The sequence below is a fragment of the Leptothrix cholodnii SP-6 genome (assembly GCF_000019785.1).
Taxonomy (GTDB): Bacteria; Pseudomonadota; Gammaproteobacteria; order Burkholderiales; family Burkholderiaceae_C; genus Sphaerotilus; species Sphaerotilus cholodnii.
Genome location: NC_010524.1, coordinates 503,693 through 560,085 on the forward strand (window position 1 = coordinate 503,693; position 56,393 = coordinate 560,085).

53 protein-coding genes (2 of these 53 running past the window's edge) are annotated in these 56,393 nt (G+C 68.7%); 34 read left to right on the forward strand and 19 right to left on the reverse strand.

The annotated features are described in order from the left end of the window. The 7 genes from LCHO_RS02330 to LCHO_RS02360 all read left to right on the forward strand — a co-directional run. Positions 1-330 carry the 3' end of a DUF1365 domain-containing protein gene (locus LCHO_RS02330; RefSeq protein ID WP_043704765.1) on the forward strand. The gene continues 441 nt to the left of window position 1, outside the view, so only the last 330 of its 771 coding nucleotides appear in the window; its start codon lies off the left edge, out of view; its stop codon occupies positions 328-330. 73 nt (positions 331-403) lie between these two features. After that, positions 404-1,669 (forward strand): SAM-dependent methyltransferase, encoded by a 1,266-nt coding sequence (locus LCHO_RS02335; protein WP_012345501.1) that lies wholly within the window; start codon positions 404-406, stop codon positions 1,667-1,669. A 143-nt stretch (positions 1,670-1,812) separates the two neighbouring features. Further along, positions 1,813-2,340 (forward strand): chalcone isomerase family protein, encoded by a 528-nt coding sequence (locus tag LCHO_RS23100; RefSeq protein WP_050757278.1) that lies wholly within the window; start codon positions 1,813-1,815, stop codon positions 2,338-2,340. Next, complete coding sequence (locus LCHO_RS02345) at positions 2,337-3,623, forward strand: MFS transporter (RefSeq protein ID WP_012345503.1); 1,287 nt, start codon at positions 2,337-2,339, stop codon at positions 3,621-3,623. The genes LCHO_RS23100 and LCHO_RS02345 overlap by 4 nt, the downstream gene beginning before the upstream one ends. Before the next feature lie 2 nt (positions 3,624-3,625). After that, positions 3,626-4,174, forward strand: coding sequence for a DUF3833 domain-containing protein (locus LCHO_RS02350; protein ID WP_012345504.1), 549 nt, complete (start codon positions 3,626-3,628; stop codon positions 4,172-4,174). Between the two features lie 9 nt (positions 4,175-4,183). Then, entirely contained in the window at positions 4,184-4,957 is a 774-nt protein-coding gene (locus tag LCHO_RS02355) for an SDR family NAD(P)-dependent oxidoreductase (protein ID WP_012345505.1), read from the forward strand. After that, complete coding sequence (locus LCHO_RS02360) at positions 4,954-5,403, forward strand: nuclear transport factor 2 family protein (protein WP_012345506.1); 450 nt, start codon at positions 4,954-4,956, stop codon at positions 5,401-5,403. The genes LCHO_RS02355 and LCHO_RS02360 overlap by 4 nt, the downstream gene beginning before the upstream one ends. A gap of 6 nt (positions 5,404-5,409) precedes the next feature. Here LCHO_RS02360 and corA read toward each other — a convergent pair whose 3' ends face one another. Next, a complete protein-coding gene (corA, locus tag LCHO_RS02365; RefSeq protein WP_012345507.1) occupies positions 5,410-6,372 on the reverse strand; it encodes a magnesium/cobalt transporter CorA in 963 nt (320 codons plus the stop codon). Between the two features lie 445 nt (positions 6,373-6,817). Between corA and hpf the strand changes: the two genes are divergently transcribed. The 3 genes from hpf to hprK all read left to right on the forward strand — a co-directional run bounded on the left by hpf (position 6,818) and on the right by hprK (position 8,892). After that, positions 6,818-7,165, forward strand: coding sequence for a ribosome hibernation-promoting factor, HPF/YfiA family (hpf, locus tag LCHO_RS02370; RefSeq protein ID WP_012345508.1), 348 nt, complete (start codon positions 6,818-6,820; stop codon positions 7,163-7,165). 220 nt (positions 7,166-7,385) lie between these two features. After that, the gene (locus tag LCHO_RS02375; RefSeq protein WP_012345509.1) at positions 7,386-7,856 is read left to right on the forward strand and encodes a PTS sugar transporter subunit IIA; all 471 of its coding nucleotides are present in this window, start codon (positions 7,386-7,388) and stop codon (positions 7,854-7,856) included. 58 nt (positions 7,857-7,914) lie between these two features. Then, positions 7,915-8,892, forward strand: coding sequence for an HPr(Ser) kinase/phosphatase (gene hprK, locus LCHO_RS02380; protein WP_012345510.1), 978 nt, complete (start codon positions 7,915-7,917; stop codon positions 8,890-8,892). A 36-nt stretch (positions 8,893-8,928) separates the two neighbouring features. Here the strand turns inward: hprK and fur are convergent, their stop codons facing one another. Next, positions 8,929-9,360, reverse strand: coding sequence for a ferric iron uptake transcriptional regulator (gene fur, locus LCHO_RS02385; RefSeq protein WP_012345511.1), 432 nt, complete (start codon positions 9,358-9,360; stop codon positions 8,929-8,931). A gap of 108 nt (positions 9,361-9,468) precedes the next feature. Here fur and LCHO_RS02390 point away from each other — a divergent pair, with 108 nt between their 5' ends. The 9 genes from LCHO_RS02390 to groL all read left to right on the forward strand — a co-directional run bounded on the left by LCHO_RS02390 (position 9,469) and on the right by groL (position 18,543). Continuing rightward, positions 9,469-10,017 carry an outer membrane protein assembly factor BamE gene (locus LCHO_RS02390; RefSeq protein ID WP_012345512.1) on the forward strand — a complete coding sequence of 183 codons (549 nt, stop codon included), beginning with the start codon at positions 9,469-9,471 and terminating at the stop codon, positions 10,015-10,017. An 11-nt stretch (positions 10,018-10,028) separates the two neighbouring features. After that, positions 10,029-10,838 (forward strand): 4-hydroxy-tetrahydrodipicolinate reductase, encoded by an 810-nt coding sequence (gene dapB / locus LCHO_RS02395; RefSeq protein ID WP_012345513.1) that lies wholly within the window; start codon positions 10,029-10,031, stop codon positions 10,836-10,838. Between the two features lie 12 nt (positions 10,839-10,850). Further along, positions 10,851-11,552, forward strand: a complete 702-nt coding sequence (locus LCHO_RS02400) for a MotA/TolQ/ExbB proton channel family protein (RefSeq protein WP_012345514.1) — start codon at positions 10,851-10,853, stop codon at positions 11,550-11,552. Beyond that, positions 11,534-11,974: an ExbD/TolR family protein gene (locus LCHO_RS02405; protein ID WP_012345515.1), complete on the forward strand. Its 441-nt coding sequence runs from the start codon at positions 11,534-11,536 to the stop codon at positions 11,972-11,974. Before LCHO_RS02400 ends, LCHO_RS02405 begins: the two co-directional genes overlap by 19 nt. A gap of 78 nt (positions 11,975-12,052) precedes the next feature. After that, positions 12,053-14,716 carry a leucine--tRNA ligase gene (gene leuS / locus LCHO_RS02410; RefSeq protein WP_012345516.1) on the forward strand — a complete coding sequence of 888 codons (2,664 nt, stop codon included), beginning with the start codon at positions 12,053-12,055 and terminating at the stop codon, positions 14,714-14,716. Continuing rightward, the gene (locus tag LCHO_RS02415) at positions 14,713-15,285 is read left to right on the forward strand and encodes an LPS-assembly lipoprotein LptE (protein WP_012345517.1); all 573 of its coding nucleotides are present in this window, start codon (positions 14,713-14,715) and stop codon (positions 15,283-15,285) included. Before leuS ends, LCHO_RS02415 begins: the two co-directional genes overlap by 4 nt. Positions 15,286-15,294: 9 nt before the next feature. After that, the gene (gene holA / locus LCHO_RS02420) at positions 15,295-16,383 is read left to right on the forward strand and encodes a DNA polymerase III subunit delta (RefSeq protein ID WP_012345518.1); all 1,089 of its coding nucleotides are present in this window, start codon (positions 15,295-15,297) and stop codon (positions 16,381-16,383) included. A 174-nt stretch (positions 16,384-16,557) separates the two neighbouring features. Then, on the forward strand, positions 16,558-16,848 hold the full coding sequence (groES, locus tag LCHO_RS02425; RefSeq protein WP_012345519.1) for a co-chaperone GroES: 291 nt from the start codon (positions 16,558-16,560) through the stop codon (positions 16,846-16,848). 45 nt (positions 16,849-16,893) lie between these two features. After that, entirely contained in the window at positions 16,894-18,543 is a 1,650-nt protein-coding gene (groL, locus tag LCHO_RS02430; RefSeq protein WP_012345520.1) for a chaperonin GroEL, read from the forward strand. Positions 18,544-18,614: 71 nt separating this feature from the next. Here groL and LCHO_RS21900 read toward each other — a convergent pair whose 3' ends face one another. The 5 genes from LCHO_RS21900 to LCHO_RS02465 form a co-directional block, all read right to left on the reverse strand. Further along, entirely contained in the window at positions 18,615-20,738 is a 2,124-nt protein-coding gene (locus LCHO_RS21900; RefSeq protein ID WP_012345521.1) for an FkbM family methyltransferase, read from the reverse strand. A 106-nt stretch (positions 20,739-20,844) separates the two neighbouring features. After that, entirely contained in the window at positions 20,845-21,255 is a 411-nt protein-coding gene (locus LCHO_RS24090; protein ID WP_012345522.1) for a pilin, read from the reverse strand. Positions 21,256-21,420: 165 nt separating this feature from the next. Continuing rightward, a complete protein-coding gene (locus LCHO_RS02450) occupies positions 21,421-23,133 on the reverse strand; it encodes a tetratricopeptide repeat protein (RefSeq protein WP_150105401.1) in 1,713 nt (570 codons plus the stop codon). Between the two features lie 29 nt (positions 23,134-23,162). After that, on the reverse strand, positions 23,163-25,067 hold the full coding sequence (locus LCHO_RS02455) for a tetratricopeptide repeat protein (protein ID WP_083772659.1): 1,905 nt from the start codon (positions 25,065-25,067) through the stop codon (positions 23,163-23,165). Positions 25,068-25,086: 19 nt separating this feature from the next. Beyond that, positions 25,087-25,422, reverse strand: a complete 336-nt coding sequence (locus LCHO_RS02465) for a hypothetical protein (protein WP_012345525.1) — start codon at positions 25,420-25,422, stop codon at positions 25,087-25,089. A gap of 121 nt (positions 25,423-25,543) precedes the next feature. Between LCHO_RS02465 and LCHO_RS02470 the strand changes: the two genes are divergently transcribed. Both LCHO_RS02470 and LCHO_RS02475 read left to right on the forward strand, forming a co-directional pair. Beyond that, the gene (locus tag LCHO_RS02470; protein ID WP_012345526.1) at positions 25,544-27,361 is read left to right on the forward strand and encodes a PglL family O-oligosaccharyltransferase; all 1,818 of its coding nucleotides are present in this window, start codon (positions 25,544-25,546) and stop codon (positions 27,359-27,361) included. A 46-nt stretch (positions 27,362-27,407) separates the two neighbouring features. Next, the gene (locus LCHO_RS02475) at positions 27,408-28,922 is read left to right on the forward strand and encodes an RNA-binding domain-containing protein (RefSeq protein WP_012345527.1); all 1,515 of its coding nucleotides are present in this window, start codon (positions 27,408-27,410) and stop codon (positions 28,920-28,922) included. Positions 28,923-28,951: 29 nt separating this feature from the next. On the opposite strand, the gene moaC is transcribed toward LCHO_RS02475, so the two are convergent. Continuing rightward, the gene (gene moaC / locus LCHO_RS02480; protein ID WP_050757279.1) at positions 28,952-29,476 is read right to left on the reverse strand and encodes a cyclic pyranopterin monophosphate synthase MoaC; all 525 of its coding nucleotides are present in this window, start codon (positions 29,474-29,476) and stop codon (positions 28,952-28,954) included. Between the two features lie 64 nt (positions 29,477-29,540). Between moaC and LCHO_RS02485 the strand changes: the two genes are divergently transcribed. Then, complete coding sequence (locus LCHO_RS02485) at positions 29,541-31,202, forward strand: M48 family metalloprotease (RefSeq protein WP_012345529.1); 1,662 nt, start codon at positions 29,541-29,543, stop codon at positions 31,200-31,202. A gap of 33 nt (positions 31,203-31,235) precedes the next feature. Here the strand turns inward: LCHO_RS02485 and LCHO_RS02490 are convergent, their stop codons facing one another. The 5 genes from LCHO_RS02490 to recA form a co-directional block, all read right to left on the reverse strand. Then, complete coding sequence (locus LCHO_RS02490; RefSeq protein WP_150105402.1) at positions 31,236-31,592, reverse strand: phage holin family protein; 357 nt, start codon at positions 31,590-31,592, stop codon at positions 31,236-31,238. A gap of 115 nt (positions 31,593-31,707) precedes the next feature. After that, the gene (gene sucD, locus LCHO_RS02495) at positions 31,708-32,601 is read right to left on the reverse strand and encodes a succinate--CoA ligase subunit alpha (protein ID WP_012345531.1); all 894 of its coding nucleotides are present in this window, start codon (positions 32,599-32,601) and stop codon (positions 31,708-31,710) included. A 17-nt stretch (positions 32,602-32,618) separates the two neighbouring features. Then, complete coding sequence (gene sucC, locus LCHO_RS02500) at positions 32,619-33,779, reverse strand: ADP-forming succinate--CoA ligase subunit beta (protein WP_012345532.1); 1,161 nt, start codon at positions 33,777-33,779, stop codon at positions 32,619-32,621. A gap of 154 nt (positions 33,780-33,933) precedes the next feature. Continuing rightward, positions 33,934-34,407: a recombination regulator RecX gene (gene recX / locus LCHO_RS02505; RefSeq protein WP_012345533.1), complete on the reverse strand. Its 474-nt coding sequence runs from the start codon at positions 34,405-34,407 to the stop codon at positions 33,934-33,936. A gap of 39 nt (positions 34,408-34,446) precedes the next feature. Next, positions 34,447-35,508, reverse strand: a complete 1,062-nt coding sequence (gene recA, locus LCHO_RS02510; protein ID WP_012345534.1) for a recombinase RecA — start codon at positions 35,506-35,508, stop codon at positions 34,447-34,449. Between the two features lie 164 nt (positions 35,509-35,672). On the opposite strand from recA, the gene LCHO_RS02515 reads away from it, so the two are divergent. Together LCHO_RS02515 and LCHO_RS02520 are read left to right on the forward strand one after the other, a co-directional pair. After that, positions 35,673-36,344, forward strand: coding sequence for a response regulator (locus LCHO_RS02515; RefSeq protein ID WP_012345535.1), 672 nt, complete (start codon positions 35,673-35,675; stop codon positions 36,342-36,344). Between the two features lie 111 nt (positions 36,345-36,455). Further along, positions 36,456-37,943: a sensor histidine kinase gene (locus LCHO_RS02520; RefSeq protein WP_150105554.1), complete on the forward strand. Its 1,488-nt coding sequence runs from the start codon at positions 36,456-36,458 to the stop codon at positions 37,941-37,943. A 15-nt stretch (positions 37,944-37,958) separates the two neighbouring features. Here the strand turns inward: LCHO_RS02520 and rodA are convergent, their stop codons facing one another. The 5 genes from rodA to LCHO_RS02545 all read right to left on the reverse strand — a co-directional run bounded on the left by rodA (position 37,959) and on the right by LCHO_RS02545 (position 43,825). Beyond that, positions 37,959-39,113 carry a rod shape-determining protein RodA gene (gene rodA / locus LCHO_RS02525; protein WP_012345537.1) on the reverse strand — a complete coding sequence of 385 codons (1,155 nt, stop codon included), beginning with the start codon at positions 39,111-39,113 and terminating at the stop codon, positions 37,959-37,961. Continuing rightward, the gene (gene mrdA, locus LCHO_RS02530) at positions 39,110-41,149 is read right to left on the reverse strand and encodes a penicillin-binding protein 2 (protein ID WP_012345538.1); all 2,040 of its coding nucleotides are present in this window, start codon (positions 41,147-41,149) and stop codon (positions 39,110-39,112) included. The genes rodA and mrdA overlap by 4 nt, the downstream gene beginning before the upstream one ends. A gap of 7 nt (positions 41,150-41,156) precedes the next feature. Continuing rightward, the gene (gene mreD, locus LCHO_RS02535; RefSeq protein WP_043703753.1) at positions 41,157-41,675 is read right to left on the reverse strand and encodes a rod shape-determining protein MreD; all 519 of its coding nucleotides are present in this window, start codon (positions 41,673-41,675) and stop codon (positions 41,157-41,159) included. 107 nt (positions 41,676-41,782) lie between these two features. Next, positions 41,783-42,721 (reverse strand): rod shape-determining protein MreC, encoded by a 939-nt coding sequence (gene mreC, locus LCHO_RS02540; protein WP_012345540.1) that lies wholly within the window; start codon positions 42,719-42,721, stop codon positions 41,783-41,785. Positions 42,722-42,775: 54 nt separating this feature from the next. Continuing rightward, entirely contained in the window at positions 42,776-43,825 is a 1,050-nt protein-coding gene (locus LCHO_RS02545) for a rod shape-determining protein (RefSeq protein WP_012345541.1), read from the reverse strand. 336 nt (positions 43,826-44,161) lie between these two features. Here LCHO_RS02545 and gatC point away from each other — a divergent pair, with 336 nt between their 5' ends. The 3 genes from gatC (at position 44,162) to LCHO_RS02560 (ending at position 47,377) form a co-directional block, all read left to right on the forward strand. Continuing rightward, a complete protein-coding gene (gatC, locus tag LCHO_RS02550; RefSeq protein WP_012345542.1) occupies positions 44,162-44,461 on the forward strand; it encodes an Asp-tRNA(Asn)/Glu-tRNA(Gln) amidotransferase subunit GatC in 300 nt (99 codons plus the stop codon). An 8-nt stretch (positions 44,462-44,469) separates the two neighbouring features. Further along, complete coding sequence (gene gatA, locus LCHO_RS02555; protein WP_012345543.1) at positions 44,470-45,963, forward strand: Asp-tRNA(Asn)/Glu-tRNA(Gln) amidotransferase subunit GatA; 1,494 nt, start codon at positions 44,470-44,472, stop codon at positions 45,961-45,963. Positions 45,964-46,078: 115 nt separating this feature from the next. Continuing rightward, the gene (locus LCHO_RS02560) at positions 46,079-47,377 is read left to right on the forward strand and encodes an Hsp70 family protein (protein ID WP_012345545.1); all 1,299 of its coding nucleotides are present in this window, start codon (positions 46,079-46,081) and stop codon (positions 47,375-47,377) included. A 22-nt stretch (positions 47,378-47,399) separates the two neighbouring features. Here LCHO_RS02560 and LCHO_RS21905 read toward each other — a convergent pair whose 3' ends face one another. Further along, positions 47,400-49,625 (reverse strand): DUF6600 domain-containing protein, encoded by a 2,226-nt coding sequence (locus tag LCHO_RS21905; protein ID WP_012345546.1) that lies wholly within the window; start codon positions 49,623-49,625, stop codon positions 47,400-47,402. Between the two features lie 104 nt (positions 49,626-49,729). Here LCHO_RS21905 and LCHO_RS02570 point away from each other — a divergent pair, with 104 nt between their 5' ends. The 7 genes from LCHO_RS02570 to LCHO_RS02600 all read left to right on the forward strand — a co-directional run. After that, positions 49,730-50,698, forward strand: a complete 969-nt coding sequence (locus LCHO_RS02570; protein ID WP_012345547.1) for a DMT family transporter — start codon at positions 49,730-49,732, stop codon at positions 50,696-50,698. Positions 50,699-50,736: 38 nt separating this feature from the next. Continuing rightward, positions 50,737-51,966 (forward strand): multidrug effflux MFS transporter, encoded by a 1,230-nt coding sequence (locus LCHO_RS02575; RefSeq protein WP_012345548.1) that lies wholly within the window; start codon positions 50,737-50,739, stop codon positions 51,964-51,966. 108 nt (positions 51,967-52,074) lie between these two features. Further along, a complete protein-coding gene (locus LCHO_RS02580) occupies positions 52,075-53,187 on the forward strand; it encodes a carbonic anhydrase (protein ID WP_012345549.1) in 1,113 nt (370 codons plus the stop codon). 322 nt (positions 53,188-53,509) lie between these two features. Continuing rightward, complete coding sequence (locus tag LCHO_RS02585; protein WP_012345550.1) at positions 53,510-53,950, forward strand: division/cell wall cluster transcriptional repressor MraZ; 441 nt, start codon at positions 53,510-53,512, stop codon at positions 53,948-53,950. Between the two features lie 5 nt (positions 53,951-53,955). Further along, positions 53,956-54,933, forward strand: coding sequence for a 16S rRNA (cytosine(1402)-N(4))-methyltransferase RsmH (rsmH, locus tag LCHO_RS02590; protein ID WP_012345551.1), 978 nt, complete (start codon positions 53,956-53,958; stop codon positions 54,931-54,933). Then, positions 54,930-55,238, forward strand: a complete 309-nt coding sequence (ftsL, locus tag LCHO_RS02595; RefSeq protein ID WP_012345552.1) for a cell division protein FtsL — start codon at positions 54,930-54,932, stop codon at positions 55,236-55,238. Before rsmH ends, ftsL begins: the two co-directional genes overlap by 4 nt. Next, positions 55,238-56,393, forward strand: partial view of a peptidoglycan D,D-transpeptidase FtsI family protein gene (locus LCHO_RS02600; protein ID WP_012345553.1) — the 5' portion only. Its footprint extends 689 nt past the window's final position; only the first 1,156 of its 1,845 coding nucleotides appear in the window; the start codon lies at positions 55,238-55,240; its stop codon lies off the right edge, out of view. The genes ftsL and LCHO_RS02600 overlap by 1 nt, the downstream gene beginning before the upstream one ends.

Consider the following 56,393-nt stretch of genomic DNA (forward strand, 5'->3'; position numbering starts at 1 on the left):
GCCGACAAGGTGTTCCACGTCTCGCCGTTCTGCGCGGTGCAGGGCGCCTACCGCTTCCGCTTCATGCAGGTGCCGGCACAGGGCGGCCAGCCGCCACGCCTGATCGCCCGCGTCGACCACGAGGACGCCGACGGCCCGCTGCTGCAGACCAGCGTTAGCGGCCAGCTCACGCCGCTGACCCGGGCCGCGCTGTGGCGCGCCTGGGCGGCGATGCCGCTGCTGACGCTGGGCGTGATGGCGCGCATCCACTGGCAGGCGCTGCGGCTGTGGCTCAAGCGCGTGCCTTTCCTGCACAAGCCGACACCGCCGAGCGCGCTGGTCAGCCGCTGAGCGCGGCGCCGTTCCGCTTTCCGTCACGCACGGCCATCCCGCCATTTCCCCACGCAGCCCCGGACCCTGAGCCATGCCCGACACCGCCACGACCCACCGGCCCCTGTTCTGCCCCGGCGCCCGCGTTGCCGCGCCGGCCGATCTTCAATCCGTGCTCAGCCGTGCGCCAGCCGCGGCGCGTGCCGTCTTCAAGCTGCTCGGCCGGCTCGAACACGGCACGCTCGAGCTGCAACTGCCCGACGGCAGCCACACCCGCATGGGCAGCGGCGCGGCGCCGCGTGCGGCCATCCGCATCGACGACTGGGCGGTCTGCGCGGCCACGCTCAAGTCGGGCGACATCGGTTTTGCCGAGAGCTACATCGCCGGCCACTGGGGCACGCCCGACCTGGCCGCGCTGCTGCGCCTGTTCATCGCCAACCGCGAGCGCATCGAATCGGTGATCTACGGCAAGCGCTGGGGTGGCCTGCTCTACCGCCTGCGCCACCTGTTCAACCGCAACAGCCGCGCCGGCAGTCGCCGCAACATCCACGCCCATTACGACCTCGGCAACGCCTTCTACCGCCGCTGGCTCGACGAGACGATGAACTACTCGAGCGCCTGGTTCGACGGCCGGCTCGACCAGCCGCTCGCGCAGGCCCAGCGCGCCAAGGTGCGCCGCGCCATCGACGAGGTCGGCGTGAGGCCCGGCCAGCGCGTGCTCGAGATCGGCTGCGGCTGGGGCGCGGTGGCCGAGTCGGTGGCGCGTGAACGCGGCGCGCACCTGACCGGCGTGACGCTGTCGACCGAGCAGCTCGACTACGCCCGCCAGCGCCTGGCCGACGCCGGCCTGGCCGAGCGTGCCGACCTGCGCCTGCAGGATTACCGCGACATCGCCGACGCGCCGTTCGATGCCGTGATCTCGATCGAGATGTTCGAGGCGGTCGGCCGCAGCTACTGGCCGTCGTATTTCGAGACCGTCAAGCGCTGCCTCAAGCCGGGCGGCCGTGCCTGCATCCAGAGCATCACGATCCGCGACGACCTGTTCGAGCGCTACGTGCGTTCGACCGACTTCATCCAGCAGTACATCTTCCCCGGCGGCCTGCTGCCCAGCATCAGCGAGTTCACGCGCGCCGCCGAGCGCGCCGGCCTGGTGGTCGAGCGCCAGCTCGCCTTCGGCCCCGACTACGCCGAGACGCTGCGGCGCTGGCGCGCGGCCTTCCTGGCGCAGGAGCGCGAGGTCATCGGGCTCGGCTTCGACACCCGCTTCATGCGCACCTGGGAGTTCTACCTGGCCTATTGCGAGGCCGCGTTCGACACCGGCAACACCGACGTCGTGCAGTTCACGCTGCGCCGGCCCTGAAATGAAACAGCCCTCACGCTCACTTCGTTCGCTGCCCCCCTCGGGGGCGCGTCAGTCCCTTGGGGCGGCCCGGCGGTACTGACATGAAACCCGCCTCACTCGCACGTCGTCGGTGCTTGGCTGACCTGGGTGCCGCTTGTGTCGTGTTGGCTGCCGCGCCTTCGCTGGCATGGGCCCAATCCGTCGACCCGGCCACCGCAGCGCCGGCCGAGGTGGCGAGCACGCTGACGGGCGCGCGGTTGCAGGGCCAGCTGCGTTTTCGCTGGTTCGGCCTGCACATTTACGACGCCCGGCTCTGGTCGCGGGAACGGGTGGCATCGGACGACTACGCCGGCCGCGAGTTCGCGCTCGAGCTGCAGTACGCCCGCAGCCTGGCCGGCAGCGCCATCGCCGAGCGTTCGATCGACGAGATGCGCAAGCTCGATGCCGTGAACGAGGCGCAGGCCACCGCCTGGCTGGCGGCGATGCGGGCGGCGTTTCCCGACGTCCAGGCCGGCGAGCGCATCACCGGCCGGCACCGGCCTGGGCAGGGCGCGAGCTTCTATTTCAATGGTCGCGCCACCCGCGAGATCGCCGACAGCGAATTCGCCCGGCTGTTCTTCGGCATCTGGCTGTCGCCGCGCAGCGGCTCGGCCAGCCAGCGCGCCGCCTTGCTCGGGCAGCCGGCGTGAACGCGGCGCAGCAGGCGGTGCCGTGGCGCGCCGGCCTCGGCTACGGCGCGCTCGGCCTGCCGCTGGCCTTCGTGGCGCTGCCGCTGTATGTGCTGCTGCCGCTGCACTATGCCGATCGCTACGGCGTGTCGCTCGCTGCGCTGGGCCTGCTGCTGCTGGCGGCGCGGGCCTTCGATGCGGGGGTCGATCCGCTGCTCGGGCGCTGGGCCGATCGGCTGCTGGCGGCCGGGCCGCGCGCCGCCTGGGCGGTGATCGGCGGCGCGGCCGGGGTGCTGGCGCTGGGTTTCGTCGCGCTGTTCTTTCCGCTGGTGCGGGGCGAGTCGGCGCTGCTGGTGTGGTGCGGCGTCGGGCTGCTGGTGACCTATCTCGCCTACAGCACCGCCAGCATCGTGCACCAGGCCTGGGGCGCGCGGCTGGGCGGCGGCGACGCGGTGCAGGCGCGCTGGGTGTCGTGGCGTGAAGGCGCGGCGCTGGCCGGCGTGATAGTGGCGAGCGTGCTGCCGTCGCTCGCCGGGCTGGGCTGGACGGCCGCCACGCTGGCGGTGCTGCTGCTGATCGCGTGGGCGATGCTGGGCCGCGTGCAGCGCGTCAGCGTCCCACGGCACGAGACGGCGCCGACTCCGCACGCGCCGATCTGGGCGCCATGGTCGCAGCCCGCCTTTCGCCGCCTGATCGGCGTCTACCTGCTCAACGGCGTCGCCAGCGCGGTGCCGGCCACGCTGGTGCTGTTCTTCGTGCGCGACCGGCTGCAGGCGCCGGCCTGGGAGGGCGCTTTCCTGGCCGCCTACTTCGCCGCCGGCGCCTTGTCGCTGCCGGTCTGGGTGCGCGTGATCTCGGCCTGGGGGCTGATCCGCAGCTGGGCCGCCGGCATGGTGCTGGCGGTGCTGACGTTTGCCGGCGCCTGGAGCCTGGGCGCGGGCGATGTCGCCGGCTTCATGCTGGTCTGCCTGGCCAGCGGGCTGGCGCTCGGTGCAGACCTGGCCGTGCCCGGCGCGCTGCTGGCCGGCGTGGTGCGGCGCAGCGGCTCGGGCGGCATCGCCGAGGGCGCGTATTTCGGCTGGTGGAACGGCGCGACCAAGTTGAACCTGGCGCTGTCGGCCGGCCTGGTCCTGCCCGCGCTCGAATGGGCCGGTTATCGCCCCGGCAGCACCGACGGCGAGGGCCTGCTGGCCCTGAGCCTGGCCTACGCCGTGCTGCCCTGTGTGCTCAAGCTGCTCGCCGGCCTGGTGTTGTGGCGATCTGCGCCGGCCATTTCCGCCGGCTCGTCAACGAAGGAAACCTGACCATGAATCCGCTGCGCTCGATCCGACGCCTGGGCCTGCTGTTCGCGCTGTGCACGCCGCTGTGGCTGGCCGGCTGTGCCTCGCCGCAACCGCAGGACTACGCCGATCAGACCCCCAAGCTCGACCTGCGCGAGTACTTCAACGGCGACCTGACCGCGCACGGCCTGTTCACCGACCGCTCGGGCGCCGTCAAGCGCCGCTTCACGGTCAAGATGAAAGGCACGTGGCAGGGCGACCAGGGCGTGCTCGAAGAAGACTTTCTCTACAGCGACGGCCAGACCGAGCGGCGCGTCTGGCGCCTCACGCGCGGCGCCGACGGCCGCTACACCGGCCAGGCCGACGACGTGATCGGCACCGCACAGGGCCAGGCCGCCGGCAACGCGCTGCGCTGGCAGTACACGCTGCGGCTGAAGGTCGACGACAGCACCTACGATGTGAAATTCGACGACTGGATGTTCCTGATGGACCGCCAGGTGATGCTCAACCGGGCGGCGATGAGCAAGTTCGGTTTCCACCTCGGCGACGTCACCCTGTCGTTCCACAAACCCTGAACCGATCCGATGTCCCTCAATCCCAAGCTCACCGACTGGCATGGCAAGGTGGTCTGGCTGGTGGGCGCGTCCAGCGGCATCGGCCGCTCGACCGCCGAGCGGCTGGCCGAACGCGGTGCGCGCGTGGTGGTGTCGGCGCGCAACGTGCAGGCGCTGCAGCAGTTCACCGACCGCTATCCGAAAAGCCTGGCGCTGCCGGTCGACGTCACCGATCCCGGCGGCCTGGCCGGTGCGGCCGATGCGCTGATGGCGCGCTGGGGTCGGCTCGATCTGGTGGTCTATTGCGCCGGTCACTACCGCGCCCAGCGCGCCACCAGCTTCGATCTCGACGAGATGCTGCGCCACGTGCAGATCAACTACGTCGGCGCGCTGCACCTGCTCGACGTCGTGCTGCCGATCCTGCTGAACCAGCGCAGCGGCCACATCAGCCTGATCTCGAGCGTGGCGGGTTACCGCGGCCTGCCGCAGGGCCTGGCCTACGGGCCGACCAAGGCGGCGCTGCACAACCTGGCCGAGACGCTCTACATGGACCTGCGTGATCGGGGCGTGGCGGTGTCGGTGATCAACCCGGGTTTCGTCGAGACGCCGCTGACGGCGCACAACGAGTTCCGCATGCCCGCGCTGATCTCGCCGCTGGCGGCGGCCGACGCGATGCTCAAGGGCTGGGCGCGCGGCGAGTTCGAGATCCACTTTCCCAAGCGCTTCACGCGCATCCTCAAGCTGCTGGGCTGGCTGCCGCAGGGCCTGTACTTTGCCGCGGTGCGCCGCGCCACTGGCCTGTGACGCCGCCGCTGCCGCGCCACGCCGATGTCCGGGTCGACCGGCTGGTGCGCTATTTCGAGTCGCTGGCACCGGCCGATCTGGACCGGCTCGACCAGATCTACAGCGCCGACGCCGCGTTCAAGGATCCCTTCAACGAGGTGCGCGGCATCGCGGCGATCCGGCCGATCTTCGAGCACATGTTCCGCACGCTGCGCACACCGCGCTTCGTGGTGCGCGAGGCGATCGGGCAGGGCGATCAATGCTGTCTGACGTGGGATTTCCTGTTCGTCGCGCCCGGCATGGGCGAGCGCGAACAGTGCATCCGCGGCGCCACCCACGTGCGCTTCGATGCCGCCGGCCGGGTCTGCCTGCACCGCGATTATTGGGACGCGGCCGAGGAGCTCTACGAGAAGCTGCCGCTGCTGGGCGCGCTGATGCGCTGGCTCAAGCGCCGCGCCGCAACCTGACGGCGCTCAGCGCATCCAGCCCTTGCGGCGGAAGTAGATCAGCGGCGCCGCCACCGATGCCACCATCAGCCCGAGCGCGAACGGGTAGCCCCAGCGCTGCGACAGCTCCGGCATGTGCGCGAAGTTCATGCCGTAGATGCTGGCGATCAGCGTGGGCGGCAGCAGCGCCACCGAGGCCACCGAGAAGATCTTGATGATCTTGTTCTGGTTGATGTTGATGAAGCCGACCGTGGCGTCCATCAGGAAGTTGATCTTGTCGAACAGGAAGGCGGTGTGCGAGTCGAGCGAGTCGATGTCGCGCATGATCTGGCGCGCCTCCTCGAACTGCTCGGCGTTCAACATGCGGCTGCGCATCATGAAGCTGACCGCGCGTCGCGTGTCCATCACGTTGCGGCGGATGCGGCCGTTGAGGTCTTCCTCGTGGGCGATGGCGCCCAGCGCCTCGCCGGCCGCGCGGTCGTCGACCTCCTGCTTGAGCACCCGGGCGCTGACTTTCTCGAGGTTGTCGTAGATGCCTTCGAGTGCATCGGCCGAATATTCGGCGTCGGCGTCGTAGAGCTTGAGCAGCACGTCCTTCGCGTCCTCGATCAGCGCCGGGATGCGGCGCGCGCGCAGGCGCAGCAGGCGAAACACCGGCAGATCCTCGGCGTGCACCGAAAACAGCACGTTGTTGTAGAGGATGAAGGCGACCCGCACGTTGCGCGGCGTGACGTCGTCGTCGATCAGGAAGTCGGAGCGGATGTGCAGCTCGCCGTTGTCTTCTTCGTAGAAACGGGCCGATTCCTCGAGGTCTTCGCCGACCACGTCGTCGGGGATGTGCAGGCCGAAGCGGGTCTGGATCCAGTCCTTTTCCTGCCGCGTCGGCGCTTCGAGATCCACCCACACGGGCGAAAGCGCCGCCATCGTGTCGGGCTGATCGATCTCTTCCTGGTAAAGCCGACCGCTGGCCAGCGTGAAGACGTTGAGCATGGAGGCTCCTGCGGCACGACATCGTTCCGATGTCGTCGGACCTGGGTGATGAGGGGAATGCGGGTACCCGTCTCACCCCCGGCCCAGACCACCATCGAGGTGGGCGTCGGGAGGGACGGTCACCGAGGGTGACAGCTGTCCAAGACTCGCTCCGGTCAACAAAACATCGGCAATTATTGCACCGGCTGTCGACGCCGCCACGGCCTCGGCCGACAGCGGCCGGCCTTGACGGGGACAAGTGGCGAGAAGGCGCCCGATGGCATCAGGATTGGCGTCAGATCAAGGTGTGAAGAGGAATCTGGCACGTCGATGACAGGGTGGCCCCGCCCGGACTTGTCAGCCTGCAGTGAAGAGGTCACACTGGGCTCGACCTAGCCGGAAACGGTTTTCCACTTTTGTCCCAGTGACCCAGCTCCCCCCACCCACCCTCTCGAATGGAGGACACATGAACCTGACGATCAGTGGTCACCACCTTGAAGTAACTCCCGCACTGCGCGAGTACGTACTCACGAAACTGGACCGGGTCACCCGGCATTTTGATCAAGTGGTGGATGTGAACGTGCTACTGACGGTCGAAAAGCTGAAGGAAAAGGAACGCAGACAGAAAGCGGAAGTGACCTTGCACGTCAAGGGCAAGGACATCTTTGTCGAGAGCGCGAGCGAAGACCTCTATGCCGCGATCGACCAATTGATGGACAAGCTCGATCGCCAGGTGGTGCGCCACAAGGATCGACTGCAGGACCATCATCACGAATCGCACAAGCGAACTGACGCCGCCGGCGGAGTCGTTTGATCGCTTCGCGATAACGCAAGACAGGGCCCCGCAAGGGGCTTTGTTCATTTCGGGAATGAATCGGTCACGCGGTGTTGCCATGCAGCAACCCGTGAACGAACCCCGACCCTTGAGGGGGAAGGCCTTGCCGTCGGACGGGGTGTGATTCCTATAATCAAATCTCCTTTGAATATCTGAAGCGCTCGCCAAGGCATCCCGCTCAAACCGGCGCTCGATCCAGATGAACCGTCTCGCCGCCATCCTGCCCGCCAGCAATGTGCTGGTGCAAGTGGATGCGTCCAGCAAGAAACGCGCATTCGAGCAGGCTGGCTTGCTGTTCGAGAATCAGCACGCGATCGCACGTGCCACCGTCACCGACAACCTGTTCGCGCGTGAGCGACTGGGCTCGACCGGCCTGGGTCACGGCGTGGCGATTCCGCATGGCCGCATCAAGGGTCTGAAGAATCCGCTGGCTGCGGTGCTGCGTGTCGCCCAGCCGATCGCCTTCGAGGCGCCGGATGACGAACAGGTCACCTTGCTGATCTTCCTGCTGGTGCCCGAGGCGGCCACTCAGCGCCATCTCGAGATCCTGTCCGAGATTGCCGAACTGCTGTCCGACCGCGAGTTGCGCGAACGTCTCAAGACCGAGCCTGATCCGGCCAAGGTGCACGAGATGATCTCCCGCTGGGAGCCGCTGAAGTCCGTCGCCTGATGCCGTTGCGTCAGCGCGGCCGGATGTCGACACCGAGCGCCGTTGTCGGAGTGCGTGCTTGAAACCGACCGTCATCAGCGCCGATGCCCTGTTCGACGCCCATCGTGCGGCGCTCAAGTGGGAATGGATCGCCGGCCACGCGCACCCCGAGCGGCGTTTCGATGAAGTCGCCGTGCGCGATGCGCAGTCTGCAGCCGATCTGGTCGGCTACCTCAACTACATCCATCCTTACCGCGTGCAGATCGTCGGTCGCCGCGAGGTGCGTTACCTGCAGCCTGGCGACGCAAGTGGCGACAACCCGGTCGAACTGCAAGAAAAGCGCATCTCGCGCATCGTGACGCTCGAGCCGCCGGTCCTGGTGGTCGCCGACGGCTGCACGCCGCCCGACCGGCTGGTGGCGATGTGCGAGCGGGCCGACATCCCGCTGTTCTGCACCGAGGACTCCGCCGGCCACGTGATCGACGTGCTGCGCGGCTACCTCAGCCAGCATTTCGCCGAACGCACCTCGCGTCACGGCGTGTTCATGGACATCCTCGGTCTCGGCGTGCTGCTCACCGGCGAGTCGGGCCTGGGCAAGAGCGAACTCGGCCTGGAACTGATCTCGCGCGGCCACGGCCTGGTGGCCGACGACGTGGTCGATCTGTTCCGCGTCTCGCAGGCCGCCATCGAAGGGCGCTGCCCCGAACTGCTGCGCAACCTGCTCGAGGTGCGCGGCATCGGCCTGCTCGACATCCGCGCCATCTTTGGCGAGACGGCGGTGCGCCGCAAGATGCGGCTCAAGCTGATCGTGCACCTGGTGCGCAAGGAAACGCTCGACCGCGACTTCGAGCGGCTGCCCTACGAGCCGCTGTTCGAGGACATCCTCGGCATGCCGGTGCGCAAGGTCGTGATCGCCGTCGATGCCGGCCGCAACCTGGCCGTGCTGGTCGAGGCGGCGGTGCGCAACACCGTGCTGCAGCTGCGTGGCATCGACACCTACCGCGACTTCATCCAGCGCCACCGCGACCTGATGGACAGCGGCGACTCCGGTCTCTGAACTGCGCGGCGGACCGGGCGCGTGACCCGGAGAACGTCACTTCGAGTGACGGTGCGGGCAGGCGTCCTTGGTGCAGTGGGCGTAGAGCGCCAGCGAATGCTCCTGCAGCCTGAAACCGCGTTCGGTGGCGATCTCGCGCTGGCGCAGTTCGATCTGCGGGTCGAAGAACTCCTCGACCCGGCTGCAGTCCATGCACACGAGGTGATCGTGGTGCTGGCCCTCGTTGAGTTCGAAGATCGACTTGCCGCTCTCGAAGTGGTTGCGCGACAGGATGCCGGCCTGCTCGAACTGCATCAGCACGCGGTAGACCGTGGCCAGGCCGATGTCCGAGCCGTCGGCCAGCAGCAGCTTGAACACGTCCTCGGCCGTCATGTGGCGCTCTTGGGCGCGCTGGAAGATCTCAAGGATCTTGATGCGCGGCAAAGTGGCCTTCAGGCCCGAGCTCTTGAGTTCATCCGCGTTGGTCATGGGGGGCAGGAAAGGGTCTGGAACGGGGCGCGCTGGCTGGGCCTCGCTAGAATCCGCGCATCATATCGGCATGTGCCCCCCATCCTGGCACCGGCAAAAAATACCACCATGGCTCTCGTGTCCAGGCTTTTTGCGCGGTCCGCAACCGGTGCGCTGACGTTGCTCGCGCTGGCGGGCTGTTCCACCAACACCGACCGCAATCTCCTCGGCGTCATCACGCCCTACCGCATGGAAGTGGTCCAGGGCAACGTCGTCACGCAGGAGATGGCCGCGCAACTGCGCAACGGCCTGACGCGCGAGCAGGTGCGCTCGCTGCTCGGCTCGCCCTTGCTGATGGACATCTTCCACGCCGACCGCTGGGACTATGTCTTCACCATCCGCCGCCAGGGCACCGCGCCCCAGCAGCGCCGCGTGACGATCCTGTTCGACAAGGACCGTGTCGCCAGCTTCGAGGCCGCGCAGCTGCCGTCCGAGCGCGAATTCGTCGATTCGATCGACGCCAGCAAGGTCGAGCGGCGTGCCCAGCCGCTGGCCTTGAGCGACGACCAGTTGCGGGCCCTGCCCTTGCCGCAGCCGTCCAAGGCCGCGGCGCCGTCCGTCGGTGCCAGTGGCCCGCTGCGCAACTATCCGCCCCTCGAACCCATCCTGGCTCGCTGAGCCCTGCGCCGATGACCGCTACCCTTCCTATCGCCGTGGCCGGCTGCACCGGCCGCATGGGCCACATGCTGATCGAGGCCGTGCTCGCCGCCGACGACTGCCGCCTGGCCGGCGCGCTCGATCGCCCCGGCAGCCCCGCCGTCGGACACGATGCGACGGCCTTCCTGGGCCAGGCCTCGGGCGTGCTGGTGGCTTCGGATCTGCACGCGGGTCTCAAGGACGCACGCTTCCTGATCGACTTCACCCGCCCCGAAGGCACGATGGCCCACCTCGCGGTGTGCCGTGAGCTGGGCGTGAAGATGATCATCGGCACCACCGGCTTCACCGACGAGCAGAAGGCACAGATCGAAGCCGCATCGAACGACATCGCCATCATGATGGCGCCCAACATGAGCGTCGGTGTCAACGTCGTGCTGCGCCTGCTCGACATGGCCGCGCGCGCGCTCGACCAGGGCTACGACATCGAGATCGTCGAGGCCCACCACCGCCACAAGGTCGACGCCCCCAGCGGCACCGCCTTGAAGATGGGCGAGGTCGTCGCCGCCGCGCTCGGCCGTGACCTGAAAGACTGCGCCGTCTACGGCCGCGAAGGTGTCACCGGCGAACGCGACCCGTCGACCATCGGCTTCGCCACCGTGCGTGGCGGCGACGTGGTCGGCGACCACACGGTGATGTTCATGGGCACCGGCGAGCGCATCGAGATCACGCACAAGTCGTCCAGCCGCTCCACCTACGCGCAGGGCAGCCTGCGTGCGGCGCGGTTCCTGGCCGGTCGCTCGCATGGCCTGTTCGGCATGGACGACGTGCTCGGCCTGGCCTGACCACGCCGCGCCATGAACGGGCTGCAACAGATCTGGTCCGAAGGCGATGCGGTCAGCCGCGGGGTCGCGCTGCTGCTGCTGGCGATGTCGGTGAGTGCCTGGGTGCTGATCTTCTGGAAGAGCTGGGTGCTGGGCCGCGCACGCCGCGATCTGGCCGTGGTCGTGCCGGCCTTCTGGCGTGCGCCCGACCTCGACGCCGGTCAGCGCCTGCTCGCCAGCCGTGACCGCGAACAGCTGCTGCTGCCGCTGCTCGACGCCGCGCTGCGCCCGGTCTCGGCCGACACGCTCGAAGCCGGCACGCACACCCAGGCGCAGCTGACGCGCCGCCTGCGCGACGCGCTGCACGGCGTGCTGGCACAGCTGCAGCAGGGCCAGGTGCTGCTCGCGTCGGTCGGTGCCACGGCGCCGTTCATCGGCCTGTTCGGCACGGTCTGGGGCATCTACCACGCGCTGCTGGGCATCTCGGCGGCGGGCAGCGTCAGCATCGACAAGGTCGCCGGCCCGGTCGGCGAGGCGCTCATCATGACCGCCGCCGGCCTGGCGGTGGCGATCCCCGCCGTGCTGGCCTACAACCTGTTCGGCAAATGGGTCGGCGCCTGCGAGGCCGATCTCGAAGGCTACGCCCATGACCTGCGCGAGATGCTGGTCGAGCAGGCCGGCCTGACCCCGCGCCATCCGCCGGCCGGCGAGGAATCATGGCCTTCGGCCGGCTAGAGCGCCGCAGCCTGCCCCAGCCGATGAGCGACATCAACATGACGCCGCTGATCGACGTGATGCTGGTGCTGCTGGTGATCTTCATGATCACCGCGCCGCTGATGAGCGCCAGCCTCAAGCTCGACCTGCCACGCGCCGACGGCGCCGGCCCGGTCAACGAGACGCCGCAGTCGGTGTCGATCGCGCTGCAGGCCAACGGCGCGCTCTACATCGGTGACGAGCGGCTGGAGCCGGCGGCGTTCGCGCAGCGCCTGACCGAGATCGGCCAGCGCGGCGGCACGCCGCCCGAGGTCCAGCTGCGCGCCGACCAAGCCGCGCCCTACGGCCTGGTGGCTCGGCTGATCGGCCAGCTGCAGACGGCCGGCCTGAACCGCATCGCCTTCGTCACCGAGCCCGGCGCGGCCGCATCGGGCCCGCGCTGACGACGATAATCCGCCTCTTTCGCCTCCCAGGCCGGCCGCCCGATCGGGTCGAACCGGCCCCGACGTAGTGCCCGCGCCATGAACGAAAAGTACGATCCCGCCGCCATCGAATCCGCCGCCCATGCGCAGTGGGTCGCGGCCGATGCCTACCGCGTCGACGAAAACGCCCGCGACAGCCAGGGCCAGCTCAAGCCCAAGTTCTACGCCTGCTCGATGCTGCCGTACCCCAGCGGCAAGCTGCACATGGGCCACGTGCGCAACTACACCATCAACGACATGCTCACGCGCCAGCTGCGCATGAAGGGCATGAACGTGCTGATGCCGATGGGCTGGGATGCCTTCGGCCTGCCGGCCGAAAACGCCGCGCTCAAGAACAGCGTGCCGCCCGAAAAATGGACGCGCGAGAACATCGCCACCATGAAGGGCCAGATGCTGGCGATGGGCCTGGCGATCGACTGGAGCCGCGAGGTCGCCACCTGCGACCCGACCTACTACAAATGGAACCAGTGGCTGTTCCTGAAGATGCTCGAAGCCGGCATCGCCGAGCGCCGCACCCAGGTCGTCAACTGGGACCCGGTCGACCAGACCGTGCTGGCCAACGAGCAGGTCATCGACGGCCGCGGCTGGCGTTCGGGCGCGCTGGTCGAGAAGCGTGAGATCCCGGGCTACTACCTCAACATCGTCAAGTACGCCGATGAGTTGCTCGGCGCGGTGGCCAATCCGGAAGATCCGAACTACCTGTCGGGTTGGCCCGAGCGCGTGCGCCTGATGCAGGAGAACTGGATCGGCAAGAGCGAGGGCGTGCGTTTCGCCTTCCCGCACCAGATCGCGGGCGCCGACGGTGAGCTGATCCAGGGCGGCAAGCTCTACGTCTTCACGACCCGCGCCGACACCATCATGGGCGTGACCTTCTGCGCCGTGGCGCCGGAGCATCCGCTGGCTGCACACGCCGCGGCGACGAACCCGGCGCTGGCCGCGTTCATCGCCGAATGTGCGCATGGCGGCACCACCGAAGCCGAACTCGCCACGCAGGAGAAGAAGGGCCTGCCCACGGGCCTGTTCGTGACGCACCCGCTGACGGGCGCGCAGGTCGAGGTCTGGGTCGGCAACTACGTGCTGATGAGCTACGGCGACGGTGCCGTGATGGGCGTGCCGGCGCACGACGAGCGCGATTTCGCGTTCGCCAAGAAATACGGCATCTCGATCCGGCAGGTCGTGCAGGCCGAAGGCCAGACCTTCAGCCTCGACGGCTGGGCCGACTGGTACGGCGACAAGCAGCGCGCGGTGTGCGTCAACTCGGGTCTGCTCGACGGACTGCCGTACAAGGAGGCCGTTTCCAAGGTCGCCGAACTCGTCGGCGCTCAGGGCCTGGGCGAGAAGAAAACCACCTGGCGCCTGCGCGACTGGGGCATCAGCCGCCAGCGTTACTGGGGCACGCCGATCCCGATCATCCATTGCGACGATTGCGGCTCGGTGCCGGTGCCCGAGAAGGATCTGCCGGTCGTGCTGCCGATCGACTGCGTGCCCGATGGCAGCGGCAATCCGCTCAAGAAGCGCACCGACTTCCTGAACGTCGCCTGCCCCTGCTGCGGCAAGCCCGCGCAGCGCGAGACCGACACGATGGACACCTTCGTGGACAGCTCGTGGTACTTCATGCGCTATTGCGACGCCCGCAACAGCGAACAGATGGTCGCCGGCGGCACCGACTACTGGATGCCGATGGACCAGTACATCGGCGGCATCGAACACGCGATCCTGCACCTGCTGTACGCGCGCTTCTGGACCAAGGTGATGCGCGACCTGGGTCTGGTGAAGGTCAACGAACCCTTCACCAAGCTGCTCACGCAAGGCATGGTGCTCAACCACATCTACTCGCGCCGCACCGACAAGGGTGGCATCGAGTACTTCTGGCCGCACGAGGTCGAGAACGTGTTCGACGCCGGCGGCAAGGTCACCGGCGCCAAGCTCAAGAGCGACGGCTCGGCGGTGGATTACGGCGGCATCGGCACGATGTCGAAGTCCAAGAACAACGGCGTCGATCCGCAGGACCTGATCAACCAGTACGGCGCCGACACGGCCCGGCTGTTCGTGATGTTCGCGTCGCCGCCCGAGCAGACGCTGGAGTGGAACGACGCCGGCGTCGAAGGCGCGCACCGTTTCCTCAAGCGCGTGTGGGGCTTCGGCGTCAAGCAGGCCGAGTTGCTGAAGGGCGCGACCGAGGTCGGCGCCGAGCTGTCGGGTGATGCCAAGGCGCTGCGCCGCGAGGTGCATCTGGTGCTCAGGCAGGTCAGCTACGACTACGAGCGCATGCAGTACAACACGGTGGTCAGCGGCTCGATGAAGCTGCTCAACGCGCTCGAGGCCTACAAGCACGACGGCAGCGCCGGCAGCGCGGCCGTGTTGCGCGAAGGTTATTCGGTGCTGCTGCGCGGCCTGTATCCGGCCTGCCCGCACATCACGCATCACCTGTGGTCCGAACTCGGTTATGCCGCCAAGCTGGGCGACCTGCTCGACGCGCCGTGGCCCGAGGTCGTCGAAGCCGCGCTGGTGCAGGACGAGATCGAGCTGGTGCTGCAGGTCAACGGCAAGACGCGCGGTTCGATCAAGGTGCCCGCCGCAGCCGACAAGGCCGCGATCGAGGCGGCCGCTGCGGCCAGCGCCGAGGTTGCCAAGTTCGCCGACGGCAAGCCGATCAGGAAGTTGATCGTGGTGCCGGGCCGCCTCGTCAACGTGGTGGTGTGAGCACGGCCCCGTTCGATCGCGCGCCGCGCCGGCGCCTGCTGGTGCGGGCCGGTGCGGCCGGTGCGGCCGGTGCGCTGCTCGCGGCGCTGGCGGGCTGCGGCTTCCAGCTGCGCCGCCCGCCCGAGCTGCAGCTCAAGCGCATCCATCTGAAGGGTTTCGATCGCTATTCGTCGATGGCCGACGAGTTGCGCCGCCAGCTGCGCCTGAGCCCCGGTGCGCAGCTGGTCGAAGCTGCCGGCGAGGCCGACGCGGTGCTCGAAGCGATCGTCGACACGTCCGGTCGGGTGGTGGCCGCCTCCACCGCCGCCGGTCAGGTGCGCGAGCTGACCTTGCGCGCCGCCTTGCGTTTCCGTGTGCTGGACGCTGCCGGCCGCGAACTGCTCGGCCCGACCGAACTCGCCCAGAGCCGCGACATGAGCTACGCCGAAAACGACGCGCTGGCCAAGGAAAACGAGGCCCAGCTGCTGTTGCGCAACATGCATGGCGACATCGCCAACCAGGTGCTGCGGCGCCTGGCCGCGCTGGCACCCGCTGCCGCGCCGGCCTCGGCCGCGTCTGCCGCTCGCTGAGGCCGCGCCGTGCAACTGCGCTCCGATCAGCTCGGCGCCGCCCTGCAGCGCGGCTTGCGCCCGCTCTACGTGATCCACGGCGACGAGCCGCTGCTGGCGCAGGAAGCCGCCGACCTGATCCGCGCCGCCGCCCGCAAGGCCGGCCACACCGAGCGCAGCGTGTACACCGTCGCCGGTGCGCATTTCGACTGGTCGGGCCTGCTCGGCGAGGCCCAGGCGCTGAGCCTGTTCGCCGACAAGCGACTGATCGAGATCCGCATCCCCGGCGGCAAGCCCGGCAAGGACGGCTCGGAGGCGCTGCAGCGTTACGTCGAGACGCTGTCGGACGACAACATCACGCTGATCGTGCTGCCGCGGCTGGACCGCACCCAGCTCGCCAGCGCCTGGTTCACCGCGCTCGACGGCGCCGGTGCGAGCGTGCGGGTCGACCCGATCGAGCGCCGCGCGCTGCCGCAGTGGATCGCCCAGCGGCTGGCGGCGCAGCAGCAGCGCGTCGAGGACGGCGAGCCCGGCCAGCGCTGCCTGGCGTTTTTTGCCGACTGCATCGAGGGCAACCTGTTGGCCGCGCACCAGGAGATCAGCAAGCTCGGGCTGCTCCATCCGCCGGGCGTGCTGACCTTCGAGCAGGTCGAGGGCGCGGTGCTGAACGTCGCGCGCTACGACGTCTTCAAGCTCGGCGAGTCGGTGCTGGCCGGCCAGGTGGCGCGCGCGCTGCGCATGCTCGAGGGCCTGCAGGCCGAGGGCGAAGCCGCCGTGCTGGTGCACTGGACCTTGAGCGAAGACCTGCGCTCGCTCGCGCGCGTGCAGGCGGCGCTGCAGCAGGGCCGGCCGCTGCCGATGGCCTTGCGCGAGGCGCGGGTCTGGGGCGTCAAGGAAAAGCTCTTCGAGCGCATCGTGCCCGGCCTGTCCACCGAGCGGCTGGCCGAGCTGATCGCCGCCGCCCACCTGTGCGACGGCATCGTCAAGGGCCTGCGCGCACCGGGCTGGCCGCAGGATCCGTGGGCCGCCTTGCAGCGCCTGCTGCTGATGACCATCGACGCGCTGCCGGGGCAGGGCGGCGGCGCCAAGACCGCCGCGCGGCTGGCCCTGCGCGCCTGATCGCGGCGCACGTGCCCACACAAATCGTGCGGGCGCCCCTCTTGAAACGCGGCGGACCGTTCCTATAATCTGTTTTCGTTAGCACTCGCCGGTGGTGAGTGCTAGTGGTCCAGGCTCCCGTCCAAGGGGCCGGACGCCCCACCCGAATCCAGCTCAGCCTACCTAGGAGATGCAATGAAGCTTCGTCCCCTGCACGATCGCGTGATCGTCAAGCGCCTTGAACAAGAAACCAAGACCGCATCGGGCATCGTCATCCCCGACAACGCCGCCGAAAAGCCTGACCAAGGCGAAGTGCTGGCCGTCGGCCCGGGCAAGCGCAATGACAAGGGTGATTTCGTCGCCCTGAACGTGGCCGTCGGTGACCGCGTCCTGTTCGGCAAGTACAGCGGCCAGACCGTCAAGGTCGACGGCGACGAACTGCTCGTGATGCGCGAAGAAGACCTCTTCGCCGTGGTCGGCAAGTAAGCCACCACGCCACGCACCCGAACAACTGAATCTGGAGAATTGAACATGGCAGCAAAAGACGTGATCTTTGGCGGCGAGGCACGTGCCCGCATGGTCGAAGGCGTGAACATCCTGGCCAACGCGGTCAAGGTCACCCTGGGCCCCAAGGGTCGCAACGTGGTGCTCGAGCGCTCGTTCGGCGCCCCGACCGTGACCAAGGACGGTGTGTCCGTGGCCAAGGAAATCGAGCTCAAGGACAAGCTGCAGAACATGGGCGCGCAGATGGTCAAGGAAGTTGCTTCCAAGACCAGCGACAACGCCGGTGACGGCACCACCACCGCCACCGTGCTGGCCCAGGCCATCGTGCGCGAAGGCATGAAGTACGTGGCCGCCGGCATGAACCCGATGGATCTGAAGCGCGGCATCGACAAGGCGGTGCACGCCCTGGTCGCCGAGCTGAAGAAGGCTTCGAAGGCCACCACGACGTCGAAGGAAATCGCCCAGGTTGGCTCGATCTCGGCCAACAGCGACGAATCGATCGGCACCATCATCGCCAACGCGATGGACAAGGTCGGCAAGGAAGGCGTCATCACCGTCGAAGACGGCAAGTCGCTGGACAACGAGCTCGACGTCGTCGAAGGCATGCAGTTCGACCGCGGCTACCTGTCGCCGTACTTCATCAACAACCCCGAGAAGCAAGCCGCGCTGCTGGACAACCCGTTCGTCCTGCTGTTCGACAAGAAGATCTCGAACATCCGCGACCTGCTGCCCACGCTGGAGCAGGTGGCCAAGGCCGGCCGTCCGCTGCTGATCATTGCTGAAGAAGTCGACGGCGAAGCGCTGGCGACCCTGGTGGTCAACACCATCCGCGGCATCCTGAAGGTCGTGGCCGTCAAGGCGCCTGGCTTCGGCGACCGCCGCAAGGCCATGCTCGAAGACATCGCCATCCTGACCGGCGGCAAGGTCATCGCCGAAGAAGTCGGCCTGACGCTCGAGAAGGTCACGCTGGCCGATCTGGGCCAGGCCAAGCGCGTCGAAGTGGGCAAGGAAAACACCACCATCATCGACGGCGCCGGTGCCGCTGGCGACATCGAAGCCCGCGTCAAGCAGATCCGCATCCAGATCGAAGAAGCCACCAGCGACTACGACCGTGAAAAGCTGCAAGAGCGCGTGGCCAAGCTGGCCGGCGGTGTTGCACTGATCAAGGTCGGCGCGGCCACCGAAGTCGAGATGAAGGAAAAGAAGGCCCGTGTCGAAGACGCCCTGCACGCAACCCGCGCAGCCGTCGAAGAAGGCATCGTGGCTGGCGGCGGCGTGGCTCTGCTGCGTGCCAAGCAGGCTGCTGGCGAGATCAAGGGCGACAACGCCGACCAGGACGCCGGCATCAAGCTGGTCCTGAAGGCGATCGAAGCCCCGCTGCGCGAAATCGTCTACAACGCCGGCGGCGAAGCCTCCGTCGTCGTGAACGCCGTGCTGGCCGGTTCGGGCAACTACGGCTTCAACGCCGCCAACGACACCTATGGCGACATGATCGAAATGGGCATCCTGGACCCGACCAAGGTGACCCGCACCGCGCTGCAGAACGCCGCGTCGGTCGCATCGCTGATGCTGACCACCGAGTGCATGGTTGCCGAGGCTCCGAAGGATGAAGCCGCCGGCGGCGGCATGCCCGGCGGCATGGGTGGCATGGGCGGCATGGGCGGCATGGACATGTGATGTCCGCCGTCTGAGCACGGCTCAGGCAAGTGAGAAGGGCCGCGGTGACGCGGCCCTTTTTTATTGTCCGGTCAGTACATCACCCGGTTCGTGAGCCGGATGTTGTTGATCAGCAGTCGCCGGTTGACGTCGGCACGATCGATCGGCTCGACGCCGTGAAATGACCGCTCCGTCTTCGGAAAGGCGAGCAGCCGGTTGGGCAGGAAATCGACCCGTCCGACCTGATCGAATTTCGCGTGTGGATAGTGAGGGCCGCCCCAGCAGGTGAAGTCGGCTTGTTTGGGCCGGTAGAGCGACGTGCCCAGTTCCTGCATGGAGGTGTCCGACGGCAGATAGAAGAGGAACGTCACCAGCCGATGTGGCGCATCGGTGTGCGGTCCGATGGCGTAGCGGGTCTGGTCGTTGACCAGCAGCGCATCGCCACGCACGTTGAGTTGGCCTTCGGCCCGCTGCACGGCGGCGATGCGTGGTTCCAGTGCTTGGTGGAACTTCTCGACAAACGCTTGCAGGAATGTGTCGCTGTACATCCAGTCCGCGAGTTCGCGCCAGAAGCGCGCCTGCTCCTGGCTCAGACGGGCGAAGTCGCTTTCTTCAAAGAGCGTGGTCATGCGCTCCTTGTAGTTGTCCTTGCCGACACGTCCGGTTTCGCTCAGCGGCCGCATGCTCGACAAGGCCGGGAACTGGCGCAGCATCTCGGCGTAGTAGTCGGGCGGGAACACGTCGTCGATCACCGCATGCGGGAACGGCGCGTCGGTGACCGGCGCCTGCGCAACCCGCTCCAGCACGTGGTGCAACACGTCTCGGGCCCGGCTCGACATCGGCAGCCTGAGCGTGGTGCGCTGGATCAGTTCGACCTTCTTTTCAAGCTGGCGCGTGAAGATGAACTCGCCGACGCCCTCGAAGGCCCCCGACGCCCGCAGAGCGCCCTGGGCCTGCTGCGGGTCATGGCTGAAGCCGAGTTCATGCAAGGTCTGGATCACCTGCCGGTGTTCGTCCAGATGGGTGTTGAGTTCGACCAGGACGGTCTTGACCTTCGGATCGCGCAAGGTGGTGAGTGCCCCCGCGATCACCTTGTGCTCGAAGCCGTCGACGTCGAGCTTGATGTGGTCCGGAACGGGCACCGATCCGGCGCTCACCAGCTGGTCGAGCGTGACGCTGAATGCGCCCTGGGCAAAGGCCGAGCCGCGCGGCTTGAGATCGAAGCCGACCTGCTCGCCAAACGAGTGGCACGAGCCGCCCGGGCTGAAGTCCGACAGGTACAGCTTGTCGGCGCCACTGGTGTCCGACAACGCGAGCGGGTAAGCCACCACCCGGCCCGACAACCCATTCAAGGCGATGTTGCTGTTGAGCAGGGCGTAGTTCTGCGACTCGGGTTCGAAGGCATGCACCTGCACGCCGCGGCAGACCGCGCCGAACACCGAGTACATGCCCACGTTGGCGCCGACATCGACCAGTACCTCGCCGCTCTTCATCTGCTTGAGCCAGGCGATGGTGTCGGGTTCCTTGGTGAAGAGGCTTTCGACACGCCACTGCGTCATGCGGTTGGGCGTGTGGAACTTCAGGCGCTTGTCGTCGACCAGGATGCTGGTGACCGTGGCGGCCGCGTCCGGGGTGGCTGTCTTTGCCGGTTTGGACGGGTTTGCGGGCTGGGGCAGGCGGAAGCCTGACAGGTCGAGATCCTCGGCATGTAGCGCCTTCAGGATCAGGGTGAACTCGTTGCCTTCTTCTTCGCGCACATCGACGATGTCGAAACGCGACAGGAAGTGCTCGCGCCACCATGAAAACGGTTGAATCGTCAGGTGGGCGTTGCGGCCGTCAGCCAGTTTCTTGACGGCCGGGCGTGTGGCCACCGTGATCAGTGCGGCCTTCTGCGTCACCCGGCACAGGTCGTCCAGCACGTCGTCGATGCAGTCGGGCTCGACATGTTCGAGCACGTCGGTGCAGACCACCACGTCGGCAGGTTTCGGCTCTGCGCTCAACTCGGGAATGGCCGGGTCATAACCTCGCACCTGGCGTGCCGCCAGTGCCGCGGCCAGGGTCTGCTTGCCGCAGCCGTAGTCGAGGATGTCGCCGGCCTTGACCCGATCGGCCAGTGCGGCGACCACCGGTGCCCAGCGCTGTCCGCTGGTGCCGTAGTCGGGGCGATCGGCATGCAACTGGGCGTTGAGCTGTGCGTAGTGGGCGGTGATCAGCATGGCGTGGAGTCAGGAACCGGGATGTGCGATTGTGCTGCGCGGAAACAAAAAAGCGGCCGGATCGCTCCGGCCGCTTCGGCATTGGGCTTGAGGCGCCGTGTGTGCGTCAGTCTTGGCGGCAGGACGACGGCGAGAGGTTTTCCGGGTTGACCGTGCAGGACCAGACAACGGTGTTGGCCGAGGCGTTCCAGCTCGGTACCAGCGTCACGGTGACGGCCGTGCCACCGAATTCGGCTGTGGCGCCGACGATGACGATGCCCGTGGCTGCCACCGAAGCTGAAGCGACCTTGCCGGCGGCACCCGGGGCCGTGATGCCCGAGACATTGATCGCACCGGCGTTCTGCGAATTTTCAGTGACGGCAGTACGGGTCGAGCTGGCTGCGAGCAGCAACTCCGAAACCTTGGCGCGCAAGGTGTAGTCACGGTAAGCGGGCAGCGCAACTGCGGCCAGGATGCCGATGATCGCGACGACGATCATCAGTTCGATGAGGGTGAAACCTCGTTGGATGCTCTTCATGTGCAACTTCCCTTCGGGGACCAAAACAAGAGGCCTAGATGTCTAGGTGGGTAGGCATAGTAATGCAACAGCCGTGCCTGTTTTTTGGCCCTTGAATTGGGGGTTTGGAGCCTCCCGATTTGATAGATCCGGCCAAATCCCACGGATCGGTTGCCAGGTTCTGACCTAATTTGTCAGGGCTTTCAGTGCGAGTGCCAATTCTCGACACGTTTGTGCCCAGTCGCCCGGCGCAGGTTGTCGGAAGATCCGGGAGCTGGGATACCAGGGCATGCTGTTTCGACCGGCGGTGTAGCGCCAGCCGGGAGCGTGTGGTGTCAGTACCCATACTTCCTTGCCGATGGCGCCGCTCAGGTGGGCGACAGCCGTGCAGACGGTGATCACCAGATCCAGTGAGCAGACCAGTGCGGCCGTTTCGTCGTAGTCGACATGGGCCTCGGGAAAATCATGGATGCGTACGCCATGCAGTTGCTCGAGCTGAGTCAGTTCGGGCGAGTAGTTGCCGTACTGAAGATTGACGAAGTGCACATCGGGCACGTTCAGGATCGGTCCCCACGTCTCGGGCTGGATGGTGCGTGCACGGATTCGGGTCCGATCGGTGCCGCCCCGCCAGGACAAGCCGACCTTGAGTCCCGCTCCGATCGACCGGTCGAGGCGTTCGGTCCATGCCGTTACCCGTTCAGGATCGGCTTTCAGAAAGCCGCTGTGACGCGGGAAATCCTCGTCGCGATTGCGAAAAAAAGACGGAAGGTCGCCCGACGGAATTTGCCACTGCGGCGTCCGGCAGCCCGACAGCCAGTCAGCTTGGTTGCGTCGCTGGGTGGCGATGACTTCAACCTGAGGAAACGAACGCTGGAACAGCCGACCCAGTCGGGGGTCACACTCCAGGATGACATGCCCCATCCGACTGGACAGATCAGGGGTGCAGGAGGCGAACATGATCTCATCGCCGAGCCCTTCGTCGGCCAGCACCAGCAGCGTGTCTTCAGGCGATGGTCGGCCGTTCCAGCGCCGGAACGGCATCGGTCGGAACGGCGAGGCGCCTGCTGCAAAACGGGCTGAATAATTTGCCCATCCCTGCTCCCATCTGCATTCAAGTAGATCGAGCTGGCACAGGTACCAGCGCGCATGGTGGTCGCTCGGGGATCGTGTGATCACCTTCTGGAATACCTCGCGAGCGCCCGCGTAGTTGCCCGCGTGCTGGTAAGCGCAGCCCAAGTTGAGAAGCAGGATGTTGGATGGGTTCTCGAGCGAGTGCAGCGCCTCTTCGTACGCCGTGATGGCTCGTGTATCCTGATCTAGGCGCAGATAGGCGTGGCCCAGTCCGGTGAGTGCATCGGCGCTGGCGGATCCGTTCAGGCTGGCCTGAAAGGCGTCGCGGGCAAGTTCGATCCGGTTGAGCGCAAAGTGGCATTGTCCGATGTGGAATTGCGCCTTGGCTCGCAAAGGCTCGTTCGGGGTGACATCGACGCAGGCCAGCAGCGCGGTCAGGGCTTCTTCGTAGTGATCCTGGCGCAGCAGCGTTTCGCCCAGTCGATACCAGGCATCCGCGAGTCGTGGCTCCAGGGTGACCGCCACATTCAATGCATTGACCGCGGCCGTCAGCGCCGACATCGCCAGATGGCATTCGGCCAACTCGAACTGGACGATTGCCGGCCGTGCTGCCGTCAGCAGAGCGCGGTCGCAACAGGCGATGCCGTCTTCCGGCTCGCGTTGACGCCGGTGCAATTCGGAGCGAAGTACCAGCAGCGACGGCTCGTCTGGCGCCTGTTCAAGGGCTGGGAGCAAGCAGGCAAGTGCCGCTTCGAGATCGTTGTCCGCCATCAGCGACAGCGTCTTGGCGACCGCCGGATGGGGCTCGACCGCCGGGGCTGCAGTCACGGGTGCAGCCTTGCGTTTCCACCAGAACCTCACAGCGCGTCGCCAGACGGGGCGTCTGCTATCGAATGGCTGGCTGCTGTCTGCGATGTCACCCACGACTGCGCTTGAGTGAGCACGGCGCTCCAATCGCCGGGCTGCTGCTGCCGGACGAGTTGCAGGCTTGGATACCAGGGCATCGACGTGCCCGTATGCAGATAGCGCCAACTGGGATTGCTGGGTACCAGCACCAGACCGGGCTTGCCAAGGGCGCCGGTCAGGTGTGCTTGGGTCGAGCACACCGTCACGATCCGATCGCAGGCCTGCGTCAATGCTGCCAGGTCGTCGAGATCGCCGAAGCCCGAGACCCCCGGGTCGATGTGCACACCCAACTCGGATCGCACTTGCTCCAGTTCGGCGTCGACGTTCCCGTACTGCAGGCACACCAGTTGGACACCGGTCGGCGCGAGGGCGCTCACCAGTGCCTTGAGTTCGAGCGAACGTTGCAGCTTGGATGTGGCGGCCATGCCGCCGCGCCACGCGATGCCGACTGTGGGCCTGCCTCCGGGGGCGAGCTTGTCGCGCCAGGTCTGCACGCGCGCGGCGTCAGCCACCAGATAGCCCTGGTGGGCGGGAAAGTCGGTGGCCCTGGCGCGGAACCAGCGCGGCAGCGAGCCGAACGGGATCTCGTAATCGAACGCAGGTAGCTCTGCTGGCCAGTCGAGCAACTCGGCGTTGGCTGCGCGGCCGATCACCCGCGCCTGCGGGAACGAGCGTGCGAACAGGGCCTGCATGCGCGAGCGGACCTCGATCGTGCACTGTCCACCCAGTGCTTGCAGTTGGGGCAGGCAGGAGGCGAACAGGATGATGTCGCCCAGGCCCTGCTCGGCGTGGACAAGGATGTGGCGTTGCTGCAGGTCTTCGCCTTGCCATGGCTTGAACGGATAGGGCCGCACCGGCGTGCCCTCGACCCGGCGGCGTGCTTCGTAGAGATCCCAGGCGGTCGACCACTGGCCCAGCAGGAGCTCCAGTTCGCCGAGCCCCCCTCGGGCGTCGGCGCTGTCGGGGTTGAGTTGCAGTGCCCGGGTGTAGGCCTCGCGGCTGCGCGTGGGGTCGCCGGTGGCGGCGTGCCGTTTGCCCAAGCCGACAAATGTGCCCACGTGCTGGGGATCGATGGCCGTCGCGCGTTCGAGCGACTGGCCGGCGGCATCGAAGTCGCCCAGATTCATCTGCACATCTGCGAGCACCACCCAGACCCGCGCGTTGTCTGCCTTGTACTCGGTGGCCTTGCGGGCCGCGTCCAGGGCGTCATCGAGGCGTTCAGCGCGGCGCAGCGCCATCGCCAGGTTGCTGTATGCCAAGCCATGCTGCGGGCGAATCTCGATTGCCTTGCGCAGCAGCTCGATGCTGGTGTCGACCTGGCCTTGTTTCAGGGCCACCAGGCCCAGGTTGTGCCATGCGTGCGGGTTGCGTGGATCGCGCTCGATGGCGCGGTGGAACTTGCCGGCGGCGTTGCCGAGGTTGCCCATTTCCAGATCAACCAGGCCCCAGTGCGTCAGGATCTCGGCGTTGTCCGGCTCGACCTTGTGGGCAGCTTCGAGGTGCAGGAAGGCTTCTTCGAGACGACCGATACGCAGAAGCACCAGCCCGAGCCCCTCTTGTGCGCGTGCATGCAAGGGTTTGATCTGCAGGGCCTTGCGGTAGGCCGATTCGGCCTCGTCATGACGACCTGCTTGCAGCAGCCAGTCGCCCAACAAGGTGTGGCCTCGCAAATCACTTGCATCTCGTTCGAGATCGGCCTGCAGCGTCTGGATCAGCCTCTTGCGATCGGCAGTGCCGGCGCTGCGAAAGGCTTCGAGCCTGACAGCATAAGGATCTGTCAACAGGGGCTGTGACTCTGGGGGGACAGCCCGTCGGCGCAGGCTGTGTCCGACTTCCTTGAGCAAGGATCTCAGCATCGTCGTGGCTCGATCGGGTTCAGGACTTCTTCTCTTGGCGCGACATGTAGACCACCAGCGCCTCAGTCACCATCTCGATGAACTTGTCCGGATAGCCCTTGTCCTTGAGCTCCCAGCGCAACGCATTGCCGAGTTTGGCCTTGCCGATCACGCCCAGATTCCACTCGTGGCTCTTGCTGACAGCCTTGTTGATGACGCTCTCGAGGATGTTCGTCACCGCCTGCGGCGACAGCTTGCGCCCTTCGCCGGTGGCCATCGCGGGCGGGTAGCGCCGGCTCAGTTCGTTGGCGAGCGACTGCGCCAGCGTCTTGATTTCGGACGACCCGAACAGGCCTTTCAGGAACGACAGCGGCATGATCTCGGCGGCGCGGGGCGCCCTGGAAACGGGGGAAAAGAAGATATCACGCGGCGCGCATCGCCCGGCCGGGCCGGTGTGGCCATCGCCGACAATCCCGGCGCACTGTCAACCTGATCCGATGTCCTCCAACTACCCGCCAGTCACGTCGCCGTGGCAGCCCGACGGCATGCTGCTGGCCGCCTTGTCGGCCGTCGCCCTGCCGATGCTGCTGGCGCCCACCGTCTCGCCCACCTCCACCTTCTTCAACCAGCTGTGCGCCTTTGCCGGCATGGCGCTGTGGCTGGGGCTGTGGGTCGGCCGCGCGACGCCGGTGCCGATCCGGCGCATGCCGGGTGCCCTGCGCGGCCTGCTGCTGCTGCTGGTGATGCTGATCGTGGCGCAGGGCCTGACCGAGGCGCCCTTCGGGCAGCGCCTGATGCCGATCGCCACCTTGTCGCTGGGCGCCGCGCTGGCGCTGGCGGCGGGGCTGTCGGCGCAGTCCGGGCGTGACGATGCGCTGTGGTCGGGCCTGCTGGTCGCGCTGCTGGCGGCCGGGCTGCTGAGCGTCGGGATCTCGCTGCTGCAGGTGTTCGCGCCCACCTGGACCGATGGCGTCTGGGTCGCGATGCCGACCACGCCCGGGCGCGCCATCGGCAACATGCGCCAGCCCAATCAGCTGTCGACGCTGCTGCTGTGGGCCTGTGCGGCGGCGGTGTGGCTGTCGCAGCGCCATCGCTGGTTCCTGCGCGAACTGGCCGCCGTGCTGGTGCTGCTGGTGCTGGCCGACGTGCTGACGGCCTCGCGCACCGGCATGGTCGGGGTGCTGATGCTGGCGGGCTGGGGCGCCATCGACCGCCGCCTGCCGGGCCGCGTGCGGCTGCTGCTGCTGGCGATGCTGGCGGTCTACGCGCTCGGCTGGTGGGGCATGGAGCAGTGGTCGGCCAGCACCGGCCAGTTCTTCTACGGCGACGACCAGATCAAGAAGACGCTGCACGGCGACCCGAGCAGTTCGCGCGGGCGCATCTGGGCCAACACGCTGGCGCTGATCGCGCAGCATCCGTGGACCGGCGTCGGGCCGGGGGCCTTCAACTTCGTCTGGTCGATGACGCCGTTCCCGGATCGGCCGGTGGCGTTCTTCGATCACAGCCACAACCTGCTGCTGCAGCTGGCGGTGGACTCGGGCCTGCCGTTTGCTGCGGCGGTGCTGGCGCTGGCGCTGTGGGTGGCGTGGCGCAGCCGCGCGGCGTTCACGCAGGCCGACGACCTGCGCGCCGGCGGGGCGCGCTGCGCGGCCTTCATGCTGGCGCTGGTGCTGGTGCACAGCCTGCTCGAGTACCCGCTGTGGTACGCGTATTTCCTGCTGCCGACGGCGCTGATGGCGGGCTGGATGACGGGCCTGGTGCCGCCGCCGGCGTCCGCCGATCGGGTCGGCGAACTGGACGCCGGGTGGCGCCGGCCGCCGACGCTGGCGCGCTCGGTGTGCGGCCTGGTGTCGGCGCTCGGCATGCTGGCGTCGGGCTGGGCGGCGCACCAGTACTACACGGTGGCGGTGATCTTCGAGCCGGACGTGTCGATCGGCATCCCCGAAGCCCTGCCGCAGCGCATCGCGCGCGGTCAGCGCAGCATCCTGTTCGGCCATCACGCCGATTACGCCGAGGTCACGATGGCGCCGCAGCCCGAGCAGGTGTTCGACGCCTTCAGGCGCCCGCTCCATCACCTGCTCGACACCCGCCTGATGACGGCCTACGCGCGGGCACTGGCCGCGCGCGGCGACGTCGAGCGCTCACGCCACGTGGCGGCGCGCCTGCGCGAGTTCCGCAATCCGGCGTCGGACGCGTTCTTCGCACCCTGCCAGGCCGCCGCGCTGCCGGCCTCGGGCGCTGCGGCGGTGGCGGCCAGTGTGCCGTTCCAGTGCGAGCCCGATCCGCGCTGGCCGGCCGAGGCGATGCACCCCTGAGGCAGGGCGAGTCGTCCGAGAAACAGACACCTTGGGAGGAAGACAGGTGACCGAAGGCGCCAAGAAACTCGACCTCCGCTCGCTCGGCGACCTCTCGCAACTCGTCGAGACGGTCACGCTGGAATGCAAGCTCGCGCAGGGCGAGGACGGGCAGGGCGCCCTGCCCAAGGACTTCTGGCCGACCTACTCGGCGATGGCGAACAGCCACGGCGGGTTGCTGCTGCTGGGTGTGCGTGAGCGCCATGGCCGGTTCAGCGTGGCCGGTGTGCCCGATGCGGACAAGGTGCGGCGCGACCTGTTCAACAACCTCAACAATCCGGGCAAGGTCAGCGCCAATCTGCTCGGTGAAGACGATGTGCAGGCGCTGATGCTGGAGGGCCGGACGGTACTGGCCGTGCAGATCCCGCAGGCGCCGCGCAAGCTGCGGCCGATCTATCTGAACGGCCAGCCGCTGGGCCACACCTGGCGCCGGCTGCACGACGGCGACCGGCTCTGCGATGTCGAGACCGTCAAGCGCATGCTGGCCGAACAGCTCGAAGACAGCCGCGACACCCGCCTGCTGAACCGCTTCGGCCTGCCGGATCTGGATCCTGAAAGCCTGCGCGCTTACCGTCAGATGTTCGCGGTCGTGCGGCCCGATCACCCCTGGAACGCACCCGACGACACCGCCTTCCTGAAGTTGATCGGCGGCTGGCGTGACGACCGCGACAGCGGCGATAGCGGCCTGACCCTGGCCGGGCTGCTGATGTTCGGCCAGTGGCCCAGCATCAGCGAGGCCGCCCCGCTGTACTTCGTCGATTACCAGGAACAGACCGACGCCTCTGACGCGGCCACGCGCTGGCTCGACCGGCTGGTTCCCGATGGCACCTGGTCTGGCAACCTGTTCGACTTCTATCGCCGCGTGATCCGAAAGCTCGGTGCCGACCTGAAGGTGCCGTTCATGCTCAAGGGCGACACGCGCATCGACGACACGCCCCAGCACCAGGCGCTGCGCGAGGCGCTGGTCAACACGCTGGTGCATGCCGACTACAACGATCGGGCTTCGGTGCGCATCGTCAAGCGGCCGTCCGGTTTCGAGTTCCGCAACCCGGGTGCGCTGCGCATTCCGGCCGAGCAGGCGCTGCACGGCGGGGTGAGCGACTGCCGCAACCGCACCCTCCAGCAGATGTTCCTGATGCTCAACCTGGGCGAGCGCGCAGGCTCCGGCCTGCCGCGTATCCGCGCTGGCTGGGACGGCGACGGCCGCACGTTGACGTTGCACGACGATTTCGAGCCCTACGACCACACCGTGCTGACGATGAGTTGGGGGTCATCGAGGGCAGCGATTCGCCGGGCGCAGGTTGAAACGCCAGGGAAAACGCCAGGGAAAACGCCAGGGAAAACGCCAGATCTGGTTTTGCACGCCCTCCAAGCCGACCCACAGGCCACGGTGCCGACGCTTGCGCTGCAACTGGGCAAATCCGAAAGCGCCATCCTGCGTGTGATCCGCAAGCTGCGCGAAGAGGGCCGCCTGCGCCGCATCGGCCCTGACAAGGGCGGCCACTGGGAGGTGGCGGTGTGAGGGCCAACAAGCACACGAGGAAAAACGATCTATTCCGCCTGCCAGTGGCCGGACTTGCCGCCGCGCTTCTCGAGCAGCCGAACACCGTCCATCACCATGCCGCGGTCGGCGGCCTTGCACATGTCGTAGATCGTCAGCAGGCCGACCTGCACGGCGGTGAGGGCTTCCATCTCGACGCCGGTCTGGCCGAGGGTTTCGGCGGTGGCGGTGCAGGTCACGCCGGGCAGGGCGGTGTCGATCTCGAACTCGACCGCCACCCGCGTCAGCGGCAGCGGATGGCACAGCGGGATCAGGTCGGCGGTGCGCTTGGCGCCCTGGATGGCGGCGATGCGGGCGATGCCGAGCACGTCGCCCTTCTTGGCCGAGCCCTGCGTGATCAGCGCCAGCGTGGCCGGCAGCATGCGGATGCAGCCGGTGGCGGTGGCCACGCGGTGCGTCACGGCCTTGGCCGCCACGTCGACCATGTGTGCCTGGCCCTGGCTGTCGAAGTGGGTCAGCGGCGACGCAGGCGTGGAAACCGACGTGAAGTCGGGCGGAGAGGCAGGGCTGGACATCGCTTTACAGACGGGTGACAAGGTGCGTGCATCATAGGGCGCTGATGCTTTGCCGACCCCGCCCATGACGCTCCCGCTGACCCGACTTTCACCCCCCCGGCGCCTGCGCCGCGCCGGCTGGTGCCTGGCCGCCGCGCTGCTGTGCCCGGCGCCGATCGCGGTGCTGGCGCAGGGCGCGTCGTCGACGCTGCCCGCGCTCGGCGACGCCGCCAGCGACGAGATCGCGGTGGCCGCCGAAGGCCGCCTCGGCGACCGCATCATGCAGGAGCTGCGGCGCGACCCGGACGTGCTCGACGACCCGCTGCTGGTCGAGTACATCGAGCGCATCTGGCAGCCGCTGCTGGCCGCGGCCAAGGCGCGCGGCGATGTCTCCGAAGAACTGGCGCAGAACCTGGCCTGGCAGACCTTCGTGGTGCGCGACCGCAGTGTCAACGCCTTCGCGCTGCCGGGCGGTTATGTCGGCGTGCACCTGGGCCTGCTGTCGATGACCGGCAGCCGCGACGAGCTGGCCTCGGTGCTGGCGCACGAGATGTCGCACGTCAGCCAGCGCCACATCGCCCGCATGATGACCAGCGGTCGGCGCAGCTCGATGCTGGCGCTGGCCACGATGATCCTGGGCATCATGGCCGTCTCGCGCAGCCCCGACGCCGCCCAGGCGCTGGTGATGGGCGGCCAGGCGGCGGCGGTGCAGGGGCAGCTGAACTTCTCGCGCGACATGGAGCGCGAGGCCGACCGGGTCGGCTTCGGCGTGCTGCAGGGCGCCGGCTACGAAGGGGTCGGCATGGTCGGCATGTTCGAGCGCATGCAGCTGGCCGCTCGGCTGACCGACAGCAACCAGTTCCCCTATCTGCGCTCGCACCCGCTGACCAGCGACCGCATCGCCGAGGCGCGCAGCCGACTCGGCTTGGACGGCGCGCAGACGCCCAGCGCCAGCCTGGGCTCGGGCGGCGCCTCCGCGGCCTGGCTGCATGCCGCGATGCAGGGCCGCGCACGCGCGCTGATGGATGGCCGCAACGAGGCCTTGCAACGGCTGGCGAGCGCCCCCGGCGACGCCTCGGCCGGACAGGGATCGGCCGGCAACGGCACGCTCGGCGGGCCGCCTGCGCTGGCCAGCGCCTACGCTGCTGCGCTGGCAGCGTCGCGCCTCAAGCAGTGGCCGCTCGCCGACGCCGCACTGCAGCGCGCACGCGATCTGGCTGCGCCGCACGAGGCGGCCGCGCGGGCGGTGGCGATGCTGCGCATCGAATCGCTGATCGAGCGCGATCGGGCGGTCGAGGCGCTGAACATCCTGCAGGCGCCGGGCGGCGCGCGGGTCGACGACGGTTCGCGCGCCGGCCTGATGCTGGTCGCCCGCGTGGCGCTGGCTGCGCACCGTTCGCCGGGCGGACCGCAGGCCGCGCTGCAGCGCAGCAGCGAGGCGCTGATGACCTGGGTCACCGATCACCCGAACGACGCCAGCGCCTGGGATCTGCTCGCGCAATTGCACGAGCGCCGCGGCCAGCCGCTGGCGGCGCTGCGTGCGCAGGCCGAGGTGCGGGTCGCGCTGGGCGACTGGCAGGGCGCGGCCGACCGCCTGCGCGCCGGCCAGCGGCTGGCACGCGGGCAGGGCCAGGTCGATCACGTCGAGGCGGCGGTGCTCGACGTGCGGCTCAAGGTGGTGGAGCAGAAGCGGCGCCAGCAGGCCCTCGACGAAGGCCGCGCGCCGGGCGACGAGAGCGGGCGCTGATCGCCCGCGCGCGGCAGGCGTGCGGGCCGCGGATCAGCTGTCGCGAAAGATCTGCGACAGCGCGGCTTCGACCACCAGGCCGAACACGCTGTAGATCAGCGACGCCACCAGCGCGGCACCGAAGCTCGTGACGTGGAGCCCGTCCATCAGCCACGCTGCGCTGTAGAACAGCAGTGCGTTGATGACGAACAGGAACAGCCCGAGCGTGACCAGCGTGACCGGCAGCGTCAGGATCACCAGCACCGGGCGCACCACCGCGTTCAGCAACCCCAGCACCAGGGCCGCGCCCAGCGCTGCGGAGAAGCTGCGCACCTCGACGCCCGAATACAGATGGGCGATCAGCAGCAGCACGGCTGCCAGCAGGCACCAACGAATCAGGATCTTGACCATGGCCGCAAGCATACCCGCCTGAGTCGGGCTCCTGCACCGTCGGTTGCCCCCACGAAAAAGCCGCCCGAAGGCGGCTCGTCATGGCACGACCGGCTTACCGGTCGATCCGTGCCGTTTACAGCAGCGCCTTCAGCAGGCGAGCCATCTCGCTGGGGTTGCGCGTGATCGTGAAGCCGCACTCCTCCATGATCGCGAGCTTGGCGTCCGCCGTGTCCGCGCCACCGCTGATCAGCGCACCGGCATGGCCCATGCGCTTGCCCGCGGGCGCCGTCACGCCGGCGATGAAACCGACGATCGGCTTCTTCATGTTCGCCTTGCACCACATCGCCGCTTCGGCTTCATCGGGGCCGCCGATCTCGCCGATCATGATCACCGCATCGGTGTCCGGATCGTCGTTGAAGGCGCGCATCACGTCGATGTGCTTCAAGCCGTTGATCGGGTCGCCGCCGATGCCCACCGCGCTCGATTGGCCCAGGCCGATCTCGGTCAGCTGGGCGACCGCTTCATACGTCAGCGTGCCCGAACGGCTCACCACGCCGATGCGGCCCTTGCGGTGGATGTGGCCGGGCATGATGCCGATCTTGATCTCCTCGGGCGTGATCAGGCCCGGGCAGTTGGGGCCCAGCAGCAGCGTCTTCTTGCCGCCGGCGGCTTCCTTGGCCTTCATCTTGTTGCGCACTTCGAGCATGTCCCGAACCGGGATGCCTTCGGTGATGCAGATCGCCAGGTCCAGGTCGGCTTCGACCGCTTCCCAGATCGCCGCTGCCGCGCCGGCGGGCGGCACGTAGATCACGCTGACGGTCGCACCTTGCTGCTGCGCGGCTTCCTTGACGCTGGCGTAGATGGGGATGTCGGCGAACTTCTCGCCCGCCTTCTTCGGGTTCACGCCCGCGACGAACGCGTTCTTGCCGTTGGCATAGGCCTGGCAGCCCAGCGTGTGGAACTGGCCGGTCTTGCCGGTGATGCCCTGCGTGATGACGCGGGTGTCTTTGTTGATGAGAATCGACATGTTCTGTTGCTCCGGGCTTACTTGACGGCGTTGACGATCGCGGTCGCGGCTTCGGCCATCGTGTCCGCAGCGATGATCGGCAGGCCCGATTCGGCCAGCATCTTCTTGCCCAGGTCCTCGTTGGTGCCCTTCATGCGCACCACCAGCGGCACCGACAGGTTGACCGCCTTGCAGGCCGTGATCACGCCTTCGGCGATGGTGTCGCACTTCATGATGCCGCCGAAGATGTTGACCAGGATGCCCTTGACCTCGGGGTTCTTGAGCATGATCTTGAAGGCTTCGGTCACCTTCTCGGCGGTGGCGCCACCGCCGACGTCGAGGAAGTTGGCCGGCTCGCCGCCGAACAGCTTGATGGTGTCCATCGTCGCCATCGCCAGGCCCGCGCCGTTGACCAGGCAGCCGATGTTGCCGTCCAGGCTGATGTAGGCCAGATCGAACTTGCTGGCTTCGACTTCGGCCGGATCTTCTTCGTCGAGGTCGCGGCAGGCGACGATCTCGGGGTGGCGGAACAGCGCGTTGGCGTCGAAGTTGAACTTGGCGTCCAGCGCGATCAGGCCGCCCTTGCTGTCACGGTTGAGCGGGTTGATCTCGACCAGCGAGGCGTCCGTCTCCATGTAGCAGCGGTAGAGGTTCTGGAACAGGGTGACGGCCTGCGCGATCGACTCGGCCGGCAGGCCGATGGCGCGGGCGATCTTCTCGGCCTGCTCGGCGCCCAGGCCGGTCAGCGGGTCGATCACTTCGGTGATGATCTTCTCGGGCGTCGAGTGGGCGACTTCCTCGATGTCCATGCCGCCTTCGCTCGATGCGATGAAGGCGACCTTCTGCGACTGGCGGTCGGTGACCAGGGAGACGTAGTACTCCTTCTGGATGTCGGCGCCGTCTTCGATGTAGAGGCGGCGCACCTTCTGGCCTTCGGGGCCGGTCTGGTGCGTGACCAGCTGCATGCCCAGGATCTGCTCGGCGAGCTTCTTGACGTCATCGAGGCTCTTGGCGACCTTGACGCCCCCGCCCTTGCCACGGCCACCGGCGTGGATCTGCGCCTTCACGACCCACACCGGGCCGCCGAGCTTCTGCGCGGCTTCCACCGCCTCTTGCACCGTGAACGCAGCATGGCCGCGCGGCACCGGAATGTCGAACTGGCGCAGGATCGCCTTGCCTTGGTACTCGTGGATTTTCATGAAGAGTCACTCGAAGTGGGTCCGGATGGACGGGGCCGGGACTGGCATGACGCACTGCTGCGTAGAGTCCAGGCGGCAGCGGCGAGCTTGAAGTCCCGATGTAACCGCGGGACTCTAGCATGCTGCGTTGCCGCAAAAGAGTGGGTGCAAACCGCTACGTGTTGTCGTGGTCGTGTTCGTGATCGGCCAGGCGCAGCACCTGGCGCACGACGTCGCTGGAGAAGCCGCGGGACATCAGGAAGCGATTCTGCCGAGCCGCTTCGCGCGCATCCGCCGGGGGCTGGCCGAAGCGGCGGCGCCACAGTTCGCGGGCCCGCTCCAGCTCGGTCGTGCGCAGCGCATCGAGTGCGTCGGTCATCTGGTCGGCCGGCGTGCCCTTGCTGAGCAGCTCCTGGCGGATGCGCGCGACGCCGAATCGTTCGGCGCGCCGGTGCACGACCGACGCCACGTAGCGGGCCTCGCTCAGGAAGCCGCGAGCCTGCAGGTCGTCGAGCACGGCCTCGATCTCAGCCGGATCGCCGGCATGCGGGGCCAGCTTGCGCGCCAGTTCGGCGCGCGAGTGTTCGCGCGCCGCCAAGTACTTGAGCGCCCGGCCCTTGAGCGAGAGTTGCGGCCGGTTGCTGGCCATCTGCATGCCGTGCCCGCCAGGCTGTCGACGTCGCCCGGATCAGGCCGCGGGTGCGGCTGCAGCAGCACCGTTCTGCGGTGGCAGCAGGCTGATGCCGAGCGATTCGCGGATCTTGTTCTCGATCTCGTGCGCCAGCGCCGGGTTCTCGCGCAGGAACTCGCGGCAGTTGTCCTTGCCCTGGCCGATCTTCTCGCCGTTGTAGGCGTACCAGGCGCCGGACTTGTCGACCACCTTGGCGACCACGCCCATGTCGATGATCTCGCCTTCGCGGCTGATGCCTTCACCGTAGAGGATGTCGAACTCGGCGGTCTTGAACGGTGGCGAGACCTTGTTCTTGACGACCTTGACCTTGGTCTCGCTGCCGATGACTTCTTCGCCCTTCTTGATGCTGCCGATGCGGCGGATGTCGAGTCGCACCGAGGCGTAGAACTTGAGTGCGTTGCCGCCGGTGGTGGTTTCGGGGCTGCCGAACATCACGCCGATCTTCATGCGGATCTGGTTGATGAAGATGACCATGCAGTTGGTCTTCTTGATGTTCGAGGTCAGCTTGCGCAGGGCCTGGCTCATCAGGCGAGCCTGCAGGCCGGGCAGCGAATCGCCCATCTCGCCTTCGAGTTCGGCCTTGGGCGTCAGGGCCGCGACCGAGTCGACCACGATCAGGTCGACCGAGCCCGAGCGCACCAGCGCGTCGACGATCTCGAGCGCCTGCTCGCCGGTGTCGGGCTGGCTGATCAGCAGGTCCTGCAGGTTGACGCCGAGCTTTTGCGCGTACTGGATGTCGAGCGCGTGTTCGGCGTCGATGAAGGCGCAGACGCCCGAGAGCTTCTGCATCTGGGCGATGACCTGCAGCGTCAGCGTGGTCTTGCCCGACGACTCGGGGCCGTAGATCTCGACCACCCGGCCGCGCGGCAGGCCGCCCACGCCGAGGGCGACGTCGAGGCCGAGCGAGCCGGTCGAGACCACCTGGATGTCCTCGATCACCTCGCCTTCGCCCAGGCGCATGATCGATCCCTTGCCGAACTGCTTTTCGATCTGGGCCAGTGCGACCTGCAAGGCCTTGGCTTTTTCGCCGCTCAGCGCCGACTTGGCGGTTGCTTCCATGGGTTTCTCCGGAGGTTTGCGCGCCATTATCTCAATTGCTGGATGTTTGTACAGTGTCCGCGGCGATTGCCGTTGCTGATTCTGCATGCTCTGCACCACGACAACACCGATGGAGGCGCCGCCTGCCATTCTTACAATGAGCCGATAGAAGAGGAGACAGACACATGCGCATCCTGATCGCCGAAGATGACCAGGTCCTGGCCGATGGTTTGCTGCGCAGCCTGCGCAGCGCCGGTTATGCGGTCGACCATGTCGGTTCCGGTTCGGAGGCCGACGCGGCGCTGGCCGCCCACGAGTTCGACATGCTGATCCTGGACCTGGGCCTGCCCAAGCTGCACGGCCTGGAGGTGCTCAAGAAACTGCGCGGGCGCGGCTCGTCGGTGCCGGTGCTGATCCTGACCGCCGCCGACAGCATCGAGCAGCGCGTCAAGGGCCTCGATTTCGGCGCCGACGACTACATGGCCAAGCCGTTCTCGCTGCAGGAGCTCGAGGCGCGCGTGCGTGCGCTGACGCGCCGCGGCCTCGGTTCGGCCAGCGCGATCATCCGCCACGGCCCGCTGAGCTTCGACGCCACCGGCCGGGTGGCCTACATCAACGACCTGATGATCGACCTGTCGGCGCGCGAGCTGAGCCTGCTCGAGGTGCTGCTGCAGCGCGCCGGCCGGCTGGTCAGCAAGGACCAGCTGGTCGAGCGTCTGTGCGAGTGGGGCGAAGAGGTCAGCAACAACGCGATCGAGGTCTACATCCACCGTCTGCGCAAGAAGATCGAACAGGGACCGATCCGCATCGCCACCGTGCGCGGCCTCGGCTATTGCCTTGAAAAGATCCCGGGCTGATCGCTGCCGCGCCAGCGGGCACGCCGCGTGAAGCGACCGACCTTGCCGGCGCTGCCGGCGATCGTGCGCCGCCGCGAGCAGCGTTCGCTGTTCGGCGAGATCCTCGACTGGATGCTCGCGCCGCTGCTGGTGATCTGGCCGATGAGCCTGGCGCTGACCTGGCTGGCCGCGCAGGGCATCGCCAACAAGCCGTACGACCGCGCGCTGCTCGAATCGGTGCGCACGCTGGCGCAGCGCATCGAGCCGGGCGAGCGCGGCATCCGTTTCGATCTGCCCAAGGAGACCGCCCGGCTGTTCCGGGCCGACGAGCTCGACAACGTCTACTACCAGGTGCTGGGCACACGTGGCGAGTTCGTCAGCGGCGACCGCGACCTGCCGGTGCCGCCCGACGGTGACGGCGGCGTGCTCGGCGAGCCGCGCATCCGCGACGACGAGGTGCAGGACGACAGCGTGCGGGTGGTCTACGTCTGGGTGGCGGTGCCGGGGTCGAGCCGGCCGGCGCTGGTGCAGGTCGGCGAGACGCTGACCAAGCGCTCGCGCCTGGCCACCGAGATCATCAAGGGCGTGATCCTGCCGCAGTTCGTGATCCTGCCGGTGGCGGTGCTGCTGGTGTGGTTTGCGCTCGCGCGCGGGCTGGCGCCGCTCAACGCGCTGCAGCGGCGCATCCGCGAGCGCCACAGCGACGACCTGTCGCCGATCGACGTGCACGACGTGCCCGAGGAGGTCTCGCCGCTGGTGCAGGCGTTCAACGACCTGCTCGAACGTCAGCAGGGCTCGATGAGCACGCAGAAGCGCTTCCTGGCCGATGCCGCGCACCAGCTCAAGACGCCGCTGGCGGGCCTGCGCATGCAGGCCGAACTGGCCGCCCGGGCGGTGGCCAGCGGCAACGGCGACGCGCGTGCGCTGCAGGCTTCGCTCGAACACATGGCCAACGCCTCGCAGCGTGCCGCACACATGGTCAACCAGCTGCTGTCGATGGCCCGTGCCGATGCCCAGGCCGGCATCGCCGCACGCGCGGTGCTCGACCTGCGCGTGCTGGCGATCGACGTCGTGCGCGACTTCGTGCCCAAGGCGCTCGACAAGGGCATCGACCTCGGCTACGAAGGCCCCGAGCCGGTACCGGACGACGCCTCCGAGGCCGATACCGCGGCGGTCGACTGCCGCGTCCTCGGCCATCCGCTGCTGCTGCGCGAGCTGATCGCCAACCTGGTCGACAACGCCCTGCAGTACACGCCCACGCGTGGCACCGTGACCGTGCGGCTGCTGGTCGATCCGTTCGGCCAGGTGGTGGTGCTGCAGGTCGAGGACTCGGGGCCGGGCATTCCGCAGGCCGAAAAGGATCTGGTGTTCCAGCCCTTCTACCGCGCGCTGGGCACGCCGGTGGACGGCTCGGGCCTGGGCCTGGCGATCGTGGCCGAGATCGCGGCCCAGCACGGCACCACGATCGCGCTCGACGATGCCCGCAGCGGTGCGCAGATCCCGCCGGGCGAGGGGCCGGGCGCGCGCTTCACGTTGCGCCTGCCGCGTGCCCAGCCCAGCCCGCCGAGCGACGATGCCGACCTGGCGCAGACGCAGACGCAGACGCAGACGCAGGCCTGACGGTCGGCGAGCGCCTCAGCTCTGCATCAGGCCGCGGGCGCGGGCGATCGACATCAGCATGCCCAGCGACAGCCCGAGCGTGACCATGGCGGTGCCGCCGTAGCTGATGAAGGGCAGCGGCACGCCGACCACCGGCAAGATGCCGCTGACCATGCCCATGTTGACCATCGCGTAGGTGAAGAAGCTCAGCGTGATGGCGCCGCCGAGCAGGCGCGCGAACGCGGTCGGCGCCGCAAACGAGATCGCCAGCCCGCGCAGGATCAGGAAGGCGAAGCACATCAGCAGCAGCAGGCAGCCGATCAGGCCGAATTCTTCGGAGAAGGCGGCGAAGATGAAGTCGGTGGTGCGCTCGGGGATGAACTCCAGGTGGGTCTGGGTGCCCTTCATGAAGCCCTTGCCGGTGACCCCGCCCGAGCCGATCGCGATCATGCCCTGGATGATGTGGAAGCCCTTGCCGAGCGGGTCCTTGGTCGGGTCGAGCAGGGTGCAGACACGGTTCTTCTGGTAGTCGTGCAGCACCACCCAGTCGACGCCGGGTTCGCACAGGGTCGGCCCGGCCGCCACCAGCGCGACGACGGACACCCCGCCCACCAGCGCCACCGGCAGGATCAGCCGCCACGACAGGCCGGCGAAGAAGATCACGAAGAAGCCCGACGAGAACACCAGGATCGCGGTGCCCAGGTCCGGCTGCTTGGCGATCAGCGCCGTGGGCACCAGCAGCAGCAGGCCGGCGGCGACGAAGTGGCGCGGCTGCGCCCGGCCTTCGCGGCGCTGGAACCACCAGGCCAGCATCAGCGGGGTGGCGATCTTGAGGATCTCGCTGGGCTGGATCACCACGCCGACGTTGAGCCAGCGGGTCGCGCCCTTCTTGGTCAGGCCGAACAGGGCCGTCGCCACCAGCAGCACGACGCCGACGGTGTAGATCGGCACGGCCAGCGCCATCAGCCGCTGCGGCGGCACCTGGGCGACGACGAACAGGATCAGCCCGGCCAGCGCCATGTTGCGGGCATGGTCGACGAAACGGGTGCCGTGGTCGAAGCCGGCCGAATACATCGCCAGCAGGCCGCAGCCGCACAGCAGCGCGATGGCGATCACCAGGCCGATGTCGAAACCGGTGAACCACGGCCGCAGGCGCTGCCGGAAGGTGGGCTGATTCAGGCTGTGGCTCATCGGGGGCCGCCGAGAAGAATCGGCGCACTGGCCGGTGCGGGTGCGGACGCGGCGGCATCGGTCGGCGTCGCCATGCCCGCGCTCATCAGGGTCGGCAGCGGCACGTCGGCGGCCAGCCGCTGCGGGCCGACCGGTGCACCGGCCTTGCCCAGCCGGGCGAGCGCGATGTCCTCCTCGCTGGGATAGAGACCGAGCAGCAGGTAGTCGAGCACGCGGCGTGCGATCGGCGCGGCCGCCTCGGCGCCGAAGCCGGAGTTCTCGACCACCACCGCCAGGGCCACGCGCGGCTCGTCGACCGGCGCGAAGGCGGTGTAGAGCGAGTGGTCGCGGAAGTATTCGGCCAGCTTGGCGGCGTTGTACTTTTCCTTCTGGCCGATGCTCTTGGCCTGGGCGGTGCCGGTCTTGCCGCCGCTCGGGTAGGCGGCGCCGGCGAACACCCGCGTCGAGGTGCCCTCCTGCGTCACGCCGTGCATGGCGCGGCGGATCACCGCGACGTGCTCGGGCTTGAGGTCGAGCGGCTCGAGGGCCTGGGCGCTCGGACGTTGGCGGTCGTGGGTCAGCACGTCCTCGATCTCGCGCACCAGCCGCGGCTCGAAGCGCTTGCCGCCCGACACCAGCGTGGCCATCGCGCTGGCCATCTGCAGCATGGTGAAGTTGTTGTAGCCCTGGCCGATGCCCAGCGAGATGGTCTCGCCGGCGTACCAGCGCTGCAGGTCGGGGCGCTTGTACTTGCTGCGTTTCCAGGCGGTCGAGGGCAGGTCGCCGGTGCTCTCGCCGTCGAGATCGATGCCGGTGCGCCGGCCGAAGCCGTAGGGGTAGAGCTGGTCGTGGATCAGGTCGACACCCATCTCGTTGGCCAGCGAGTAGTAGTAGACGTTGCTCGACAGCACGATCGACTTGACCATGTCGACCGACCCCAGCCCGCCGTCGCCGTGGCTGCGGAAGCGGTGGTTGCCGAACATGAACGAGCCGTTGTCGTTGATCACCTGGGTGGCGCTGCGCTTGCCGGTGGTCAGCGCGGCCATCGCCATGAACGGCTTGTAGGTCGAGCCCGGCGGGTAGGTGCCCTTGAGCGCGCGGTTGAGCAGCGGCTTGTCGATCGATTCGTTGAGCTCCTTCCAGCTCTCGTGGTCGATGCCGTCGACGAACAGGTTGGGGTCGAAGGTCGGCTTGCTGACGAAGGCCAGCACCTCGCCGTTGCGCGGGTCGATCGCCACCAGCGCGCCGCGACGCTCGCCGAACAGACGCTCGATCAGGGCCTGCAGCTTGATGTCGATGCTCAGGTGCACGCTGCTGCCCGGCGAGGCCGGCTCGGAGCGCAGGCGCCGCACCGGCCGCCCGCCGGCGCTGGTCTCGACCTCCTCGACGCCGGTGGTGCCGTGCAGCTCGCGCTCGTATTTCTGCTCGATGCCGAGCTTGCCGATCACCTCGGTGCCGCGGTAGTTGGCCCAGTCTTCCTCCGGCCACTCCTCCATCGCGGCCAGCTCGTTGCGGTTGATGCGGCCGATGTAGCCGAGCAGGTGGCTGGCGAGTTCGCCATAGGGGTAGTTGCGGAACAGCCGCGCCTTGATCTCGACGCCCGGAAAACGGTAGCGCTGGGCCGTGAAGCGGGCCACCTCGGCGTCGCTGAGCTTGGTGCGGATCGGCAGCGATTCGAAGCTGCGCGAGTCCTCGAGCAGGCGCTTGAAGCGGCGTCGGTCGCGCGGCTGGATCTCGACCACCTCGGCGAGCTGGTCGATCGTCGATTCGAGCGACTCGGTGAGCTGCGAGCGCGTGATCTCGAGCGTGTAGGCCGAGTAGTTGTCGGCCAGCACGACGCCGTTGCGGTCGACGATCAGGCCGCGGTTGGGCACGATCGGCACCACCGCGATGCGGTTGTTCTCGGCCCGGGTGGCGAGGTCTTCGTGGACCACCACCTGCAGGTACACCAGCCGGGCGGCCAGCAGCCCGAAGCAGGCCAGCACGAAGACCGCGGCCACGATCAGGCGGGTGCGGTAGCGCTCCAGCTCCTGTTCGACATTGCGCAGCTCGATCATCGGAAGATCATAGGGGCCGGTGCTTGTCCGGGTCGGGCGCGCGGCGCTGCGGCGCCAGCAGCAGCAGGCTCACCAGCGGCCACAGCAGGGTCTCGAACAGCGGCGACAGCAGCAGGCTCCAGCCCGGGAAATGCCCGCCGGTGGCCAGCCGCAGCAGCAGGGTCACGAGGTGCGCGGCGGCCATCAGGGGCAGCACGTGCAGTGCCTGCGCCGGGGTCGAGAACCACAGCAGCCGGCGGTGGATGGTGATCGCGAAGTAGCTCAGCAGCGTGTAGGCCAGCGCATGCTGGCCGAGCACGGCGCCTTCGTGCACGTCCATCAGCAGGCCGAAGCAGAAGGCCGCGCCGACACCGACCCGGCGCGGCTGGTGCACGTTCCAGAACACCAGCGCCAGCGCGACCAGGTCGGGCATCGCCGGCAGGCGGCCGAGCGGCAGCATGTTCAGACCCAGCGCCAGCAGCAGCGAGGCCCACATGAACCACGGGTTGACGGGCAGCAGCAGCTGGTCGCCCATGCGCGGCATCATCGCGGTCGCCCCCCGGCACAGGGGTGCGACCGGGCCGGCGCCCGTTCGGGGACGGCGATGCGCTCGGGCCAGGCGTGGCGGCGGGTCATGGTGTTCACGGCTCCGGTTCAGCGCCTGGGGGTCGACTTGCGCAGGCTCAGGGCGTCCTTGTCGCGGCCCGCCGCCGAGGCGGCGGCCTCGGGGCGGACCGGCAACTGGGTGGACATCGGGTCGAGCACCAGCACATGGCGCACGCCGTCGGCCTGCGCCACCGGCTGCAGCACGATGCGGGCGAAGTCGGTCTGGGTGCGCCGCTCCAGGCTTGCCACCCGCGCCACCGGCAGGCCGGGCGGATAGACGCCGTCCAGGCCCGAGGTGCTGAGCACGTCGCCGACCTTCACGTCGGTGTTGGCGGCGGCGTAGCGCAGCTCCATGCCGGCGCTGTCCGGATCGCCGAAGGCGACGTTGCGCAGTTGCGTGCGGGTGTTGAGCACCGGGATGGCCGCGTCGCGGTCGATCAGCAGCGTCACCTCGGCGGTCAGCGGGTAGATCCGCGTGACCTGGCCGAGCACGCCGGCGTCGTTGATCACCGGCGAGCCGCGCAGGATGCCGACGTTCTCGCCGCGGTCGATCACGACCTTGCGGGTGTACGGGTCGGCGGCGTCGTAGAGGATCTCGGCGGCGTGGCTGCGGTAGGTCAGGCCGGCGCGCAGTTCGAGCAGGGCGCGCAGCCGGGTGTTCTCCTGCAGCAGGCGATCGACCTGCAGCGTGCGCTCGGCCTGCTGGGTGAGTCGCGCCTGTGCGGCGTCGGCCTGCTGGCGCGCCACCGTGATGCCGTCGAAATAGGCGCCCACGGTGCTCAGCGCATCGACCGGCGCCAGCAGGGCGCGCTCGACCGGGTGCAGCGCCACCGCGGCGGCCGTGCGCAGCGGGCCGGTCAGGCCCAGGCGGGTGTCGGCCGCCATCAGGAACACCGCCAGCGAGGCGAAGAAAACCAGCCGCGTCAGCGCCGAAGGGCCCTGGCGGAAGAACGGTGGGGGTGAGCGATCGAGTGTGCCCAGCGGCATGTCGGCAGTGAGCCCGCGCGAAGATCCCGCCTCAGAGCCGGCGGGCGTGCGGCCTTATTCGGACGTGAAGATCGAACCCAGGCGTTCCATGCGCTCGAGCGCCATGCCGCAACCGCGCACCACGCACGACAGCGGGTCTTCGGCGATCAGCACCGGCAGGCCGGTTTCTTCGGCCAGCAGGCGGTCGAGGTCGCGCAGCAGCGCGCCGCCGCCGGTCAGCATCATGCCGCGCTCGGCGATGTCGGCACCCAGTTCGGGCGGGGTCTGCTCGAGCGCCTTCTTGACGCTGGAGACGATCTGGTTGAGCGGGTCGGTGAGCGCCTCGAGGATCTCGTTGGACGAGACCGTGAAGCTGCGCGGCACGCCTTCGCTCAGGTTGCGGCCCTTGACTTCCATCTCCTTGATCTCGGAGCCCGGGAAGGCGCTGCCGATTTCCTTCTTGATGGTCTCGGCGGTGGGCTCGCCGATCAGCATGCCGTAGTTGCGGCGGATGTAGTTGATGATGGCTTCGTCGAACTTGTCGCCGCCCACCCGCACCGAGCCCTTGTAGACCATGCCGCCCAGCGAGATCACGCCGACCTCGGTGGTGCCGCCGCCGATGTCGACCACCATCGAGCCCGAGGCCTCGGACACCGGCATGCCCGCACCGATCGCCGCGGCCATCGGCTCCTCGATCAGGTAGACCTCGGATGCACCGGCGCCCAGCGCCGACTCGCGGATCGCGCGCCGCTCGACCTGGGTCGAGCCGCAGGGCACGCAGATGATGATGCGCGGGCTCGGCCGCAGCAGCGAGCGCGGGTGCACCATCTTGATGAACTGCTTGAGCATCTGCTCGGTGACGGTGAAGTCGGCGATCACGCCGTCCTTCATCGGGCGGATGGCCTCGATGTTGCCGGGCACCTTGCCCAGCATCGCCTTGGCTTCGGCGCCGACGGCCTGGATGGTCTTCTTGCCGTGCGGGCCGCCTTCGTGGCGGATCGAGACGACGGAGGGCTCGTTGAGCACGATGCCCACGCCACGCACGTAAATCAGCGTGTTGGCGGTGCCCAGGTCGATGGCGAGGTCGGTTGAAAAATAGCGGCGCAGCAGCGATCCGTAGAACATGGTCAGCTCAGCAACATCCGGGCAGCGCGTTGCACGACACAGGACACGCGCCCGGAAAGAATTCCGGGGGCCCGGTGCAGACCGGTGCGCGCCGCAGGGCGGTCGTTGGCACCAGCCCGCAACACGGGGCGCAGAGGCAAAACGATCCGGTTAAAAACCACCAGCCGCCCCGGCAAGGCCGCAGGCGGCTGATTGGCTTTCTCCGGGAGCGGATCACCCTGAAAGGCGGGTGATAATACCCCAAGGGCCCGGGCTCGATGCCTGCGCCAAGCTCGTCTGCCCAGCGGCGCATCGGCCCGGCGCAGTGGCCTTCGGGCCTGTCCAACCCCACAGAACATGGCACTCACCCCCGCGGATGTGAGTCGCATCGCCAACCTGGCGCGACTCGAACTGAGCACGGCCGAGCAGAGCGATCTGCTGGTCCAGCTGAACGGCTTTTTCGGCATCGTCGAGCGCATGCGTGCGGTCGACACCACCGGCGTGGCGCCGCTCTACACGCCCTTGTCGGCGGTGCAGGACGTCAGCCTGCGCCTGCGTGACGACGCCGTCACCGAGACCGACCAGCGCGAGGCCAACCAGAAAAGCGCCCCGGCCGTCGAAGGCGGCCTGTTCCTGGTTCCGCGGGTGATCGAGTGAGTGCCGACATGACCGAACTGCATCAGCTCGACATCACCGAGCTCGCCGCCCTGCTCGACGCCGGGAAGGTCTCCAGCGTCGAACTGACCCGCCACCAGCTCGCCCGCGTGGCGGTGCACGAGTCGCTCGGTGCCTTTCTGTGTGTCGACGAAGACGTCGCGCTGGCCCAGGCCGGCGCGGCCGACGCCTGGCGCGCGCGCGGCATCGGCGGTGCGGCGCACCGCCTGCTGGGCGTGCCGATCGCGCACAAGGACATCTTCGTCACGCGCGATTTCCCCAGCACCGCCGGCTCGAAGATGCTCGAGGGCTACCGCAGCCCGTTCGACGCCACCGTCGTCAGCCGCCTGTCGGCCGCCGGCGCGGTGACGCTGGGCAAGCTCAACTGCGACGAGTTCGCGATGGGCGGCAGCAACGAGAACTCGGCCTGGTTCCCGGCCCGCAACCCCTGGGACACCGGCCGCATCACCGGCGGCTCGTCGGGCGGCAGCGCCGCCGCGGTGGCGGCTCGCCTGGTGCCCGGTGCCACCGGCACCGACACCGGCGGCTCGGTGCGCCAGCCGGCCAGCTTCTGCGGCATCACCGGCATCAAGCCGACCTACGGCCGCTGCTCGCGCTACGGCATGATCGCCTTCGCCTCCAGCCTCGACCAGGCCGGCCCGATGGCGCGCAGCGCGCTCGATTGCGCGCACCTGCTGCAGGCCATGAGCGGCTTCGACCCGCGTGACGCCACCAGCGCCGAACAGGCCGTGCCCGATTTCGTGGCACAGACCACCGCCTTGCGCGAAGGCGCCACGGCCGACCGGCCGCTCGCCGGCCTGCGCATCGGCTTGCCGAAAGAGTTCTTCGGCGACGGTGTCGCCGCCGACGTGCTGGCCGCCACCCGCGCCGCGCTGGCCGAGCTCGAGAAGCTCGGCGCCACGCTGGTGGACGTGAGCTTGCCGCGCACTGAGCTGTCGATTCCGGTGTACTACATCATCGCGCCGGCCGAGGCCAGCTCGAACCTGAGCCGCTTCGACGGCGTGCGCTACGGCCACCGCGCCGAGCAGTACAAGGACCTGTCGGAGATGTACAGCAAGAGCCGCAGCGAAGGCTTCGGCGCCGAGGTCAAGCGCCGCATCATGATCGGCGCCTACGTGCTCTCGCACGGCTACTACGACGCCTACTACCTGCAGGCGCAGAAGCTGCGCCGCATGATCGCCGACGACTTCCAGGCGGCCTTCACGCAGTGCGACCTGATCGCCGGCCCGGTGGCGCCGACCGTGGCGCGACCGCTCGGCAGCCAGAGCGATCCGGTGGCCGAGTACCTGGCCGACATCTTCACGCTGCCCGCCAGCTTGGCCGGCCTGCCCGGCATCAGCGTGCCGGCCGGCAGCGGAGAAGCCGGCCTGCCGGTGGGCCTGCAGCTGATCGGCAACTACTGGCGCGAAGGCGCGCTGCTGCACGCCGGCCACGCCTTCCAGCAGGCCACCGACTGGCATCGGCGCTCGCCCGCAGCGGCTTGATGCGGACCGACGGGCCCGCTGCGGCCCGTCGGGACACGCGCCGATACCCGAGCGGCGACCCGTGCGACGCGGTGCGCCCGTATCATCCGCGCCCCATGTCGAACCGCTGCCTGCCGTGACCGAAGAAGATTTCTGCGCCATTGACTTCGGCACCTCCAACTCGGCGATCGCCGTGCCCGACGATGCCGCGCCCTCGGGCATGACCCTGGTGCCGCTCGAAAACGGCCAGCCGACCATGCCGACCTCGGTGTTCTACCTCGCCGAGGGGCCCGAGCTTCAGAACCTGCCGCGCCTGTTCGGCCGCGCCGGCATCGCCGCCTACACCGAAGGCCATGAAGGCCGACTGATGCGCTCGATGAAGAGCGTGCTCGGCTCCAGCCTGATGGACCAGCACACCGACATCGGCGCCGGCCGCTCGGTCAGCTTCGCCGACGTCATCACCGGCTACCTGCTGCGCCTCAAGCGCAGCGCCGAGGCGCACACCGGCCGCACGCTCAAGCGTGTGGTGCTGGGCCGGCCGGTGCACTTCGTCGACGAAGACGACGCCCGCGACGCCCAGGCCCAGGCCGCTCTCGAGGCCGCCGCGCGTGCGGTCGGCTTCGAGTCGGTCGGTTTCCAGTACGAGCCGCTGGCCGCCGCCTTCCACTACGAAGCCACCGTGGCCGACGAGCAGCACGTGCTGGTGGCCGACATCGGCGGCGGCACCTCCGACTTCTCGGTCGTGCGGGTCGGCCCGGCGCACCGCGAGCGGCTCGACCGCCGCGACGACGTGCTCGCCAACCACGGCCTGCACATCGCCGGCACCGATTTCGACCGCCGCGTCGAGCTCGCCAGCATCCTGCCCGAGCTCGGCTACGGCACCTTCGGCCCGGCCATCGGCGGCCAGCCGGCGCGCGAGGTGCCGAGCCGGATCTACTTCGACCTCGCCACCTGGCACATCGTCAACACGCTCTACCGGCCGCAGCGCATCGCCGAAGTGCGGGCGATGAAGGTGAATTTCGCCAACCCGGTGCTGCATCAGCGGTTGCTCACGGTGCTGACCGACCACCTCGGCCACGACCTGCTCGGTCGCGCCGAGCGCGCCAAGATCGAGGTGGCCGACGGCGGACAGGCGAGCATCGACCTGCGGCTGGTCGAGCGCGGCCTGCAGGTCACGCTCGAAGACGCCCAGGCGCAGGCCGCCCTGCGCGACGACGTCGCGCGCATCGTCGCCGCCGCGCACGAGGCGGTGCAGATGGCGGGTCTGGCGCCCGAGCGCATCGACGCGCTGTATTTCACCGGCGGCTCGACCGGCCTGCGGCTGCTGACCGACGCGCTGTCGGCCGGTTTCCCCGCCGCGCGGCCGGTGCACGGCGAGCGGCTGGCCTCGGTGGCCACGGGCCTGGGGCTGTACGCCCGGCGGCTCTGGGCCTGAACAGGTCCGCTGCGCTGGCGGCTCACTGCTCGCGGCCCGGTGGCCAACGCTCGCGGCGACCGTCCTGGCGCGGTTCGGGCTGACCGTCCGGGCGCCCTTGCGTGCGCTGCGGCGGATTGTCGCGACGTTGCTCCTGGCGCACTTCGGGCGGTCGGGGCGGTTCGGCGCGTGGCACGGCGATGCGCTGTTCGGGGCGCGGCGGCGGGGTGACGACCACAGCCGGCGGTGGTGCGGCGACCATCGCCGGCGGTGGCGCGGCCGGCATCACCGGGGCGGCTTGCACCATCGGTGCGGGTGGCGCGGCGGGGCGCCCGCCACCGGCTTCGCGCTGGCCGCGGTCCAGGCCAGGAAAGTTGCCGCGTGGCGGCGGTGTCTGCTGGATGGGCGCCGCGGGTGCGACGGCCTGCACAGGGGGCTGGGCGCGGGGCTGATCCGGTGCCTGGGTGCGCGCCGGCGTCGGTGCGGGCGCGGCGACCGGCGGTGGCGCGGCCGGGACCAGCTCCGGCCGTGAGCCGAAACGCCCGTCGCGGCGGTTGTCGGTGCGGCCGTCCGGATCCGCGTCGGGGCGTCCGTCGGGGCGTGCGCCGTCGCGCGGGCGCAGCCCCGGGAACGACGCGCCGGGCTGCGGCGCCACCGGTTGCGCCAGGCCGGGCTGCGGGCGCGCGGCTTGTCCCGGCTGGATCGGCACCTGCCCGGGCACGAAGCGCTGCGACGGGTTGGGCGGCGGCGCGGGTGGCGCGTTGGCGCCGGGCGGACGGTTGCGGTCGATGTCGCCGTGGTGGCGCATGTCCGGCTGCGGTGGTGCCGGCTGACGATCCGGTCGATCGAACCGATCGCCGCGGTCGATCCGGTCGCCGCGCTCGTTGCGATCCCGGCGGTCGCGCTCCCAGCGCTCGCGCGGCGGTTGCGGCGGCTGGATGCGCGTCACCACCGGCGGCGCCTGCGGGGCGCGCATGCGTGGTGGCAGCTCGACCGCGCCGCGCCAGGGCGCCGGGCGGAAGAAGCGGCCGTCACGGCCATCGCGGCCGATGCCGGTGCTGACCGCGCCGGAGAACTGGCGGTAGCGGTAGGGCGTGTGGCGCAGCACCTCGTCGGGGCGTTCCATCACGCGGCGCAGCAGCGGGCCGTCGTGCACGTGCGGCTGGTTGAGCAGGCGCACGTGGCGCGGGCTGAAGGCATAGGCCGGCACGTAGACCTCGCGCGGCGCGAGCGGATACCAGGCCACGCCGGTGCCGATGCTGATCGACCACGACAGGCCCGGCTGGCCGTTCCAGACCACCAGCGCCGGCGCGTAGACCGGCCGCGGCGTGTGGTCGCCGGGCACCCAGCCCCAGCGGTCGCGCCACCAGACCCAGCGGCCGTAGTGGAAGGGCGCGAAACCCCAGGGCGCGTCGTCGATCCAGGTCCAGCCCCAGGGCGAGACCCAGCTCCAGCGGCCGTGGCGGTAGGGCGCCCAGCCGACCACCACGGTGCGCGGGTACCAGACCCAGCCGTAGTCGGCCGAGCGGGTCCAGTCGCCGTGGCGATCGAGCTCGTGGGCGCCGGTCATCTCGTCGGGCACCGGCGCGTCGCGCGAGGCCTGCTGCAGCCGCAAGTCGTCGTCGTTCATGGCCCAGCGGGCGAAGCCGTCGGCCTCGGGAGTGTCGAGCCGGAAACCGCCGTCGACGTAGATCTCGGCGCGCTGGCCGGGCTGCAGCAGGTAGCTGCCGGCCGGCTGCTCGATGCGCAGGCCGTTGCGCCAGGCGGTGGCGGCGTGCAGGTGGGTGTGGCCGCGTTCGGCGTCGGGCACGTCGATGCGGTAGAGCCCGGCGCCCAGCGGCAGCAGGCGCGCGGCATCGGTCTCGATGCTGAGTTCGCGCGCCACTTCGTCGCTGCCGAGCAGCACCGCCAGCGAGCCGCCCAGCAGTTCGAGCTCGATGCGCTCGTCGTCGACCCGGCGCAGCAGCAGCTGGCTGTTTTCGCCCAGGCGCAGGCGGGTCGAGCCGATGCCGATCTCGGCCCGGCTGTTGTTGCCCACGCTGAGTTCGTCGCCGCTGGTCACCGGCCAGTTGCGCAGCGAATCGCGCGCGTGGTCGAGCGTGTCGCCGCCGTCGCCGCGCGCCAGGCGGGCGTCGCCGTCGATCCAGGCGATGCGGCCGACCCGCCCGGGCGGATCGTCCGCGGCCCGGGCCAGACCGGGCCCGGCCAGCAGGGCGGCGAGCAGCAGGCAGGCCATCGCCCACAGCGGGCGACACATCTTGATGAACATCAATTTCTCCAGGCTGGGCATGCTTTCCGACAACGGCTCGCACGCCTTGTCGGCTGACAGGCGCCGGCGACGGTGCCGGCCAGGCGGGCGGTGACAATCGCCCGATGTTGACCGGCACCCTGTTCGCACTCACCGCCGGCCTGATGTGGGGGCTGGTGTTCGTCGGCCCCCTCCTGCTGCCCGAGTATTCACCGGCGCTGCAGTCGTTCGGCCGTTACCTCGCCTTCGGGCTGATCGCCTTGCCCCTCGCCTGGTTCGACCGCGCGCGGCTGGCGCAGTTCACCCGCGCCGACTGGCGCGAGGCGCTGCGGCTGTCGATCGTCGGCAACATCGTCTACTACCTGTGCCTGGCCGCAGCGATCCAGCGCGCCGGCGGTCCGCTGCCGACCATGATCATCGGCACCCTGCCGGTGGTGATCGCGATCAGCTCCAACCTGCGCGACGCCGCCCGCGACGGCCGCCTGCCCTGGCTGCAGCTGGCGCCGTCGCTGCTGCTGATCGCCGCGGGCATCAGCCTGGTCAACCAGGTCGAGATCGAGGCCATGCGCGCCCAGCCCGACGCGGATCTGGGCCGCTACGCCAGCGGCGCGCTGCTGGCGATCTGCGCGGTGGTCTGCTGGACCTGGTATCCGCTGCGCAACGCCGACTGGCTGCGCGCCCACCCCGATCGCAGCCCGCGCACCTGGGCCACCGCGCAGGGGCTGGCGACGCTGCCGCTGGCGCTGCTGGGCTACGCGGCGAGCTGGGCCTGGCTGTCGGCCAGCGGCAGCGCGTTCCCGATGCCGTTCGGGCCGCGGCCGGTCTTCTTCCTGGGCCTGATGTTCGCGATCGGCCTGCTGGCGTCGTGGCTCGGCACGCTGTGCTGGAACGAGGCCAGCCAGCGCCTGCCGACCACGCTGGTCGGCCAGCTGATCGTGTTCGAGACCCTGGCCGCGCTCAGCTACGCCTTCATGCTGCGCGGTCAGTGGCCGGCGCCGGCCACGCTGGGCGGCATCGCGCTGCTGGTGGTGGGCGTGCTGTGGGCGGTGCGGGCCCGGCCCGAGCCGCTGGTGGCGCAGGCGCACCCGGATTGACGGCGCCCGGCCTCGTCCTGAACTGAAAAAATCGATCGATGCACGCGCACGCCCGTCACCTGTGGACCGCGCCTCGCTGGGCGCTGGCGATCCTGCTGGCCAGCCTCGGCATGCTGGGGCCGTTCTCGATCGACACCTACCTGCCCGCGTTCACCGGCATCGCCGCCTCGGTGGGCGCCAGCCCGGTCGAGATGCAGCAGACGCTGTCGGCCTACCTGCTCGGCTTCGCGGCCATGAACCTGTTCCACGGCGCGCTGGCCGATGCGCTCGGCCGCCGGCCGGTGGTGCTGACCGGCGTGGCGGTGTTCACGCTGGCGAGCGTGGGCTGCGCGCTGTCGGATCACGTCGGCTGGCTGATCGCCTTCCGCGCCTTGCAGGGCATGTCGGCCGGCGCGGGCATGGTGGTGTCGCGGGCGGTGATCCGCGATCTGTTCCCGCCCGATCAGGCGCAGAAGATGATGTCGCAGGTGACGATCTACTTCGGCATCGCCCCGGCGGTGGCGCCGATGATCGGCGGCTGGCTGTTCGTGCACCTGGGCTGGCACGCGGTGTTCTGGTTCCTGTCCGGCGTGGGACTGCTGATCGGCCTGGGCGTCTGGCGTGCGCTGCCGGAGACGCTGCCGGCCGCGCAGCGCCAGCGGCTCGATCTGTCGCACCTCTGGCAAGGCTATCGGGCGCTCGGCCTGGACCGGCGCTTCTGGCTGCTGGCGCTGGCCTCGGGGGTGCCGTTCAACGGCATGTTCCTGTACGTGCTGAGCGCGCCGGCGTTCCTGGGCGAGCTGATGCGGCTTGCGCCCGACCAGTTCTTCTGGTTCTTCATCGCCAACATCGGCGGCATCATGCTCGGCGCCTGGACCAGCGGCCGGCTGGCCGGGCGCATCGCCGGGTCGGTGCAGATCCGCGCCGGCTTCGTCATCATGAGCCTGGCCTCGGTGGCCAACGTGGCGGCCAACCTGGTCTGGCCGCCGCACATCTCGTGGGCGCTGGTGCCGCTGTTCTTCTACTGCCTGGGCTGGGCGATCCTGGTGCCGGTGGTGACGCTGATGGTGCTGGATCTGGTGCCGGCGCGGCGCGGCATGGCGTCGTCGCTGCAGGCCACCGTGGCCAGCACCGCCAACGCGCTGGTGGCGGGCGTGCTGGCGCCGCTGGTGATGCACAGCACGCTGGCGCTGAGCGTGGCGTCGGCGCTGCTGATGACGGTCGGGCTGGTGGCGTGGCAGTGCGTGCGGCGCAGCGTGATGGTTTCGCCCGGTGCGCGGCCGGACTGATTCAAGTCGGCCCGCGGGGTTGCCGAAGAGGGAGGTGGAGCCCGCACGCCCGCGCGTCGGCTGCTTCGCATTCGCCACCCGCTTGCTGCGGCCAGACCGGAGCCCCGCATGACCCGCCCGCTGATTTCATGTTTCTCCGCCGCCCTGATGGGCCGCGGCCTGGCCGCCTTGCTGCTGTGCGCTGCCGTCGGCGCGGCCGGCGCCAGCGATGGCGCCCATCCGAGCCCTGACCGCGGCGCCAAGGCCGCGCCCGCCAGCCGTGCCGCTGCGGCCAGGGGTCAGGGTGCCGCCCTGGAAGTCTCGCTCGACGAGCTGCGCGACCGCCTCGCCAGCCGTGTCGCCGAAGTGCGCGACGCGCAGGCGCGCACGCCGCTGCTGAAGGTGTCCGTCAAGGGAGACAAGCCGCTGAAGGTCGCCGGCGACGGCCATGCCCCGACGGCTGCGGCGGCGCGTAGCCACGCCGGGGCGAAAGGCGCGAAGCCGGATGCCGTGGCTCATGCGGCCGCGCCCGCCGTGGTGCACGCCGTGGTGCACGCCGATGCCGGCCATCCGCACTGGTCCTACCAGGGCGACGCCGGGCCGGCGGCCTGGGCCAGCCTGAAACCCGAGTTCGCCAGCTGCGGCAACGGCCAGCGCCAGAGCCCGATCGACATCCGCGACGGCATCAAGGTCGAGCTCGATGCGGTGCAGTACGACTATCGGCCGAGCCGCTTCACGGTGATCGACAACGGCCACACGGTGCAGGTCAACGTGGCGCCGGGCAACTCGATCGAGGTGACCGGGCGGCGCTACGAGCTGCTGCAGTTCCACTTCCACCGGCCGTCCGAGGAGCGCATCAACGGCCGGCAGTTCGACATGGTGGCGCACCTGGTGCACAAGGATCCGCAGGGTCGCCTGGCGGTGGTGGCGGTGCTGCTGCAGCAGGGCCGCCAGCATCCGCTGGTGCAGCTGGTCTGGAACAGCCTGCCGCTGGAGCAGAACGACGAGACGCCGGCGCCGGTGCCGCTCGATCTGAACATGCTGCTGCCCGAGGACCGCCGCTACTACACCTACATGGGATCGCTGACCACGCCGCCGTGCAGCGAAGGCGTGCTGTGGATGGTGCTCAAGCAGCCCGCCCAGCTCTCGCCCGAGCAGGTGGCGGTGTTCGCGCGGCTCTACCCGATGAACGCCCGGCCGATCCAGCAGGCGGGTGGACGGATCATCAAGGAGTCGAACTGATCGGCCGTTTTCAGGCCGGTTTCCCGGCCCCGCCGCCATGCGTCCGACCGCCCCGCGGGGCGGTATTTTTCATTTGAAACGCGTTATTTGACCCAATCAGGGGGTGGCCGGTTTGTCAACGCCCAAGTGGGGTGGATGAACCTCAAGTTTCACTTTGGGAACGTCTCGCAAGTCCTTCATTCGTATGAACTTTTTGTTGCAAAAATATGCTTCCAAAGACTATCGTAAGTGCTTGATTTCATTGGCAATTTCTCACGAGTCGCCTTGACCCGGCGTGATTTCGTCCGCTACAGTGGCAGAACGTGTCTATTAGTGGGATTTTGTGGCGGACTTTCATTTTCAAGGAACTTCAGCGCTTGCGCTGGACGCCAAGGGCCGGGTCACCGTCCCGGCGCGCCATCGCGAGTCGCTGGTGTCCCTGGCTGGAAGTCAGCTCACGCTCACCAAGCACCCCGAAGGTTGTCTGATGGTCTTCCCGCGTCCGGTGTGGGAGGGCTTTCGTGCCAAGGTCGAGGCGCTGCCGATGGCAGCCAGCGGCTGGAAGCGTATCTTTTTGGGTAGCGCGATGGATGTCGAGATCGACTCCGGTTCGCGCATGTTGATTTCGCCTGAGTTGCGTGCGGCTGCCGGTCTTGTTCACGACGTGTTGTTGATCGGCATGGGTAACCATCTTGAGCTGTGGGACGCACAGCGGCAGGCCAGCGCCGAAGCCGCCGTGTTGCAGCAGCCGATGCCCGATGTCTTGCAGGACTTCAGTTTCTGATCACCATGATCACCGCCGCCGCAGTACCTTGGCAGCACCGGACGGTGCTGCTCCATGAAGCAGTTGATGCGCTCGTGCAACGCCCTGCGGGTGTCTACCTGGACGGCACCTACGGACGAGGTGGCCACAGCCGCCTGATTCTCGAGCGCCTCGATCCGGCCGGCCGCCTGATCGCGATCGATCGCGACCCCGAGGCGCTGGCCAACGCGCGCAGCGGCGAGACCCGCATCGACGATCCGCGCTTCTCGATCCATCACGCCCGCTTTGCCGAGTTCGAGTCGGTGCTCGACGAGGCCGGCGTCGGCCAGCTCGACGGCCTGCTGCTCGATCTGGGCATCTCGTCGCCGCAGATCGACAACCCCGAGCGCGGCTTCAGCTTTCGTTTCGACGGCCCGCTGGACATGCGCATGGACCCCACGCGCGGCCAGAGCGCCGCGGAGTTCCTGGCCAGCGCGCCGTTCGAGCGCATCAAGGAGGTCGTGCGTGACTACGGCGAAGAACGGTTTGCTGATGCGGTTGCAAAGGCGATTGTTGCTCGCCGCGAGGAAGGACGCCCTGTCCAGCGCACCGCCGAACTGGCCGCGCTCGTGGCTGGTGCGGTCAAGACCCGCGAGCGTGGTCAGGATCCTGCGACGCGCACGTTTCAGGCTCTACGGATTCTCGTCAATGCCGAGCTTGAAGAGGTCGAGCAGGGACTGAACCGGGCGCTGGCGCGGCTGGCGCCGGGCGGGCGGCTGGCGGTGATCGCCTTCCATTCGCTCGAGGACCGCATCGTCAAGACCTTCATCGCCCGCCATGCGCGCGAGGTCTACGACCGCCGCATGCCTTACGCCACGCCGGCGCCGCTGCTGATGCGGGCGGTGGCCCGCATCAAGCCCGGCGAGGCCGAGGTGGCGGCCAATCCGCGCGCCCGTTCGGCGATCCTGCGGGTGGCCGAGCGCACCGACGTGCCGCTGCCGGTGGTGGTGGGGCGCTACGCATGATGCGGCTCAACGTCCTGCTGCTGGTCGCGCTGCTGGTGAGCGCGGTCTACCTGGTGCAGACCGCCTACCACTCGCGCCAGCTGTTCGTCGCCCTCGAGCGCGAACGCAACATGGCGCGCCAGCTCGAGATCGAGGCCGAGCGACTGACGGTCGAGCGTCGCGCGCAGGCCACCAGCCTGCGGGTCGAGCGGGTCGCGCGCGAGCAGCTGCAGATGCGCGTGGCGACACCGGCCGTCACCCAGTACGTCACCGATCCGCTGATCGCCGGCGCACCCGCCGCGGCGCTGTCCGGAGGCACGCCGTGATGAAGTGGCTGTCGCGCCTGTGGCCCGGCCGTGCGCCGGCCAACACCGCCCGGCGCTCGCCGCGGCAGCAGACGGCCGTGCGCCGCAACACGTCGCTCGGCTCCGGCCACCTGCAGTACGCCAGCAGCCCGCTGCTGGCGGCCAAGACGCCGCTGTGGCGCGCGCGCCTGGTCGTGCTCGGCGTCGGCGTGGGTTTTCTGGTGCTGCTGGGGCGTGCGGTCTACATCCAGGTGATCGGCACCGAGTTCTATCAGAAGCAGGGCGAGAGCCGCTACGCGCGCACCTTCGAGCTGCCGGCCAGCCGCGGCCGCATCACCGATCGCCACGGCCAGATCCTGGCCGCCAGCGTGCCGGCGCCGTCGATCTGGGCGATCCCGAAGGATTTCAGGCCCGATGCGAAGCAGCAGCAGGCGCTGCTGCGCCTGCTGGGCATGACCTCGCGCGAGCTGGCCACGCGCCTGGCCGACAACCCGAATTTCGTCTGGCTGCGCCGCCAGGTCGACGAGTCCGTCGCGGCGCAGGTCAAGGCGCTGGGCATCAAGGGCCTGCACCAGCAGCGCGAGTTCCGCCGCCAGTATCCGGAAGGCGAGTCGGCGGCACATGTGGTCGGTTTCACCAACCTCGAAGAGCGCGGCCAGGAAGGCATCGAGCTGGCGTTCCAGAAAGAGCTCGAAGGCCGCGCCGGCAGCCGCAGCGTGGTGCGCGACCGGCTCGGCCGCATCGTCGAGGACATCGGCGAGAGCCGCGAGCCGGTCGACGGCAGCGATCTGGCGCTGGCGCTCGACTCCAAGGTGCAGTTCTTCGCCTACCAGCGGGTGCGCGATGCCGTGCTCGAGCACAACGCCAAGGCCGGCAGCGTGGTCGTGCTCGACGTGCTGACCGGCGAGGTGCTGGCGCTGGCCAACTACCCGAGCTACGTGCCCGGCGAGCGCCAGGGGCTCAGCGGCGCGCAGCTGCGCAACCGCGCCGTCACCGACACCTTCGAGCCCGGCTCGACGATGAAACCGTTCATCGCCGCGCTCGCCTTGCAGACCGGCCGGGTCACGCCCGACACCGTGATCCAGACGGCGCCCGGACGCATCCACTTCGGCAGCGCGACCATCTCCGACTCGCATCCGCACGGCCTGCTGTCGGTCGAGCAGGTGATCCAGAAGT

Bases quoted from the DNA above. Each gene is read 5' to 3' on its own strand.
- moaC (WP_050757279.1), bottom strand. From the start codon at position 29,476: ATGTCCAGCCCTGCCTCTCCGCCCGACTTCACGTCGGTTTCCACGCCT.
- LCHO_RS02490 (WP_150105402.1), bottom strand. From the start codon at position 31,592: ATGGTCAAGATCCTGATTCGTTGGTGCCTGCTGGCAGCCGTGCTGCTG.
- mreC (WP_012345540.1), bottom strand. From the start codon at position 42,721: ATGCCGCTGGGCACACTCGATCGCTCACCCCCACCGTTCTTCCGCCAG.
- LCHO_RS02465 (WP_012345525.1), bottom strand. From the start codon at position 25,422: ATGCCGCTGTCGTTCCTGAAAGGCCTGTTCGGGTCGTCCGAAATCAAG.
- rodA (WP_012345537.1), bottom strand. From the start codon at position 39,113: ATGAGCCACAGCCTGAATCAGCCCACCTTCCGGCAGCGCCTGCGGCCG.
- LCHO_RS02375 (WP_012345509.1), top strand. From the start codon at position 7,386: ATGAACCGTCTCGCCGCCATCCTGCCCGCCAGCAATGTGCTGGTGCAA.
- sucC (WP_012345532.1), bottom strand. From the start codon at position 33,779: ATGAAAATCCACGAGTACCAAGGCAAGGCGATCCTGCGCCAGTTCGAC.
- corA (WP_012345507.1), bottom strand. From the start codon at position 6,372: ATGCTCAACGTCTTCACGCTGGCCAGCGGTCGGCTTTACCAGGAAGAG.
- LCHO_RS02515 (WP_012345535.1), top strand. From the start codon at position 35,673: ATGCGCATCCTGATCGCCGAAGATGACCAGGTCCTGGCCGATGGTTTG.
- LCHO_RS02335 (WP_012345501.1), top strand. From the start codon at position 404: ATGCCCGACACCGCCACGACCCACCGGCCCCTGTTCTGCCCCGGCGCC.
- LCHO_RS02570 (WP_012345547.1), top strand. From the start codon at position 49,730: ATGTTGACCGGCACCCTGTTCGCACTCACCGCCGGCCTGATGTGGGGG.
- LCHO_RS02355 (WP_012345505.1), top strand. From the start codon at position 4,184: ATGTCCCTCAATCCCAAGCTCACCGACTGGCATGGCAAGGTGGTCTGG.
- recX (WP_012345533.1), bottom strand. From the start codon at position 34,407: ATGGCCAGCAACCGGCCGCAACTCTCGCTCAAGGGCCGGGCGCTCAAG.
- LCHO_RS02350 (WP_012345504.1), top strand. From the start codon at position 3,626: ATGAATCCGCTGCGCTCGATCCGACGCCTGGGCCTGCTGTTCGCGCTG.
- hpf (WP_012345508.1), top strand. From the start codon at position 6,818: ATGAACCTGACGATCAGTGGTCACCACCTTGAAGTAACTCCCGCACTG.
- LCHO_RS02545 (WP_012345541.1), bottom strand. From the start codon at position 43,825: ATGTTCTACGGATCGCTGCTGCGCCGCTATTTTTCAACCGACCTCGCC.
- LCHO_RS02485 (WP_012345529.1), top strand. From the start codon at position 29,541: ATGACGCTCCCGCTGACCCGACTTTCACCCCCCCGGCGCCTGCGCCGC.
- mrdA (WP_012345538.1), bottom strand. From the start codon at position 41,149: ATGATCGAGCTGCGCAATGTCGAACAGGAGCTGGAGCGCTACCGCACC.
- sucD (WP_012345531.1), bottom strand. From the start codon at position 32,601: ATGTCGATTCTCATCAACAAAGACACCCGCGTCATCACGCAGGGCATC.
- fur (WP_012345511.1), bottom strand. From the start codon at position 9,360: ATGACCAACGCGGATGAACTCAAGAGCTCGGGCCTGAAGGCCACTTTG.
- leuS (WP_012345516.1), top strand. From the start codon at position 12,053: ATGAACGAAAAGTACGATCCCGCCGCCATCGAATCCGCCGCCCATGCG.
- LCHO_RS02580 (WP_012345549.1), top strand. From the start codon at position 52,075: ATGACCCGCCCGCTGATTTCATGTTTCTCCGCCGCCCTGATGGGCCGC.
- rsmH (WP_012345551.1), top strand. From the start codon at position 53,956: ATGATCACCGCCGCCGCAGTACCTTGGCAGCACCGGACGGTGCTGCTC.
- LCHO_RS02400 (WP_012345514.1), top strand. From the start codon at position 10,851: ATGAACGGGCTGCAACAGATCTGGTCCGAAGGCGATGCGGTCAGCCGC.
- mreD (WP_043703753.1), bottom strand. From the start codon at position 41,675: ATGATGCCGCGCATGGGCGACCAGCTGCTGCTGCCCGTCAACCCGTGG.
- LCHO_RS02520 (WP_150105554.1), top strand. From the start codon at position 36,456: ATGCTCGCGCCGCTGCTGGTGATCTGGCCGATGAGCCTGGCGCTGACC.
- LCHO_RS21900 (WP_012345521.1), bottom strand. From the start codon at position 20,738: ATGCTGATCACCGCCCACTACGCACAGCTCAACGCCCAGTTGCATGCC.
- groES (WP_012345519.1), top strand. From the start codon at position 16,558: ATGAAGCTTCGTCCCCTGCACGATCGCGTGATCGTCAAGCGCCTTGAA.
- gatC (WP_012345542.1), top strand. From the start codon at position 44,162: ATGGCACTCACCCCCGCGGATGTGAGTCGCATCGCCAACCTGGCGCGA.
- LCHO_RS21905 (WP_012345546.1), bottom strand. From the start codon at position 49,625: ATGTTCATCAAGATGTGTCGCCCGCTGTGGGCGATGGCCTGCCTGCTG.
- ftsL (WP_012345552.1), top strand. From the start codon at position 54,930: ATGATGCGGCTCAACGTCCTGCTGCTGGTCGCGCTGCTGGTGAGCGCG.
- dapB (WP_012345513.1), top strand. From the start codon at position 10,029: ATGACCGCTACCCTTCCTATCGCCGTGGCCGGCTGCACCGGCCGCATG.
- groL (WP_012345520.1), top strand. From the start codon at position 16,894: ATGGCAGCAAAAGACGTGATCTTTGGCGGCGAGGCACGTGCCCGCATG.
- LCHO_RS24090 (WP_012345522.1), bottom strand. From the start codon at position 21,255: ATGAAGAGCATCCAACGAGGTTTCACCCTCATCGAACTGATGATCGTC.
- gatA (WP_012345543.1), top strand. From the start codon at position 44,470: ATGACCGAACTGCATCAGCTCGACATCACCGAGCTCGCCGCCCTGCTC.
- LCHO_RS02390 (WP_012345512.1), top strand. From the start codon at position 9,469: ATGGCTCTCGTGTCCAGGCTTTTTGCGCGGTCCGCAACCGGTGCGCTG.
- LCHO_RS02405 (WP_012345515.1), top strand. From the start codon at position 11,534: ATGGCCTTCGGCCGGCTAGAGCGCCGCAGCCTGCCCCAGCCGATGAGC.
- LCHO_RS02470 (WP_012345526.1), top strand. From the start codon at position 25,544: ATGTCCTCCAACTACCCGCCAGTCACGTCGCCGTGGCAGCCCGACGGC.
- LCHO_RS02575 (WP_012345548.1), top strand. From the start codon at position 50,737: ATGCACGCGCACGCCCGTCACCTGTGGACCGCGCCTCGCTGGGCGCTG.
- recA (WP_012345534.1), bottom strand. From the start codon at position 35,508: ATGGAAGCAACCGCCAAGTCGGCGCTGAGCGGCGAAAAAGCCAAGGCC.
- LCHO_RS02455 (WP_083772659.1), bottom strand. From the start codon at position 25,067: ATGCTGAGATCCTTGCTCAAGGAAGTCGGACACAGCCTGCGCCGACGG.